The 54,121-nt window shown below is 71.1% G+C and carries 61 protein-coding genes and 1 other RNA gene (2 of these 62 running past the window's edge); 26 read left to right on the plus strand and 36 right to left on the minus strand.

Annotation, left to right across the window (positions count from 1 at the left end; translation table 11 throughout):
* Positions 1-827 carry the 5' portion of an ABC transporter substrate-binding protein gene (locus C8P66_RS08630; RefSeq protein ID WP_111397844.1) on the minus strand. 739 nt of this gene lie to the left of the window's left edge, so 827 of the gene's 1,566 nt are visible here — the first part of the coding sequence; the start codon lies at positions 825-827; its stop codon lies beyond the left edge, outside the window.
* Positions 828-994: 167 nt separating this feature from the next.
* Between C8P66_RS08630 and C8P66_RS08635 the strand changes: the two genes are divergently transcribed.
* The 3 genes from C8P66_RS08635 to C8P66_RS08645 are packed head-to-tail and all read left to right on the plus strand — an operon-like array spanning position 995 to position 4,019.
* On the plus strand, positions 995-1,669 hold the full coding sequence (locus C8P66_RS08635; RefSeq protein WP_211314082.1) for a GntR family transcriptional regulator: 675 nt from the start codon (positions 995-997) through the stop codon (positions 1,667-1,669).
* 14 nt (positions 1,670-1,683) lie between these two features.
* Positions 1,684-2,970 (plus strand): NAD(P)/FAD-dependent oxidoreductase, encoded by a 1,287-nt coding sequence (locus tag C8P66_RS08640; protein ID WP_111397846.1) that lies wholly within the window; start codon positions 1,684-1,686, stop codon positions 2,968-2,970.
* A 44-nt stretch (positions 2,971-3,014) separates the two neighbouring features.
* A complete protein-coding gene (locus C8P66_RS08645) occupies positions 3,015-4,019 on the plus strand; it encodes an LLM class flavin-dependent oxidoreductase (protein WP_111397913.1) in 1,005 nt (334 codons plus the stop codon).
* Between the two features lie 111 nt (positions 4,020-4,130).
* Here the strand turns inward: C8P66_RS08645 and C8P66_RS08650 are convergent, their stop codons facing one another.
* Both C8P66_RS08650 and C8P66_RS08655 read right to left on the minus strand, forming a co-directional pair.
* Positions 4,131-4,973 (minus strand): universal stress protein, encoded by an 843-nt coding sequence (locus tag C8P66_RS08650; protein WP_111397847.1) that lies wholly within the window; start codon positions 4,971-4,973, stop codon positions 4,131-4,133.
* Between the two features lie 58 nt (positions 4,974-5,031).
* Positions 5,032-5,700, minus strand: coding sequence for a helix-turn-helix domain-containing protein (locus tag C8P66_RS08655; RefSeq protein ID WP_158537163.1), 669 nt, complete (start codon positions 5,698-5,700; stop codon positions 5,032-5,034).
* 182 nt (positions 5,701-5,882) lie between these two features.
* On the opposite strand from C8P66_RS08655, the gene C8P66_RS08660 reads away from it, so the two are divergent.
* The 7 genes from C8P66_RS08660 to C8P66_RS08690 all read left to right on the plus strand — a co-directional run bounded on the left by C8P66_RS08660 (position 5,883) and on the right by C8P66_RS08690 (position 11,242).
* Positions 5,883-7,412, plus strand: coding sequence for a PAS domain-containing sensor histidine kinase (locus tag C8P66_RS08660; protein WP_111397849.1), 1,530 nt, complete (start codon positions 5,883-5,885; stop codon positions 7,410-7,412).
* Positions 7,409-8,023 carry a response regulator FixJ gene (gene fixJ / locus C8P66_RS08665; RefSeq protein ID WP_111397850.1) on the plus strand — a complete coding sequence of 205 codons (615 nt, stop codon included), beginning with the start codon at positions 7,409-7,411 and terminating at the stop codon, positions 8,021-8,023. The genes C8P66_RS08660 and fixJ overlap by 4 nt, the downstream gene beginning before the upstream one ends.
* Before the next feature lie 99 nt (positions 8,024-8,122).
* On the plus strand, positions 8,123-8,548 hold the full coding sequence (locus C8P66_RS08670; RefSeq protein ID WP_111397851.1) for a response regulator transcription factor: 426 nt from the start codon (positions 8,123-8,125) through the stop codon (positions 8,546-8,548).
* A 67-nt stretch (positions 8,549-8,615) separates the two neighbouring features.
* Positions 8,616-9,203, plus strand: a complete 588-nt coding sequence (locus tag C8P66_RS08675; protein ID WP_111397852.1) for an HdeD family acid-resistance protein — start codon at positions 8,616-8,618, stop codon at positions 9,201-9,203.
* A gap of 94 nt (positions 9,204-9,297) precedes the next feature.
* A complete protein-coding gene (locus C8P66_RS08680) occupies positions 9,298-9,744 on the plus strand; it encodes a baeRF12 domain-containing protein (RefSeq protein WP_111397853.1) in 447 nt (148 codons plus the stop codon).
* A gap of 68 nt (positions 9,745-9,812) precedes the next feature.
* Positions 9,813-10,460 (plus strand): BON domain-containing protein, encoded by a 648-nt coding sequence (locus C8P66_RS08685; RefSeq protein WP_111397914.1) that lies wholly within the window; start codon positions 9,813-9,815, stop codon positions 10,458-10,460.
* 188 nt (positions 10,461-10,648) lie between these two features.
* On the plus strand, positions 10,649-11,242 hold the full coding sequence (locus tag C8P66_RS08690; protein ID WP_111397915.1) for a HupE/UreJ family protein: 594 nt from the start codon (positions 10,649-10,651) through the stop codon (positions 11,240-11,242).
* Between the two features lie 25 nt (positions 11,243-11,267).
* On the opposite strand, the gene C8P66_RS08695 is transcribed toward C8P66_RS08690, so the two are convergent.
* From C8P66_RS08695 to C8P66_RS08710, 4 genes are all read right to left on the minus strand, one after another.
* Complete coding sequence (locus tag C8P66_RS08695) at positions 11,268-12,389, minus strand: ABC transporter permease (RefSeq protein WP_111397854.1); 1,122 nt, start codon at positions 12,387-12,389, stop codon at positions 11,268-11,270.
* A gap of 3 nt (positions 12,390-12,392) precedes the next feature.
* Positions 12,393-15,119 carry a ribosome-associated ATPase/putative transporter RbbA gene (rbbA, locus tag C8P66_RS08700; RefSeq protein ID WP_245903336.1) on the minus strand — a complete coding sequence of 909 codons (2,727 nt, stop codon included), beginning with the start codon at positions 15,117-15,119 and terminating at the stop codon, positions 12,393-12,395.
* Complete coding sequence (locus tag C8P66_RS08705; protein WP_111397916.1) at positions 15,116-16,183, minus strand: HlyD family secretion protein; 1,068 nt, start codon at positions 16,181-16,183, stop codon at positions 15,116-15,118. The genes rbbA and C8P66_RS08705 overlap by 4 nt, the downstream gene beginning before the upstream one ends.
* A 210-nt stretch (positions 16,184-16,393) precedes the next feature.
* A complete protein-coding gene (locus tag C8P66_RS08710; protein ID WP_111397856.1) occupies positions 16,394-16,624 on the minus strand; it encodes a hypothetical protein in 231 nt (76 codons plus the stop codon).
* A gap of 99 nt (positions 16,625-16,723) precedes the next feature.
* Here C8P66_RS08710 and C8P66_RS08715 point away from each other — a divergent pair, with 99 nt between their 5' ends.
* The gene (locus tag C8P66_RS08715; protein WP_111397857.1) at positions 16,724-17,065 is read left to right on the plus strand and encodes a DUF5132 domain-containing protein; all 342 of its coding nucleotides are present in this window, start codon (positions 16,724-16,726) and stop codon (positions 17,063-17,065) included.
* Entirely contained in the window at positions 17,058-17,474 is a 417-nt protein-coding gene (locus tag C8P66_RS08720) for an HMA2 domain-containing protein (RefSeq protein ID WP_146422774.1), read from the plus strand. Before C8P66_RS08715 ends, C8P66_RS08720 begins: the two co-directional genes overlap by 8 nt.
* Positions 17,475-17,478: 4 nt before the next feature.
* Here C8P66_RS08720 and C8P66_RS08725 read toward each other — a convergent pair whose 3' ends face one another.
* The 3 genes from C8P66_RS08725 to C8P66_RS08735 all read right to left on the minus strand — a co-directional run bounded on the left by C8P66_RS08725 (position 17,479) and on the right by C8P66_RS08735 (position 22,039).
* The gene (locus tag C8P66_RS08725; RefSeq protein WP_111397859.1) at positions 17,479-18,612 is read right to left on the minus strand and encodes a methionine adenosyltransferase domain-containing protein; all 1,134 of its coding nucleotides are present in this window, start codon (positions 18,610-18,612) and stop codon (positions 17,479-17,481) included.
* Complete coding sequence (locus C8P66_RS08730; protein ID WP_111397860.1) at positions 18,602-21,532, minus strand: cation-translocating P-type ATPase; 2,931 nt, start codon at positions 21,530-21,532, stop codon at positions 18,602-18,604. The genes C8P66_RS08725 and C8P66_RS08730 overlap by 11 nt, the downstream gene beginning before the upstream one ends.
* A 63-nt stretch (positions 21,533-21,595) precedes the next feature.
* Positions 21,596-22,039 (minus strand): MarR family winged helix-turn-helix transcriptional regulator, encoded by a 444-nt coding sequence (locus C8P66_RS08735; RefSeq protein WP_245903338.1) that lies wholly within the window; start codon positions 22,037-22,039, stop codon positions 21,596-21,598.
* Between the two features lie 104 nt (positions 22,040-22,143).
* Here C8P66_RS08735 and C8P66_RS08740 point away from each other — a divergent pair, with 104 nt between their 5' ends.
* The 4 genes from C8P66_RS08740 to C8P66_RS08755 all read left to right on the plus strand — a co-directional run bounded on the left by C8P66_RS08740 (position 22,144) and on the right by C8P66_RS08755 (position 26,155).
* Positions 22,144-23,277, plus strand: a complete 1,134-nt coding sequence (locus C8P66_RS08740; RefSeq protein WP_111397862.1) for a TRAP transporter substrate-binding protein — start codon at positions 22,144-22,146, stop codon at positions 23,275-23,277.
* A gap of 75 nt (positions 23,278-23,352) precedes the next feature.
* Positions 23,353-24,051, plus strand: coding sequence for a TRAP transporter small permease subunit (locus C8P66_RS08745; RefSeq protein ID WP_245903340.1), 699 nt, complete (start codon positions 23,353-23,355; stop codon positions 24,049-24,051).
* Positions 24,048-25,457: a TRAP transporter large permease gene (locus tag C8P66_RS08750; protein WP_111397863.1), complete on the plus strand. Its 1,410-nt coding sequence runs from the start codon at positions 24,048-24,050 to the stop codon at positions 25,455-25,457. Before C8P66_RS08745 ends, C8P66_RS08750 begins: the two co-directional genes overlap by 4 nt.
* Positions 25,454-26,155 (plus strand): hypothetical protein, encoded by a 702-nt coding sequence (locus tag C8P66_RS08755; RefSeq protein ID WP_111397864.1) that lies wholly within the window; start codon positions 25,454-25,456, stop codon positions 26,153-26,155. Before C8P66_RS08750 ends, C8P66_RS08755 begins: the two co-directional genes overlap by 4 nt.
* Here the strand turns inward: C8P66_RS08755 and C8P66_RS24095 are convergent.
* The 18 genes from C8P66_RS24095 to C8P66_RS08830 all read right to left on the minus strand — a co-directional run bounded on the left by C8P66_RS24095 (position 26,152) and on the right by C8P66_RS08830 (position 38,879).
* Positions 26,152-26,610: a glycosyltransferase gene (locus C8P66_RS24095; protein WP_281271340.1), complete on the minus strand. Its 459-nt coding sequence runs from the start codon at positions 26,608-26,610 to the stop codon at positions 26,152-26,154. The genes C8P66_RS08755 and C8P66_RS24095 overlap by 4 nt on opposite strands.
* A complete protein-coding gene (locus C8P66_RS24100) occupies positions 26,601-27,509 on the minus strand; it encodes a baseplate J/gp47 family protein (protein WP_211314084.1) in 909 nt (302 codons plus the stop codon). Before C8P66_RS24100 ends, C8P66_RS24095 begins: the two co-directional genes overlap by 10 nt.
* The gene (locus C8P66_RS08765) at positions 27,509-27,943 is read right to left on the minus strand and encodes a phage GP46 family protein (RefSeq protein WP_111397866.1); all 435 of its coding nucleotides are present in this window, start codon (positions 27,941-27,943) and stop codon (positions 27,509-27,511) included. The genes C8P66_RS24100 and C8P66_RS08765 overlap by 1 nt, the downstream gene beginning before the upstream one ends.
* Positions 27,940-28,464 (minus strand): phage baseplate assembly protein V, encoded by a 525-nt coding sequence (locus tag C8P66_RS23800; protein WP_158537164.1) that lies wholly within the window; start codon positions 28,462-28,464, stop codon positions 27,940-27,942. Before C8P66_RS23800 ends, C8P66_RS08765 begins: the two co-directional genes overlap by 4 nt.
* Positions 28,461-29,705, minus strand: coding sequence for a phage baseplate assembly protein (locus tag C8P66_RS23805; protein WP_158537165.1), 1,245 nt, complete (start codon positions 29,703-29,705; stop codon positions 28,461-28,463). The genes C8P66_RS23800 and C8P66_RS23805 overlap by 4 nt, the downstream gene beginning before the upstream one ends.
* Positions 29,702-31,012 carry a DNA circularization protein gene (locus tag C8P66_RS08775; RefSeq protein ID WP_111397868.1) on the minus strand — a complete coding sequence of 437 codons (1,311 nt, stop codon included), beginning with the start codon at positions 31,010-31,012 and terminating at the stop codon, positions 29,702-29,704. Before C8P66_RS08775 ends, C8P66_RS23805 begins: the two co-directional genes overlap by 4 nt.
* A complete protein-coding gene (locus tag C8P66_RS08780) occupies positions 31,009-33,789 on the minus strand; it encodes a tape measure protein (protein WP_111397869.1) in 2,781 nt (926 codons plus the stop codon). Before C8P66_RS08780 ends, C8P66_RS08775 begins: the two co-directional genes overlap by 4 nt.
* On the minus strand, positions 33,693-34,217 hold the full coding sequence (locus C8P66_RS08785; protein ID WP_111397870.1) for a phage protein Gp37: 525 nt from the start codon (positions 34,215-34,217) through the stop codon (positions 33,693-33,695). The genes C8P66_RS08780 and C8P66_RS08785 overlap by 97 nt, the downstream gene beginning before the upstream one ends.
* Entirely contained in the window at positions 34,214-34,651 is a 438-nt protein-coding gene (locus tag C8P66_RS08790) for a gp436 family protein (protein WP_111397871.1), read from the minus strand. The genes C8P66_RS08785 and C8P66_RS08790 overlap by 4 nt, the downstream gene beginning before the upstream one ends.
* A gap of 2 nt (positions 34,652-34,653) precedes the next feature.
* Positions 34,654-35,016 carry a hypothetical protein gene (locus tag C8P66_RS23810; protein ID WP_158537166.1) on the minus strand — a complete coding sequence of 121 codons (363 nt, stop codon included), beginning with the start codon at positions 35,014-35,016 and terminating at the stop codon, positions 34,654-34,656.
* On the minus strand, positions 35,016-35,942 hold the full coding sequence (locus C8P66_RS08800; protein WP_245903342.1) for a major capsid protein: 927 nt from the start codon (positions 35,940-35,942) through the stop codon (positions 35,016-35,018). The genes C8P66_RS23810 and C8P66_RS08800 overlap by 1 nt, the downstream gene beginning before the upstream one ends.
* Before the next feature lie 182 nt (positions 35,943-36,124).
* The gene (locus tag C8P66_RS08805; protein WP_158537167.1) at positions 36,125-36,697 is read right to left on the minus strand and encodes a phage protein Gp27 family protein; all 573 of its coding nucleotides are present in this window, start codon (positions 36,695-36,697) and stop codon (positions 36,125-36,127) included.
* A 7-nt stretch (positions 36,698-36,704) separates the two neighbouring features.
* Positions 36,705-37,013: a VpaChn25_0724 family phage protein gene (locus C8P66_RS08810; RefSeq protein ID WP_111397874.1), complete on the minus strand. Its 309-nt coding sequence runs from the start codon at positions 37,011-37,013 to the stop codon at positions 36,705-36,707.
* Entirely contained in the window at positions 37,010-37,363 is a 354-nt protein-coding gene (locus tag C8P66_RS08815) for a DUF2730 family protein (protein WP_111397875.1), read from the minus strand. The genes C8P66_RS08810 and C8P66_RS08815 overlap by 4 nt, the downstream gene beginning before the upstream one ends.
* Positions 37,356-37,481, minus strand: a complete 126-nt coding sequence (locus C8P66_RS24690) for a hypothetical protein (protein ID WP_281271339.1) — start codon at positions 37,479-37,481, stop codon at positions 37,356-37,358. The genes C8P66_RS08815 and C8P66_RS24690 overlap by 8 nt, the downstream gene beginning before the upstream one ends.
* Complete coding sequence (locus C8P66_RS08820) at positions 37,481-37,858, minus strand: hypothetical protein (protein ID WP_111397876.1); 378 nt, start codon at positions 37,856-37,858, stop codon at positions 37,481-37,483. The genes C8P66_RS24690 and C8P66_RS08820 overlap by 1 nt, the downstream gene beginning before the upstream one ends.
* Entirely contained in the window at positions 37,855-38,451 is a 597-nt protein-coding gene (locus C8P66_RS08825; protein WP_111397877.1) for a lysozyme family protein, read from the minus strand. Before C8P66_RS08825 ends, C8P66_RS08820 begins: the two co-directional genes overlap by 4 nt.
* On the minus strand, positions 38,448-38,879 hold the full coding sequence (locus tag C8P66_RS08830) for a phage regulatory CII family protein (RefSeq protein ID WP_245903344.1): 432 nt from the start codon (positions 38,877-38,879) through the stop codon (positions 38,448-38,450). Before C8P66_RS08830 ends, C8P66_RS08825 begins: the two co-directional genes overlap by 4 nt.
* Positions 38,880-39,042: 163 nt before the next feature.
* Here C8P66_RS08830 and C8P66_RS08835 point away from each other — a divergent pair, with 163 nt between their 5' ends.
* A complete protein-coding gene (locus C8P66_RS08835; RefSeq protein ID WP_146422776.1) occupies positions 39,043-39,225 on the plus strand; it encodes a hypothetical protein in 183 nt (60 codons plus the stop codon).
* A 34-nt stretch (positions 39,226-39,259) separates the two neighbouring features.
* Here C8P66_RS08835 and C8P66_RS08840 read toward each other — a convergent pair whose 3' ends face one another.
* The 3 genes from C8P66_RS08840 to C8P66_RS24810 are packed head-to-tail and all read right to left on the minus strand — an operon-like array spanning position 39,260 to position 40,685.
* A complete protein-coding gene (locus tag C8P66_RS08840; RefSeq protein ID WP_111397879.1) occupies positions 39,260-39,532 on the minus strand; it encodes a hypothetical protein in 273 nt (90 codons plus the stop codon).
* Positions 39,529-40,380, minus strand: a complete 852-nt coding sequence (locus C8P66_RS08845; RefSeq protein ID WP_158537168.1) for a ParB N-terminal domain-containing protein — start codon at positions 40,378-40,380, stop codon at positions 39,529-39,531. Before C8P66_RS08845 ends, C8P66_RS08840 begins: the two co-directional genes overlap by 4 nt.
* Positions 40,377-40,685: a helix-turn-helix domain-containing protein gene (locus tag C8P66_RS24810; RefSeq protein ID WP_111397881.1), complete on the minus strand. Its 309-nt coding sequence runs from the start codon at positions 40,683-40,685 to the stop codon at positions 40,377-40,379. The genes C8P66_RS08845 and C8P66_RS24810 overlap by 4 nt, the downstream gene beginning before the upstream one ends.
* A gap of 250 nt (positions 40,686-40,935) precedes the next feature.
* Between C8P66_RS24810 and C8P66_RS08855 the strand changes: the two genes are divergently transcribed.
* Positions 40,936-41,613: a S24 family peptidase gene (locus tag C8P66_RS08855; protein WP_158537169.1), complete on the plus strand. Its 678-nt coding sequence runs from the start codon at positions 40,936-40,938 to the stop codon at positions 41,611-41,613.
* Positions 41,614-41,827: 214 nt separating this feature from the next.
* Here C8P66_RS08855 and C8P66_RS08860 read toward each other — a convergent pair whose 3' ends face one another.
* Positions 41,828-42,295, minus strand: a complete 468-nt coding sequence (locus C8P66_RS08860; protein WP_158537170.1) for a hypothetical protein — start codon at positions 42,293-42,295, stop codon at positions 41,828-41,830.
* A 14-nt stretch (positions 42,296-42,309) separates the two neighbouring features.
* Between C8P66_RS08860 and ssrA the strand changes: the two genes are divergently transcribed.
* The 8 genes from ssrA (at position 42,310) to C8P66_RS08900 (ending at position 47,604) form a co-directional block, all read left to right on the plus strand.
* Positions 42,310-42,635: a transfer-messenger RNA gene (gene ssrA / locus C8P66_RS08865) on the plus strand.
* 47 nt (positions 42,636-42,682) lie between these two features.
* Positions 42,683-43,192: an SspB family protein gene (locus tag C8P66_RS08870; RefSeq protein WP_111397884.1), complete on the plus strand. Its 510-nt coding sequence runs from the start codon at positions 42,683-42,685 to the stop codon at positions 43,190-43,192.
* Between the two features lie 102 nt (positions 43,193-43,294).
* The gene (locus tag C8P66_RS08875; RefSeq protein ID WP_111397885.1) at positions 43,295-44,956 is read left to right on the plus strand and encodes a fumarate hydratase; all 1,662 of its coding nucleotides are present in this window, start codon (positions 43,295-43,297) and stop codon (positions 44,954-44,956) included.
* A gap of 5 nt (positions 44,957-44,961) precedes the next feature.
* Positions 44,962-45,186: a hypothetical protein gene (locus C8P66_RS08880; RefSeq protein ID WP_111397886.1), complete on the plus strand. Its 225-nt coding sequence runs from the start codon at positions 44,962-44,964 to the stop codon at positions 45,184-45,186.
* Positions 45,186-45,578 (plus strand): RidA family protein, encoded by a 393-nt coding sequence (locus C8P66_RS08885; protein WP_111397887.1) that lies wholly within the window; start codon positions 45,186-45,188, stop codon positions 45,576-45,578. The genes C8P66_RS08880 and C8P66_RS08885 overlap by 1 nt, the downstream gene beginning before the upstream one ends.
* A complete protein-coding gene (locus tag C8P66_RS08890) occupies positions 45,578-45,985 on the plus strand; it encodes a VOC family protein (RefSeq protein WP_111397888.1) in 408 nt (135 codons plus the stop codon). Before C8P66_RS08885 ends, C8P66_RS08890 begins: the two co-directional genes overlap by 1 nt.
* Before the next feature lie 24 nt (positions 45,986-46,009).
* Positions 46,010-47,395 carry a class II fumarate hydratase gene (locus C8P66_RS08895; protein ID WP_111397889.1) on the plus strand — a complete coding sequence of 462 codons (1,386 nt, stop codon included), beginning with the start codon at positions 46,010-46,012 and terminating at the stop codon, positions 47,393-47,395.
* Positions 47,395-47,604: a ribbon-helix-helix domain-containing protein gene (locus C8P66_RS08900; RefSeq protein ID WP_111397890.1), complete on the plus strand. Its 210-nt coding sequence runs from the start codon at positions 47,395-47,397 to the stop codon at positions 47,602-47,604. Before C8P66_RS08895 ends, C8P66_RS08900 begins: the two co-directional genes overlap by 1 nt.
* Here C8P66_RS08900 and mazF read toward each other — a convergent pair whose 3' ends face one another.
* From mazF to C8P66_RS08920, 4 genes are all read right to left on the minus strand, one after another.
* Positions 47,605-47,940, minus strand: coding sequence for an endoribonuclease MazF (gene mazF / locus C8P66_RS08905; protein WP_111397891.1), 336 nt, complete (start codon positions 47,938-47,940; stop codon positions 47,605-47,607).
* Complete coding sequence (locus tag C8P66_RS08910) at positions 47,937-48,179, minus strand: AbrB/MazE/SpoVT family DNA-binding domain-containing protein (protein ID WP_111397892.1); 243 nt, start codon at positions 48,177-48,179, stop codon at positions 47,937-47,939. Before C8P66_RS08910 ends, mazF begins: the two co-directional genes overlap by 4 nt.
* Positions 48,180-48,231: 52 nt before the next feature.
* Positions 48,232-51,069: an AsmA family protein gene (locus C8P66_RS08915; RefSeq protein WP_158537171.1), complete on the minus strand. Its 2,838-nt coding sequence runs from the start codon at positions 51,067-51,069 to the stop codon at positions 48,232-48,234.
* A gap of 73 nt (positions 51,070-51,142) precedes the next feature.
* On the minus strand, positions 51,143-54,121 hold the 3' portion of the coding sequence (locus tag C8P66_RS08920) for a hydantoinase B/oxoprolinase family protein (RefSeq protein WP_111397894.1). The gene runs 639 nt beyond the window's last position; only the last 2,979 of its 3,618 coding nucleotides appear in the window; the start codon falls outside the window, past its right edge; it ends in the stop codon at positions 51,143-51,145.

Consider the following 54,121-nt stretch of genomic DNA (forward strand, 5'->3'; position numbering starts at 1 on the left):
TTCAGCACCTTGATGTCCGGGCGCCGCTCCAAGGTCGGGATGTCGGCGAAGGGCGCGGTGCTGGTCAGATCGATCTGCTTGCCCATGAGCGCGGTGACGCCGCTGCTCTCCTCGGCGATCAGCGGGATCTCGATCTCGGGAATGCGGTTGCGGCCGGGGATGAAATAATCCTCGAACAGCGAAAGCTTCAGCGCCTGCCCCGGTTCCCAGGCGCGCAGCCTGTAGGCGCCGGTGCCGATCGGCTTGCGGCCATAGCCCGCCGGATCGGCCTGCACCGCCTTGCGCGACAGGATCTGCGTGCCGGTGCGCGCATTGGTCAGGAAGGTCAGCAGCGGCGCGAAGGGCTCGGCCGTGCGCAGCCGCACGGTCAGCGGATCGGGCACCTCGATCGCGCTCAGCGCCGAGACCTTGCTGCGGTTCGGCGAACGCGTCGCCTCATCCATCAGCCGTTCCAGCGTGAACTTCACATCATCCGCGGTCAGCACGCTGCCGTCATGGAACTTCACGCCCGAACGCAGCTTGAATTCCAGCGCGCCATCATCGGTGACGCGATAGCTCTCGGCCAGTTCCGGCACGAGTTGCATCTGGCTGTCGAACTTCAGCAAACCATTGTACAGGCCCCAGATCACATAGAATTCCGGGATCAGCGCGGCCGCCGCGGGGTCCAGCGTATTGACCACATTGTAGCCCGTGATCGCCGCGCGCAGCACGCCAGGTGCCGCCAGCGCCGGGCCCGACCAGCCGCTGCCCGCCAGCACGCCGAGGCCGGCCCCGGCCCCCAGCACCCCACGCCGGGAAATCCCGGCCACATGCGAAGCCTCGGTCATGTCATGCTCCCGAACGTAACGTTGAAAGTCTGGCGTTCAGTATACAGACGCCTTGACGGTCTTGTGCAAGCACCTATTTTTCGTTGATATGCTCCCATTGTACGGCAATGCCGCATCTTTTCTCGGCGATTGCCCGCCAGTTCGGCATACTGAAAGGGAGAGGCCGCATGGGTGACAGTCAGCCGGCCGCCCTCTCCGGCAGCGGCCAGCCGGGCGGGCTCGGGCAGGATCTCCACGCGCGGATGAAGGCGGAGATCACCTCCCTCCGCCTCGCCCCCGGCACCCCGTTGCAGGAGGTCGCCCTCGCCCAGCGCTTCGGCGTCAGCCGCACCCCGGTGCGCGAGACGCTGCAACGCCTGCTGCGCGACGGGCTGGTCGATCGCCACGGCCGCTTCTACCGCGTCATCACCCTCACCGACGGCGAGGTGCGCGACCTGTGCGAATTGCGCGAGGCGCTGGAATGCATGGCCGTCGCTTTGGCCGTGCAGCGCGATCCTTCCGCGCATGAGGCGCTGGAGGCGCTGATCGCGCGGCAGGAGGATGCCCGCGCGCGCAACGATCTCGATGCCTTCAACGATCTCGACGGCGCCTTCCACCTTCGTATCGCCGAGGGCGCGGGCAATGCCGCCTTGCGCCGCCAACTCGAAACCCTGCATGACAAGGTCTGCCTCGTGCGCGGCATGGAACAGCGCCGGCCGCATTGGCTGACCCGCGTCATCGCCGAGCATCGCCGTATCCTCAGCGGCTTCCAGCGCGGCGATCCCGAAATCGCGGCCGCCGAGATGCGTTACCACATCCGCAGCGTCGTCGCGCTGCGCCCCGCCCCTGCCGGAACAGCGTAAGGACCACCGACCCAATGCCGCATACCAACACGCCGCCGGATGGCAGCGATGTCGCGATCATCGGCGCCGGCATCATCGGCAGCGCCACGGCCCTGGAACTCGCGCGGCGCGGCCTCTCGGTCACGGTGTTCGAGCGGGGCGAGCCGGGGGCCGAGCAATCCTCCCGCGCCTGGGGCTTCGTGCGCCAGCAGGGGCGCCACCCGGCGGAACTGCCGCTGGCGGCCGAGGCCAATGCGCTCTGGGCCGAGATCACCGCGCAACGCGGTGCCACCGCCACCGGATTCCAGCCCGCCGGCATCCTGACCCCGGCCGAAACCGCGGAGGATGAGGAGCGCGTCGCCTGCGCCCAGCAGGATGCGGCGGGCTTCGGGCTGCGCGCGCGCATCCTCACCCCCGCCGAACTGTCGGCACGGCTGCCGCAATTGGCTGGCCCCTGGCGTTCCGCCCTGCTCACCGAGGGCGATGGCTATGCCGAGCCGGCCCTGGCCACCGGCACCATCATCGCCCTGGCGCGCGAGGCCGGCGTGCGGTTCCGCACCAAAACCCCGGTGCTGGAGGTCAGCCTCCAGGCCGGCCAGGTCGAGGGCGTGGTCACGGCGCGGGGGCTGCACCGCGCGAGGGTGGTGGTGCTGGCCAATGGCGTCGGCGCCGCCTCGCTCGGCCGCCGCCTCGGGCTCGCGATGCCGATCCAGATCGTGCGCTCCTCGGTCGGGCGCACCGTGGCGGCGCCGGTCTTCACCGATCTGGCGCTCTGGGGGCCGCGGGTCGCCTATCGGCCGCGGCCGGATGGCAGCTTCGTCATCGGCAATGGCTATCGCGGCGTCGGCGGGGATTACGATTTGACGCCCAATTCCTTCCGCCAGCTTCGCCATTTCCTCCCCGCCTATCGCCGCAACTGGCGGCTGCTGCGGCTGACCCTGGGGCGGGAGTTCTTCGACCAGTTGAAGGCCGCCGGCCCCGAGGCCCCGGTCGAGCCGCCGGTGAACCGCGGCAAGATCGCGCGCAACCTCGCGGCCTTCCACCGGCTGTTCCCGCATCTGGGCGGGGTCGGGCTGGAGACCGCCTGGGCCGGGCGCATCGACCTCACGCCCGACGTCATCCCCATCATCGACCGCCCCTGGGCCGATCGCGGGCTCTACCTCGCCGCCGGGTTTTCCGGCCATGGGTTTGCGTTGGGCCCCTCGGTCGGGCGGCAGATGGCGCAATGGATCGCGACCGGGCGGCCGGGGCTGGATCTGCACCCCTTCCGCCTCTCCCGCTTCACCGATGGCGGGGCCGCCCATGCGCGGCATTCGCTCTGACCGCACGCCTTCCCCGGCCCGGGAACCGCCCCCATATGCCCGCCATGCTCCCCCTCTCGGTCCTCGACCTCTCCCCCGTCCCCGAAGGCAGCGATGCCGGGCAGGCGCTCCGCAACTCCGCCGATCTGGCACGGCATGCCGACGCCCTCGGCTACCGGCGCTTCTGGATGGCCGAGCACCACAACATGCCCGGCATCGCCAGTGCCGCGACCGCGGTCGCCCTGGCCCATGTCGCCTCCGGCACGCGCAGCATCCGCATCGGCGCCGGCGGCATCATGCTGCCGAACCACGCGCCGCTGATGGTGGCCGAGCAGTTCGGCACCCTGGCGGCGCTGTATCCGGGGCGGATCGACCTCGGCCTCGGCAGGGCGCCGGGCAGCGACCAGGCCACGATGCGGGCGCTGCGGCGGAACCTCGCCGGCGATGTCGATGATTTTCCACGCGATGTGATGGAGCTGGCGGCGTATTTCGAGCCGGCGGTGCCGGGCCAGATGATCCAGGCGGTGCCGGGTGCCGGGCTCGCGGTCGAGATGTGGATCCTCGGCTCCAGCACCTATGGCGCCCAGCTCGCGGCGGCCCTCGGCCTGCCCTATGCCTTCGCCTCGCATTTCGCCCCGGGCCAGATGCGGGAGGCGGTGTCGATCTACCGCGAGCGCTTCCGCCCCTCCGAGCGGCTCGCCGCCCCGCATGTCATGCTCGGCGTGAATGTCTTCGCGGCGGAGACGGATGCGGCGGCGCGGCTGCTCTACAGCTCGCTGCAACAGGCCTTCGTGAACCTGCGGACCGGGCGGCCGGGCAAGCTGCCGGCGCCGCGGGAAGGCTTCGCCGAAGGGCTGGACCCGCGGCTGCAAGCGATGCTGGACCAGTCGCTGTCCTGCTCCATCGTCGGTGGGCCGGAGACGGTGCGGCAGGGCCTGCGGGATTTCGTGGCCAGCACCGGCGCGGATGAGCTGATGGTCACGGCGCAGATCCACGACCACGCCGCGCGGCTACGCTCCTTCGCGATCCTCTCCGAGGTCGCGAAGGAGGCCGTGCCGGCGCTGGGCTGACGCGGGGCTTAGGGCATTTTCTCGTCGGGTGGAGTCACCCGACGATTCGGAAAATGTGAAAAAACAACGAGCTAGAGCGGTTGACGTGAGCGCAAGCGAACGGAAACCGCCCTAGTGCGACAGCATCACGGGGCCGGTGCCATGCCGCAGCATGGCCCGGGTCACCCCGCCCAGCAGCAATTCCCGCAGGCGGCCATGGCCGTAGCCGCCGATCACCAGCAGGTCGGCGTCGGAATCCGAAACCTCGTTCAGCAGCACGTCATGGGCGTTGAGCAGCCCCGCCGCGGCGGTGGCGACGCTCACCTTCACCCCATGCCGGGCCAGATGCCGGCCCAGATCCTCGGCCGTCAAAAGGGCTTCCTTCTCACCCTCGATCGGGATGGTCGCGATGGTCAGCACCCGCACCATCTCGGCGCCGCGCAGGACCGGCAAGGCATCGGCCACCGCCCGGGCGCATTCGCGCGTGGCGTTCCAGCCGATCAGCACGCGCTGGCCGATATTGCCGCAGGGGAAGGCCTGCGGCACCACCAGCACCGGCCTGCCGGAGGCGAACAGCACCTCCTCGGCGATATCGATGCCGACGACCTCGCCCGCGGGGCGGCTGAACATCGTGACATCGACGTAGCGCGCATGCAGCGCCACCGTGGCGGAGGGCAGGCCCTCGACCACCCGCCATTCGCCGGAAATCCCCTCCAGGCGCAGCCGCTCCTCGAAGATCGCCTGGACCTTGGCGGCGTTCTCCAGCGCGGCCTTGCGGCTCTCGTCGGCGAAGCGCTGCACGATCATCGGGTCCATGTAGCCATCGGTGACCATCGCGAGCGGCCGTGCCGTCTCATAGACATTGAGCCCGATGAGATGGGCGCCATAGCGGCGGGCCATCGGCACGGCGGCATCCAGCAGGGCGCTCGCCGCGGCCACATCCGGCAGATGCAGCAGGATATCCTTGAAGCCCATGAGTCTGTTCCTTCCCTCTAGCGTGTCTGGTGTCTGGTGTCCGGCGTCTGGCGGCCGTTCAGCCCTTGTCGCCCGAAAGCGCGGTCAGCGCCGCGATGTCGCGGAGCACGACGTGATGCGGTGTGGGCAGGTCGATCAGCGCCTCGCGGCGAAGCTGGCTCATCGCCCGGCTGACCGTCTCGATCGTCAGGCCCAGATAATCGCCGATGTCCTGCCGCGACATCGGCAGGTCGAACCGGGTGGGTTCGTCCCGGCCGATCCGCTCCGACATGTCGATCAGGAAGGAGGCGACGCGCTCCATCGCCGCCTTGCGGCCCAGCACCAGCATCCGCCGGTGCGCGGCGCGCAGGCCGAGGCAGGCGACGTCATAGAGCCTTCGGGCCGCCGCGGGATTCTCCGCCGCATGCTGTTCCAGCGACTGGCGGCGGTAGCGCAGCAGCACGGCATCGCTGACCGCTTCGGCCGAGAGCGCGTGGCGGCCCAGGGATTCGGTGCCGAACATATCCTCCGGCATATGGAATTCGATGATCTGGCGCCGGCCGTCCTGCATCTGGTTCGTCAGGCGGATGCAGCCGGATTTGACGCGGTAGAGGTAGTCCGCGTCCTCACCCGCGCTGAACACCGATTGCTCCCGGCGCATGGTCACCAGGCTGCCCAGCACCGGCGCCGGGCTCGGCAGCGCGACGCTGGGCCGGGCCCGGGGCGCCACCGCGTAAAGCTGCGGCATTGCGCGGGGGGCGGTCGTGCTTGCGAACTGCGGGTGCATGCGATTGCCTTTCGGTTCGTCAGGCCCCAAAACTGACAGGGTCGCCGCCCGAAAAATATTGGTGACTTCCCCATTGGGGAAACCACGTAGTGCCCCTGCGGACCCCGGGTGCCGCGAATGCAGGGCGGAGGACACGCGCGCGCATGCCGCCTTGCCAGCACGAGACCGGGGCCCACCCCGAGGCGGAGCGGGACGCCTGGCTTGCCGCCATCGTCGGCGCGTCCCGCGACGCCATCATCAGCGCCACGCTGGACGGGCGGATCGCGAGCTGGAATGCCGGCGCCGAGGCGCTGTTCGGCTACCCGGCCGCCGAGGCGATCGGCCAGCCGGTCGAATTGCTCTCCTGCCCCGAAACGCCGACGGATATGTACGGCCGCCTCGCCCAGGCCGCCGGCCGGGGCGAGGCGATGCAGCCCTTCGATGCGGTGCAGCGGCGCAAGGACGGCAGCCATGTGGATGTGCATATCGCGGTCTCCCCCGTGCGCGACGCGCAGGGGCGTGCGATAGGCGTCTCGGGCATCATCCGGGACATCACCGCGGCCAAGCTCGTGCAATCGGCGGTGGAACAGCGCCAGGCGCAGCTCAGCTCCATCCTGGAAACCGCGCCCGACGGCGTGATCGTCATCGATGAGCTGGGGCTGGTCCGCTCCTTCAACCCGGCCGCCGAGCGCATCTTCGGCTACACCGCCGCCGAGGTGGAGGGGCGCAATGTCGCCATGCTGATGGCCGCCCCGCACCGGCGCCAGCACGACGGCTACCTCAGCCACTACCGCGCGACCGGGGAGCGCCGCGTCATCGGCATCGGCCGCGTGGTGTCGGGCCAGCGCAAGGACGGCACCACCTTCCCGCTGGATCTGGCGGTGGGCGAGGCGCGCGGCGGCGGCACACGGGTCTTCACCGGCTTCATCCGCGACCTGACCGACAAGCGCCGGGCGGAGGCCGAACGGCAGGAATTGCAGGCCGAGCTGCTGCATGTCTCCCGCCTCGGGGTGCTCGGCCAGATGGCGACGACCCTGGCGCATGAGCTGAACCAGCCGCTGACCGCCGTCGCCAACTACATGAAGGCCGCCCAGCGGCTGGTGGAGAACGACACCCCGGGCAGCGCGGCCCGGGTGGCCGAGGCGATGGACAAGGCCGCCGCCCAGGCCCGCCGCGCCGGGGAGATCATCCGCCGCCTGCGCGAATTCGCCTCCCGCGGGGAGACGGAGAAGCGGCGGGAATCCGTCGCGACCCTGCTGGAGGAGGCGACCAACCTCGCCTTCATCGGCGCCAAGCAGCGCGGCATCACCTGCACCCTGGAGATCGACCCGGCCTGCGGCTTCGTGCTGGTGGACAAGGTGCAGATCCAGCAGGTGCTGCTGAACCTGATCCGCAACGCCATCGAGGCGATGGACAGCTGGAGCCGCCAGTTCGTCACCGTCACCGCCACCGCGCAGGAGGAGAGCGTGGAGATCACCGTGACCGACACCGGCCCCGGGCTCGCGCCGGAGGTGGCGGACCAGCTGTTCCGCCCCTTCGTCACCACCAAGCGCAGCGGCATGGGCGTCGGGCTTTCGATCTGCCTTGCGATCGTGGAGGCGCATGGCGGCCGGATCTGGGCCAGCCCCAACCCCGGCGGCGGCACGATCTTCCGCTTCACCCTGCTCGCCATGCCCGAAAACGCCGCCGCATGACCGTGCTCAGCCTGATCCACGTCATCGACGATGACGAGGCGGTTCGCGACTCGCTCCAGTTCCTGCTGGAGGAGGCGGGCTACCGGGTGCGGCTGCACGGCTCGGCGCTGGCCTTCCTCGACGAGGCGCCGGCCTCGGTGGCCGGGGGCTGCGTCATCAGCGACGTGCGCATGCCCGGGATGGATGGGCTGGAGCTGCAGGCGGCCCTGGCGCGGCGAGGCGACTGCCTGCAACTGATCTTCATGACCGGCCACGGCGATGTGCCGCTGGCGGTGCGGGCGCTGAAGGCGGGGGCGATCGACTTCCTGGAAAAGCCCTTCGGCGAGGAGGCCATCCTGGCCGCGGTGGAAAGCGCGCTGTCACGGGCCCGGCAGCAGCACGACCGGGCGGGCGCGGCCCTCCTCGCGCGGGAGCGCCTCGCGACGCTGACCCCGCGGGAACGCGAGGTGCTGGAGGCGCTGGTCGCCGGAAACCCCAACAAGACCATCGCCTTCGACCTCGGGCTCAGCCCGCGGACCGTCGAGGTCCACCGCGCCCGCGTGATGGAGAAGATGCAGGCGCGCAGCCTGTCGGAGCTGGTCCGGCTCAGCCTGGCCGCCACCCAGGGCTGACAAGCCCGGCCTGCTTGCGCGAGATCAAGGCCATGCGCCGGGCAAAAGCCTAGCCCAGAGCGAGGGGCCGCGACGGGGCGGCCGTGGATCAGGTCCCTCATGGCAGCAAACGGTTACATCAGGGGCAGCATCATCGTCGTCGTCGATGACGATCCAGCGGTGCGGGACGCCCTGCAATGCCTGCTGGAAGCCGATGGCCAGACGGTGCGCGCCTACCCCTCCGCCGCGGCCTTGCTGCGGGAGGGTCTGCCCGCCGATGCCGCCTGCCTGGTGCTGGACCAGCGCATGCCCGGCCTCTCCGGGCTGGAACTGGCGCATGAGGCGCGGCTGCGCGGCTTCCGCGCCGGCATCATCCTGATCGCGGCGACCGCCGATCCCTGGCTGCGACGGCGGGCCATGGAGGCCGGCATCGCGCTGGTGCTGGAAAAGCCCCTGACCGACGATACGCTGCTGCCCGCGGTGCGGCGCTATGTGATGGCCGAAGGGCGGGCCGCGCCGCGCGGAGGCTGCCCGCCCGCGGAGTGATCTGGATCAACGCCCGCGGCGCCCGCCGGTGCGATGCTGCCCGCCGCAGTCACGACCGGAGACCCGTATGTCGGAACGCCCTCAGCCCACCTGGCCCGTCCTTGAGCCGGACCGCAACGTCACCGCCTGGTGGTGGGTCGTGGGGCTGCGCGGCGTCGTCGCCATCGCCTTCGGGCTGCTGCTGCTGTTCATGCCAGGCCTGGCCCTGAGCGCGGTGGTGGTGCTGTTCGGCGCCTTCGCCATCGTCGATGGCAGCTTCGCCCTGGCTGGCCTGCCGCGCGGCGCCTCCGGCACCCGCCGGCGCGGCACCTTGCTGGCCGAGGCGTTGCTCAGCATCGCCGGCGGGCTGGTCGCGGTGCTGCTGCCCGAGGCCATCGTGCTGGTCTTCGTGTATTTCGTCGCGGCCTGGGGGCTGCTGAGCGGCGGCGCGCTGCTGTTCGCGCATTCCACGGCGCTGGTGAGCGGCTGGTTCAAGGTCTTCGTGGCGCTCGCCTCGATCGGCTTCGGGGTGCTGGTGCTGCTCTCGCCCGCGGCCGGGCTGTTCGCGATCACGCTCTGGATGGCGGTCTATGCGATGCTGTTCGGCGCCGCCCTGTTGAGCCTGGCCCTGCAACTTCGCCGCTGGCACGAGGTTGAACCGCTGCGGCGGTCTTGACGTCCCTCAAGGCCAATCCGACGTCCGACCGGCACTGTTTCCGCACCCCGCCGGGCCGGTCCCGTGCCAACCCCCACAACAAGAGGAGAGCGCCATGCAACAGCTCCGCATTCCCACCAATGCCTGGGTCCTGGTCTGCGACGGCGCCAAGGCGCTGACCTTCCGCAATGACGGTGACACGGAAACCTTGAGCCTCACCCTCATCGAAAGCCGGGCCGAGGCGGCGCCGCCGACCCGGGAGCTCGGCACCGGCCGGCCGGGACGGGTGGTCGAATCCATGGGCACCAAGCGCAGCGCCGTCGAGCAGACGGATCTGCACGCCGAGGCCGAGGCCGTCTTCCTCGCCCAGACCATCGAGCGGCTGGGCCAGATCGTGCGCGAACAGGATGTGCGCCATCTGATCCTGGTGGCCCCGCCGAAGGCCCTCGGCATCATCCGCAAGCATCTGACACCGGCGCTGCGGGCGGTGATCGTGCATGAGCTGGACAAGGATTACGCGGGCCTGACCACCCCCGACATCGAGCGCCACCTGGCCGGTTGATTGACCGCAAGGACCCACGCCGGGAAGCGTGCCTAGCCTCCACCGTCATCAACCCGATGGAGGTCGCGATGCGTGATATCACCCTGCGCCAGAACGTGCTCGACGAATTGGCGTTCGAGCCCAGCCTCGATGCCGCCCATATCGGCGTCGCCGTCGATGACGGAATCGTCACGCTCAGCGGCCATGTCGGCAACTACGCCGAGAAGGTGGCCGCCGAGCACGCGGTGCAGCGCATCAAGGGCGTGCGTGGCTTCGCCCAGGAGATCGAGGTCCGCTACGCCGCCGACAAGAAGACCGCCGACGACCAGATCGCCAAGCGCGCCCTGGACATCATCGCCTGGGATACGACGGTGCCCGACGACAAGATCCTGGTGAAGGTCGAGCACGGCTGGCTGTCGCTGTCCGGCGAGGTGTCCTGGTATTTCCAGCGATCCGCCGCCGAGAATGCGGTGCGCAAGCTGAGCGGCGTGGTCGGCGTCACCAATCTGATCACGGTGCGTCCGCATCTGGATGCCACCAGCATCAAGCACCGCATCGAGGATGCGCTGAAGCGCAATGCGGAAGTCGAGGCCGCGGGCATCCGGGTCGAGGTCGTCGGCGGCAAGGTCACGCTGGAAGGGCGGGTGCGCGCCTGGCACGAACGCGAGGCCGCCGAGCGCGCCGCCTGGGGCGCGCCCGGCGTCAGCGCCGTCGAGGACCGGCTGATGCTCGGCTGAGCCGGTTCGGCGGCGCCACCGAAAGGGGCGCCGCCGTGACGCGCCGGTTCAGGCGGACTTGACCGGGATCATCTTCTCGCCCGCCGGTTCTCTCCCGCCGGGGCACCGGGGACGTTCCCTCCCGCCCGATTGGATGCGAAGCTTCCGCGACCGGGCCCTTCGCGCCCAGGAAACCGGAGATTGCGATGATGTTCCGCCCCGCCCTGAACCGCCTTGCCTTGGCGGCCTGCGCCAGCCTCGTCCCCGGCCTCGCCTTCGCCCATAGCGGCCTCGGCCAGGTCGTCGGCTTCGCGGAAGGTCTGGCGCATCCGCTGTCGGGGCTGGACCATGTGCTGGCGATGGTGATGGTCGGCGTGCTCGCCTGGCAATGCGGCCGGCGCGCGGCCTGGCTGCTGCCGGCGAGCTTCCTCGCCGTCATGGCGCTGGGCGCCGGGCTTGGCATGGCGGGCCTCGGCCTGCCGCTGGTGGAGGCGGGCATCGCGCTGTCGGTGATCGCCCTCGGCGGCGCCATCGCCTTCGGGCTGCGGCCGCCGCTGGCCCTGGGCGCGGCGCTGGTCGGGCTGTTCGCGCTGTTCCATGGCCAGGCCCATGGCGCCGGGATGCCGGAGACCGCGCAGGGTCTCGCCTATGCGGCGGGCTTCCTCGTGGCGACGGCTGGGCTGCTTGGCACGGGGCTCGGCCTTGGCCGGGCGATCGGCGGGCAACAGGGCCGCGCGGCGCTTCGGCTCGCGGGCGGCACCGCGGCGGTGGCGGGCGTCGCGCTGCTGGCCGGGCTTGCCTGACCCTGCCTCAGTTCCCAACCCTGCCTCAATTCATCGTGCCGATGGAGGAGCGGAAGCGCAGCAGCGCCGCGCCGAACAACCCGGCACCGATGACGCCAAGGGCCAGGAACTGCGGCCAGACCACCGAAAGCCCCGCGCCGCGATAAAGGATGGCCTGGGCGAGGATGACGAAATGCGTCGTCGGCGCCCAGTACATCACCATCTGCACCAGCATGGGCATGCTCTCGCGCGGGGTCATGCTGCCCGAGAGCATCTCCAGCGGCAGCAGCACCAGCATCAGCAGCAGGCCGAACTGCGGCATCGAGCGCGCGATGGTGCCGAGGAAGATGCCCATCGAGGTGGTGGCGAAGAGATGCATCGCCGTCCCCAGCAGGAACAAGGCGATCGAGCCCTCGATCGGCACCGCCAGCAGCCCCTGCACGACGATGATGAGCGAGAAGGCGCTGGCGACCAGCACCACCAGCCCCATCGACCAGAGCTTGCCGGTCATGATCTCGAAGGGCGTGACCGGCATCACCAGCAGATGCTCGATGGTGCCGTGCTCCCGTTCGCGGATGAGCGCCGCACCGGTCAGGATGATGGCCAGCACGGTGACGTTGTTGATCACCTCCATCACCGCGCCGAACCAGGCCTGTTTGAGCTGCGGGTTGAAGCGCGCGCGCAGCGCGAGCCCGACCGGCGTGGTCGCCGCCGCCGCGCCGCGCTGCAGGAAGGCCGCGACCTCGTTGCCGATCATGGTCTGGATATAGGCGCTGCCGGTGAAGGCCTGGGTCATGCGCGTGGCATCGACGTTGAGCTGGATCGCCGGCGCCCGCCCGGCCAGCACGTCGCGCTGGAATTCGGGCGGGATGTTCAGCGCGAAGGTGTCGCGCCCCGCATCCATGCGGCTGTCCATCTCCGCCTGGGAGATCATGGCGGGCCGCGTGAAATGCGGCGGGTAGAAGGCCGCCCCGATCCGCACCGAAAGCGGGGACTGGTCCTCATCCACGATGGCGATCGGCGCGCGGTTCAGCGATTCCGGCATGGCCGTCGCCGCCATATAGATGGCCAGGCTGAAGGCATAGGCGATCAGCACCAGCATCGTCGGATCGCGCAGCAGGCCGCGGATCTCCTTGCCCCCGAGGTGCAGGATATTGGCGATGCGCAAGGCTCAGCCCTCCTGCTTCTTCAGCAGTGCGATCGACAGCCCCATCAGCACCGGCACCGCCAGCGACATCAGCAGCAGGCTCCACCACAGGTCGGAGAAATCCAGCGCCTTGGAGAAGACCCCGCGCGAGATCACCAGGAAATACGCCGCGGGATAGACATGGCCGATCGCCGCCCCGATGCCTTGCAGGGAGGAGACCGGATCGAGCATGCCGGAGAACTGCACCGCGGGCATGATCGTCAGCACCGTGGTGCCGAAGATCGCGGCGATCTGGCTGCGCATGAAGGTCGAGATCAGCAGCCCCATGGCGGTGGCGGCGGTGACATAGACCAGTGCCGAGACCGCCAGCATCAGGAAGCTTCCCTTCATCGGCACCCCGAACACGAAGACCGCGACCAGGACCATCAGCAGGAAGTTCACCATCGCGAGCAGGATGTAGGGGATCTGCTTGCCAATCAGGAACTCCGTCCGCGTCACCGGGGTGACGTAGAGGTTGACGATGGAGCCAAGCTCCTTCTCGCGCACCACGCTCAGCGCCGTCAGCATCGCCGGGATCAGCATCAGCAGCACGGGGATGACCGCCGGCACCATCGCGTAAAGGCTCTTGACGTCGGGGTTGTAGCGGAAGCGGGTCTCGATGCTGAAGGCCGCCGCGGTGGCCGCCGACCCCGCCGCCAGGGCGATGCGCCCGCTCAGCCATTGCGCGTGCATGCCCTCGACATAGCCGCGCACCGTCTCGGCCCGCGACGGCATGGCGCCATCGATCCAGGCGCCGACCTGCACCGGGGTGCCGCGCGCCACGTCGCGGCCGAAGCCCGGGGGGATTTCGATGGCGATGCTCAGCTCGCCCGACCGCATGCGCCGGTCCAGCTCGACGTAATCCGAAATGGGCGGCTTCTCGATGAAGTAGCGTGAGCCCGCGAGGTTGATCGTGTAGTCGCGGCTGGTCGTGGTCTGGTCGCGGTCAAGCACGGCGTAGGTCAGGTTCTCCACATCCAGCGACAGCCCATAGGCCATGATCACCATGAGGATGAGGCTGCCGAGCAGGGCCAGCGTCGCGCGGATCGGGTCGCGCCGAAGCTCCAGCGCCTCACGCCGGGTGTAGCTGAACAGGCGGCGGGGATCGAAGCCGCGGCGCGGCTTGCGCGCGGCCTCCTCCGGGGCTTGCGCGGCGGGCGGCGGGGGCTCGGCGGCGGCGCCGATCTCCGTCTCCCGCAGGTAGCCGATGAAGGCCTCCTCCAGCGAGGCCGCGCCGCGCTTGGCGATCAGCGCCGCCGGCGTGTCGCTGACCAGCACGCGCCCCGCATGCATCAGCGAGATGCGGTCGCAGCGCGCGGCCTCGTTCATGAAATGCGTGGAGATGAAGATGGTGACTTTGTCGTTCCGCGCGAGGTCCACCATGATCTGCCAGAAGGCATCGCGCGCGACCGGGTCCACGCCCGAGGTCGGCTCGTCCAGGATCAGCATTTCCGGCTGGTGGATCATCGCCACCGCCAGGGACAGCCGCTGCCGCTGCCCGAGCGGCAAGGTGGGGGGCAGCTTGTCGAGGATGTCCACGAGGTCGAAGCGCCGCGCCATCTCCTCGATGCGCCCGGGGATGGTCGCGCTCGGCAGGCGGAACAGCTCGGCATGCAGGCGTAAATTCTGCCGCACCGTCAGCTCGGTGTAGAGCGAGAAGCTCTGCGACATGTAGCCGACGCGGCGGCGCGTCTCGATGTCGCGCGGGTCCACCACCTCGCCGAACAGCCAGGCCTGGCCCTCGGTGGCGGGCAGAAGCCCTGTCAGCATCTTCATCGTCGTGGTCTTGCCGCAGCCGTTGGAGCCGAGGAAGCCGAAGATCTCGCCGCGCCCGATGCGGAAGCTGACATGGTCCACCGCGACGAAATCGCCGAAGCGCTTGGTCAGGTCGCGCGCCTCGATCGCGATCACCTGCTGCTCGGCGCCATCGCGCGGCGGGATGGTGACCGCTTGGTGCCCCGCCCGCTTCGCCTCCGGCAGCAGGGCGATGAAGGCTTCCTCCAGCGTGGCGGTGCCGGTCCGGTCCAGCAGGTCCTTCGGCGTGCCGGTGGCGAGCACCCGGCCCGCATCCATCGCCGCCAGCCAGTCGAAGCGCGCGGCCTCCTCCATATAGGCGGTGGCGACCAGCACGCTCATCCCCGGCCGCGCCGCGCGGATACGGGCGATCAGATCCCAGAACTGGCTGCGCGACAGCGGATCGACGCCCGTGGTCGGCTCATCCAGGATCAGCAGATCCGGGTCGTGGATCAGCGCGCAGCACAGGCCGAGCTTCTGCTTCATGCCGCCCGAGAGCTTGCCCGCCGGCCGGCCGGCGAAGTCCGAAAGCCCCGTCGCCAGCAGCAGCTCCGCGATGCGCCTGGCCCGTTCGGCATGGCCCTGTCCGAACAGGCGGCCGAAGAAGTCGAGGTTCTCGAACGCCGACAGCGTCGGGTAGAGGTTCTTGCCGAGCCCCTGCGGCATGAAGGCGATGCGCGGCACCACGTCGCGGCGGTGGCCGACCAAGGCCATGTCGCCGCCCAGCACCTCCACCTTGCCTTCGCGCACCGCCCGCGCGCCGGCGATCAGGGCGAGCAGGCTGGATTTGCCGACGCCATCGGGGCCGATCAGCCCCGCCATGCAGCCCGCCGGCACCGCGAGATCGATCGCCTCCAGCGCGCGCAGCTTGCCGTAGCGCAGCCCGACGCCGCTGAGCGTCGCGACCGCCGCCGTCATTGCGGCAGCCGGACCTGCAGCCGTGCCGGCCATTCGATGGCAGGGTCCAGCCGGATATAGGCGATGCCCGGCACGCCGGTCTTCACCTGTTCGATATGCTGGCGCAGCAGGCCCGGGTCGATCCGGGCCTTGATGCGGAACATCAGCTTCAGCCGCTCCTCGGCGGTTTCCACGGTGCGCGGGGTGAATTGGGCGACGGCGGCGACGAAGCTCGCCTGCGCCGGGATCACGAGGGTCGGGACGGCATCGAGCACCAGCCGCACCTCGGTGCCGATCGCGACCCGCCCGGCGGCCTCGGTCGGCAGGAAGAAGGTCATGTAGACATCGACGAGATCGACGAGGTTCAGCACCCGCCCCCCGGCCGAGACCACCTCGCCCGGCTGGGCCACGCGGTATTGCACGCGCCCGTCGCGCGGCGAGCGCAGGGTGCCGTCGTCGATATCGGTCTGGATGCGCTGGATCGTCGCCCGCGTCGCCTCGACCGCGGATTGGGCGGCGATCACCTGCGACCGCGCGGTGCCGAGGGCGGCATCGGCCGCGGCGACCTGGGCCTGCGCGATGCTGACGGCGGCCCGGGCGCCCTGGAAGGAGGCACGGTCGTCATCCAGCCGCTGCGCCGGCACGGTGCCGCGCGGGGCCAGCTCCTCGGACCGGGCGACGCGGCGCTGGGCCGCATCCAGCTCGGCCTCGCGCTGGTCCACGACGGCGAGGGCGGCGGCGCGGTCGGCCTCGCGCTGGCGCACCTGGCTGCGGGCGACGTCGATGCCGATGATGGCCTGCTGCAACCCGGCCTCGGCCTCGCGCAGCTGGGCCTCGGAGATGGCGGTGTCCATCCGCGCCAGCACCTGGCCGGCGGTGACGAACTCGCCCTCATTGGCCAGGATCTCGCGGATGCGCCCGGCGGATTTGGCGGCGATGTCGATCTCGACCGCCTCGATCCGGCCATTGCCGCTGGCAAAGCCCGCCGGCAGCCCCTCCGGCTGGTAGGAGCGCCACAGCAGGTAGCCCCCCCCGGCGGCTGCCAGGACAAGCAGCACCACCCCCACGCGCGCCACTCTTTTCATGCTTTCGGCCTTGGTCAGATGATGCCCGGCGCGCCGGTGCGGGCGCTGGCAAGCGGTTGGGCGGTTCGCCATTTCCCCCAGCCGCGGCATTTCCCTGCCACTGGCCAAGCCGAACCTGCCGCAAGCCGGGCGACGCGTCGTTGCGGCAGATCAATCGGTCGCGCGCGCGACCGGCGCAGTCTGCGCCCCTACCCACCGCAGTCTGCGCCCCTACAGCGACATGAGCATCCGCCAGTTGAGCAAGCGCTTGACCTCCCCGCGCGGCAGCAGCAGCGTCAGGCTGCGCCCCGCGCCATCGGCCAGGGCGACCACGAGGTGCTCGGGGTCATCGGTGCTGATGCTGATGGCGTCGAACTCCATCATGGTGGTCTCGCCCTTCAGGTCCAGGATCGCCTGCGCCCTGAGTGGCGTGGCCCGGGCCTTCGCGTCGGTGTCGGTCATGTTTGCTGCTCCGGCGCTGTCACGCATCGAGGATAGTGGCGCTACCCCCGCGCGCGCTACCGTCGCGCGTTTCCACGCATGAGAAGGAGTCCGCAAGGCATGGTTCCCGTCCTGCTCTTTGGTGCCGGCATCGCGGTGGGGCTTGGCGTCGCGGCCCTCGCGCCCGGCCTGATGCCCCAGATCGCCCGCGCCGCCCGGCCCACGGCGAAGGAGGCGCTGAAGACGGCGCTCATCGGCTACAGCCAGCTTCGCATCGCCGCGGCCGAGGCCGCCGAGGCGGCCAGCGACCTGGTCGCCGAGGTCGAGCACGATCTGGCGACGGCCCCACCCCCCGATGCCGCGCCGGCCGGCGCCGAATCGGCGCCTGAACCGGCCGCCGCGGCGGCCGCCGCCGCCGCCGCGCGCGCCGTGGCCGCGGCACGGGGCAGGAGCGATGGCTGACGCCCCCCTCGCCACCATCGTGCATGCCCTGCCGGGGCGGCTGCGGCTGCGGCTGCCGGCGCTGCGGGGGGATATCGCGGGGCTCTCCGCGCTGGCGCTGGCCGTCGCGGCGCTGCCCGGCGTCGCCGCCGCCGAGGCCTCCGCCACCACCGGCAGCCTGCTGATCCAGCACGAGGGCACGACGGAGGCTGTGCTCGTGCTGGCGGAAGGGCTGTTCTCGGCGCGGCCGGACGCGGCGGAGGAGGCGATTCAACTGCCCGAGGCGCTGCTGCCCGCGATGGGGGCCATGGCCGCGGCCGGGCTCACCATCGTGCAACTGCTGCGGCGGGAGGCGCTGCCGCCCGCCCTCACCCTCGGCTGGTATGCGATGCGGCTGGGCCAGGACGCGCTGCGGCGCCGCGGGTCCTGACCACCTAACCCCGCAGCGCCGCCGCCAGATCGGTCGCTTCCCAGGGCAGGTCCAGATCCTCGCGCCCGACGTGCCCATAGGCGGCAAGGGCGCGGAACAGCACCGGTTTCGCCCAGAACCGGCGCAGCAGCGGGCCGGGGCGGAAATCCGCGACCGCCGCGAGGCGGGCCGCCAACTCGGCATCGGGCACCACGCCCGTACCCTCGGTGCGGACCCGCAGGCTGGCGGGGGCGGCGCGGCCGGCGGCGTAGCAGAGATGCACCTCGCAGCGCCGCGCGAGCCCCGCCGCGACCAGGTTCTTCGCCGCCCAGCGCGCGGCATAGGCGCCCAAGCGGTCGATGCTGCCCAGGTCCTTGCCGGAGAGGGCGGCCTGCGGCTGGCGGGAGAATTCGCCATAGGTGTCGATCCCCGGCTTGCGCCCGGTCAGCCCCGGATGGGTCTCCGGCCCGCCGCCGCGGCGAACGCCGCCGGGGTTGATCAGCACGGCGCAGCCCGCGTCGAAGCCGAGCGGCGCGCCGACGAAGGCCGGCTCCAGCACCGCCTTGCCCAGCCGCCCCGGCAGCGCCGCGAGCGCCGCGGCCTCGCCACCGCAGACCAGGGTGACGCTGGCAATGGCCTCCGGCCGGCCCTCGCGGTAGCGCACCGCCACCTGCGCCTTGGCATCCGGCGACAGCGCGCCGAGCGCCCCCGCCGCCCGCGCCGCATCGAAGGCACGGGCGACCCGGTGCGCCAGCATGATCGGCATGGGCATCAGCGCCGGCGTGTCGTCGCAGGCGAAGCCGAAGGCGTTCACATGCTCATCCGCGACCGGCTCCGCCTCATCGCGGGGCGCGGGGGCGGCATCGGTGAGGCTGGTGAGGATGCTGCACCGCCGCGCGTCGAAGCCGCCATGGCCCTCGCCATAGCCGACCTCGGCCAGCACCTCGCGCGCGATGGCGGGCATATCGACCGTGGCCCGGGAGGCGATGCGCGCGGCGAGGAAGACGATGCCGCTGGCGACGGCGCATTCCACCTCGGCCGTGGCCGCCGCATCCCGGGCCAGCAGCGCATCGACCACGGCATCCGCGATGGCATCGCAGAGCTTGTCCGGATGGCCCGGCGTCACGGATTCCGAGACGAACAGATCCTCACCCAGCATCGGTGCTGCCTCCCTTGCGCGCGGCGGCGGTGATCGCCTCATTCAACGCCAACGTGCCGAAGCCCGCCACCGCCACCGCCAGCATCCCCCCCGGCGTCAGCGCGCCGAGCCCGAGCAGCCGCCGCAGCCCCGGCACCGCCTGCGCCAGCACCTGCAAGACGATCCCGCCCCCGGCGGCGGCGAAGAGCAGCGGGTTGGGCTTGCCCTGGCGCAGCGTCGCGACCAGCCCGCGATGGTCGGAGCGGCAGGCCAGCGCATGCAGCAACTGCGCCAAGGTGATGGCATGGAAGGTGACCGGCGCCGTGCCGCGGCCCGCGACCAGCTGCGCCGCCAGGGTCACCACGGCCATCACCGTGCCTTCCCGCCCGATGCGCCACATGTCCTCGCGCCCCAGCAGCGGCGCCCCCGGCGGGCGCGGCGCCCGCGACAGCTCGTCGCCCTCGGCCGGGTCGAGGCCGAGCGCCAGCGCCGGCGCCACATCCGAGACCAGGTTCAGCCAGAGCAGTTGCATCGGCGACAGCGGCTCGGGCAGGCCGAGCCCGGCGGCGCCGAGCATCACGAGGCTCTCCGACAAATTGGTCGAGACCAGATAGCGCAGCACCTTGCGGATATTGCCGGTGATGGCGCGGCCGAGGCCGAGCGCCCGCAGGATGCCATCCAGCTCATCCCCCGCCAGCACGATATCGGCGGCCTGGCGCGCGACCTCGGTGCCGCCGGCGCCCATGGCGATGCCGACATCGGCGGCGCGCAGCGCGGGGCCGTCGTTCACCCCGTCCCCGGTCATCGCGACGACGCCGCCGCCGGCCTGCAAGGCGCGCACGACCTGGAGCTTCTGGGCCGGGCTGACGCGGGCGAAGGCATCGGCGCGGGGCGCCAGGGCGGCCAGCACCTCCGGCCGCGTGGTGTCGAACTGCCCGGCCTCCAGCACGGTGATCTCGGGGCCATTGGCGAGGTCCAGCGCGCGGGCGATGGCGATGGCGGTCGCGGCCTGGTCGCCGGTGATCATGGCGGTGCGGACGCCGGCGGCATGCAGCGTCGCGATCGCCGCCTTCGCATCCTGGCGCAGCGGATCGGCGATCCCGGCCAGGCCGCACCAGACCAGCCCCGCCTCCTCCGGCCCGTCGCCACAGGCAACCCCGAGCACGCGCAGCGCGCGGCCGGCCATGGCGTCATTGGCGGCGCGGATGGCGGCGCGGTCCGGGGCGGTCAGCGGCACGATCCCGGCGCCAGCCAGCCTGTGCCCGCACAGCGCCAGCACCTCGACCGGATCGCCCTTCATCGCCAGCAGCCGGCCGCCCCCGGGCGCGCCATGGACCGTGGCCATGCGCTTGCGGCCCTCGGCGCGGGGGGTGGCGGAGAGGCGCGGATGCCCCGCCCGCAGCGCCGCGACATCGATGCCGTGTTCCTGCGCGGCACGCACCAGCGCGGCCTCGGTGGGCGAGCCCGCGAGCCCGGCCGGGCCAAGCTCCACGTCGCTGCACAGCGAGGCGAGTTCCAGCAGCCGCCACACCTCGGCCGCCGCGCAAGCGGCATCGACACCGGCCGCCGGGACCAGCCGCGCCGCCTCCCAGCCGCACTCCCCGGCCGGCGGCCGCAGCGCCACCACCGCCATCAGGTTGCGGGTCAGCGTGCCGGTCTTGTCCAGGCAGACCACCTGCACCGAGCCCAGGGTCTCGATCGCGCCGAGCCGGCGCACCAGCACCCCCTCCCGCCGCATCTGCTGGATGCCCGAGGCGAGCGTGGTGGTGGCGACGGCCGGCAGCCCCTCCGGCACCGCCGCCACGGCCAAAGAGATCGCGCTGCGCAGCGTCGGCAGCAGCGCCCGCCCCCGCGCGAGGCCGAGGCCGAGCACGCCCAGGCAGATCGCGCCATTGATCCAGACCAGTTGGCGGCCGAGCCCGTCCAGCTCCTTCTGGATCGGCGTCTCGGGCGGGCGCAGCGTGCCGAGCAGCGCCTGGATGCGCCCGATCTCGGTCCCCTGCCCGGTCGCGACCACCACCGCGCGCCCCGCCCCGCCGGTCACTGCCGTACCGCGGAACAGCATGGTGCTGCGCTCGGCCAGCGGCGCATCGGCCGCAAGGCAGTCCCCGGCGGATTTGACGACCGGCAGGCTCTCCCCGGTCAGCGCGGATTCATTCACGGTCAACTCGGTCGCGGTCAGCAGCCGCGCATCGGCCGGCACCAGCGTGCCCGCCTCGGCCAGCAGGATGTCGCCGGGGACCAGCGCCTCCGGCGGCAGGCTCAGGCGCCGGCCGTCCCGCAGCAGCGGCACCGCGCCGGGGGCCTCCTCGTCCAGTGCCAGGATGGTGCGCTCGGCCTGGCGTTCGGTGGCGGTGGCGATGACGGCATTGGCCAGCACCACGCCGAGGATGACCACCGCATCCGCGATCCCCCCCGTCGCCAGCGACACCACCGCCGAGGCGCCGAGCAGCACCACCGGCAGGCTGGTGAATTCCTCGGCGAAGAGGGCCGCAAGCCCGCGCGGCTGCGGCCGCGCCATCCGGTTGGGGCCGAACCGCAGCAGCCGGGCGGCGGCCTCGGCGTCGGTCAGCCCGGTCTCGGGGGTGGCGCCGAGGTCCCGCACCAGCGCCGCCGCCGGCAGCGCATGCCAGGGGGTCGGCTGCGAGGGGGCCGGCGCGGCGGGTTCGGCGGCGGGCGCGCCGTGCAGATCGGCGACCAGCCGTGTCGCTGCCTCGGCCGAAACGGCGGGCGCGTGATGCAGCAGGATGGAGCCGGTGAGCGCGCTGACCGAGGCGGCAAGGATGCCGGCCGAGGCCAGCAGCCGGTGCTCCAGCGCCAGCGCCGCCGCCGTGGCCCCGCGCAGCGCCGGCAGCCGCAACCGCAGCCGGCCGGGGACGGCGGCGTGGCGGGTTTCGATCGCGGGGGCGTGCTGGGGGCTCTGGATGCCCAAAAGATCCATCTGGTCGTGGGTGGCACCGAACCCGGACAGTAAAGCACCGGCGGCGCCGGCCCTGGATGAATTTTAGGCGGTCAGCCGCCGCAGCAGGCCCAGGAACATCACCTGCTCCTGCGGGGTCAGCGGGTCCAGCAGCGCATCATTGGCGCGCATGCCCTGGATGCGGGTTTCCTCCAGCAAAGCGCGGCCCTCCTCGGTCGCGCTGAGGACGATGGTGCGGCGGTCCATGGGATCGGTCGTCGCCGCGACCAGGCCGCGATCGCGCAGCCGCTGCACCACGCCCTTGGTCGTGGCGGAATCCAGCGCGACCTCTCGGCCCAGCCGATTCTGCGTGGTGCTGCCGCACTCGGCCAGGGTCAGCAGGGTCGCGAATTGCGCGGGCGTCAGGCTGCCGGGCCCGCCGAGCGCCAGGAACAGCGCCGCATGGCGCTGATGCGCCCGCCGCAGCAGATGCCCCGCCGAACCGTCGAGACTGTAGCCAACCATGCCTGTCCTGACCGTATCCGTCACGCGGCGAACCTCCCACCAACTCCGTATTGCGTCTGGCGCGTACCTCCCATATGCAATGCAGATAACGATGGCGCAACGTCGCCATCAACGGGAGGGTTACTGGAATGGTCGAGTTCAAGGCTCCAAGCCGTCGCGGTCTTTTGGCGGGCGCCGCCGCCGCAACCGGCACGGTGGTGTTGGCAACCCCCAATGTCAGCCGCGCCCAGACGGTGACGCTGCGCTTCCAGTCCACCTGGCCCCAGCGCGATATCTTCCATGAATTCGCCCAGGACTATGTCACCCGCGTGAACGCCATGGCCGGCGGGCGGCTGCGGCTGGAGCTGCTGGCCGCCGGTGCCGTGGTCGGCGCCTTCCAGCTGATGGATGCGGTCTCGGCCGGCACGCTGGATGGCGGGCATGGCGTCGCGGCCTATTGGTTCGGCAAGAACAAGGCCTTCAGCCTGTTCGGCACCACACCGCCCTGGTTCGGCAATGCCCATCAGCTGCTCGGCTGGTTCTACTACGGCGGTGGCGAGGCGCTGTACAAGGAGCTGGTCAACACCACGCTGAACCTCAATGCCGTGGGCTTCCTCTCCGGGCCGATGCCGACGCAGCCGCTCGGCTGGTTCAAGGAGCCGATCACCAGCCCCGAGCAGATGCGCGGGCTGAAATACCGCACCGTCGGTCTGGCCGCCGACCTCTTGGCCGAGATGGGGGCGGCGGTGGTCTCCCTCCCCGGCGGCGAGATCGTGCCGGCCCTGGAACGCGGCGTGATCGACGGGGCGGAGTTCAACAACCCCTCCTCGGACCGCGTGCTCGGCTTCCCGGACGTTGCCAAGAACTACATGATCCAGAGCTACCACCAGGCCGTGGAATGCTTCGAGATCCTGTTCAACAAGCCGAAGTTCGACGCGCTGCCGACGGAGTTGCAGGCGGTGATCCGGCATTCGGCGGAAGCGGCCTCGGCCGACATGTCGTGGAAGCTGCAGGACCGCTACTCCAAGGACCTGCTGGCGATGGCGCAGACCCAGTCGGTCAATGTGCGCGCGACGCCCCGCCCGGTGCTGGATGCGCAGCTTGCCGCCTGGGACCGGGTGATCACCCGGATGGAGGGCGACACCAGCACGCCCGCCAATGGCCCGCTGTTCAAGAAGATCTGCGACAGCCAGCGCGACTGGTGCGCCCGCGTCGGCAACTTCTTCCTGCGCTACGAGGTCAGCCCCGTGGTGTCCTACAACCACTTCTTCGCCCGCCGCTGATCGGGCCGTGAACCATGCGGGCCGGCCGGGCATCCCGCGCCGGCCCTTTTTCGCCTGACCGGAGGGAGGGTTGCCTTGGGCGTCACCGATAGCCTCGTCGCCATCGTCCTTGCCGTGGCGGTCGCGATCGCCTTGATCATCGGCATCGTGTTTTCCGACCATCCGCGGGTGAAGGCGGTGCTGCTCGGCATCGACCAGCTCTCGACCCATGTCGGGCAGTTCTTCGCCTGGACGATCCTGCTGCTGACCGGCGTCGTGGTCTATGAGGTCACCGCGCGCTACGTGTTCCGCGCGCCGACGACCTGGGGCTACGACGTCTCCTACATGCTCTACGGCACGCTGTTCATGATGGCGGGCGCCTATGCGCTGTCGCGCAACGGGCATGTGCGCGGGGATTTCGTGTATCGGATGCTGTCGCCGCGCCGGCAGGCGGGGCTGGACCTGCTGCTCTACATCATCTTCTTCTTCCCCGGGATCTTCGCGCTGATGATCGCGGGCTGGCATTTCTTCGCGCTCTCCTACGCGCAGAACGAACGCAGCATGTTCAGCCCCTCCGGCCCGGTGATCTGGCCGTTCAAGGGGCTGATCCCGATCGTCGGTTTCCTGATGCTGCTGCAAGGCATCGTGGAGGCGGTGCGCTGCGTGCAGGTGCTGCGCCACGGCGCCTGGCCGCAGCGGCTGTCGGATGTGCAGGAGCTGGAACAACTGCTGCTCGCCGCGGCCGAAAGGGAGGGGGCCGAGGCCCTGGCGCAGGAAATGGCAAACAAGCGATGAGCGATCCCGCCCTCGGCCTGACCATGCTCGGGCTGTTCCTGTTCTTCATCATGCTCGGCTTCCCGATCGCCTTCACCTTGATGGCGATGGGGGTGTTCTTCGGCTACCTCGGGATGGGGGACCGCATCTTCGACCTGCTGGTGCAGCGCACCTATGCGGTCATGGCCAATGACGTGCTGCTATCGGTGCCGCTGTTCGTGCTGATGGGCTACATCATCGAACGCGCGAACATCCTCGACCGGCTGTTCAGATCCTTGCAGATGGCATCGGGCAACATCCCCGGCAGCCTCGCGGTCGCGACCCTCGTCACCTGCGCGCTGTTCGCGACCGCGACGGGCATCGTCGGCGCGGTGGTGACGCTGATGGGGCTGCTCGCCTTCCCGGCGATGCTGCGCGCGGGCTATGACGTGAAGCTCGCCTCGGGCGTGGTCGCGGCCGGTGGCTGCCTCGGCATCCTGATCCCGCCCTCGATCATGCTGATCCTGTATGGCGCGACGGCGGGCGTGTCGGTGGTGCAGCTCTACGCCGCCGCCTTCATCCCCGGCGTGCTGCTGGCCAGCCTGTACATCGGCTATGTCATCGTGCTGGCGATCGTCAAACCCTCGGTCGCGCCCAAGCTGCCGCCGGAGGAGGTGAACATCCCCTTCCGCATGATCCTGCTGAATCTCGCGACCTCCTTCTTCCCGCTGCTGTCGCTGATCCTTCTGGTGCTGGGCTCGATCCTGCTGGGCCTCGCGACCCCCTCCGAGGCGGCGGCGATGGGCAGCCTCGGCTCCATCATCCTGGCCCTCGCCTACCGCGCCTTCAGTTGGGAGAAGCTGCGCGAGTCGGTCTATCTGACCGCGCGGACCTCGGCGATGGTCTGCTGGCTGTTCGTCGGCAGCTACATCTTCTCCTCGGTGTTCGGCTATCTCGGCGGCCAGCAGGTGGTGGAGAATTTCGTCACCTCGCTGCCGCTGAACACCTTCACCTTCATGCTGCTGGCGCAGGCGATCATCTTCGTGCTCGGCTGGCCGCTGGAATGGACCGAGATCATCGTGATCTTCGTGCCCATCTTCCTGCCGATGCTGGATGATTTCGGCGTCTCGCCGCTGTTCTTCGGCGTGCTGGTGGCGCTGAACCTGCAAACCTCCTTCCTGTCGCCGCCGGTCGCGATGGCGGCCTTCTACCTCAAGGGCGTGGCGCCGAAGCATGTGCGTCTGGAGGATATCTTCGCCGGCTGCATGCCCTTCATCTACATCGTCATCTTCACCATGCTGATGGTCTATGTCTTCCCCGGCATCGTGACCTGGCTGCCCGATGCGCTCTACGGGAACGATCCCAATGCGGCGCCGGTGATCCAGATGCAGGGCCCGCCGCCGGGCGGCTTCCAGGAAGACGAGATCATGCTGCCGCCGATCCGATGAGCGACCGCGCAACCGAGGCCGCGCGCTGGCTGGCCGAGGCCTGGACCAGCGGCAACCCGCTCGCCGCCTTGCCCGCCGGCATGGCCCCGCGTGATGCCGCGGAGGGCGAGGATGTGGCGGCCGCCTTGCTCGACGCGCTGGGCCAGCCGCCGGTCGGGCTGCGGATCGCGCCGGATGGGCTGGTCGGGCCGCTCACGGCGGGGCGTCTGGTGGCGGCCGGCACGCCCGTGGCCCTCTCGGGGCTGCGGCATGCGCGAGTGACGGCGGCGGTGGCGGCGGTGCTGGCTGAGCCGTTGGGCGCCGGGCTGCCGCTCGGCGCGGAGCCGGCCCGGTTCTCGGCGCTGCATCCGGCGCTGGATGTCGCGGCCTCCCGCTTCTCCGGCCCCGGGGCCGATCCGGCCGCCGTCACCGCCGATCTGGCGGGTCTGGGCCTGGTGCTGATCGGGCGCGGCCGCGCGGTCCTGCCCGGAACCGAAGCCGTGGCCCTGGCCGAAGGGCGACAACGCCCCCGGGGCCAGCCCGTGGATCTGGCGGCGCGGCTGGAGGCAGCGGCGGCCGAGGCGCGGGCGCGGGGCGGGCTGCCGGCGGGGGCGGTGCTGCTGGTCGCGGGGCTGTCGGCGGCGGTGGTGCCGGTCCGGGGCGCGCGTTGGACGGCGGTGGTGGGCGCGTTGGGGCGGGCGGGGGCGGGGTTCGTCTAACCCGGCCCCGCCGGCGGCACCGAGACGCCCTCCCCCCGCGCCCCCATCCGCGCCACCGCCTCCACCAGCGCAAGCTGCTGCGGCAGGCACACCCGGCGCAGATCGTAGCGTTCCACCACCGTCCGCCGCGCCGCCTCCCGCAGCGGGCGCAGCGCCGCCGGATCGGCCAGCATCGCCGCCAATCCGCGCGCGATCGCCTCGGGGTCGAAGAACTCCACCAGGCGGCCGTTCACCCCCTCCTCCACCACCTCCAGCACCGGCGCGGTCGCGGAGGCGAGCAGGGGCACGCCGCAGGCCATGGCATCCAGCATCGACCACGACAAAACGAAGGGATAGGTCAGATACAGATGCGCCGCCGTCACCCGGAACAGCGCCAGCAGGGCGGGATAGGGCACCCGGCCGATGAAATGCACCCGCGAGAGGTCGATCTGCCCCTCCAGCTCCTTCAGCAGCAGCGCCTTCCAGGTCCCGCCCTCCGGCGGCGGGCGGCTGTAGGAGACGCTGTCCGCACGGCCGTCGTGTCGGGGCTGATCCCCAAGATGATCGGGATCGTCGTGGCGGTCGGGGTGAATACGGTGACGTTCGCCGTCACCGGCCGCAGGAGGGCGATCGCGGCGGCCACGGCATTGATCAGCGGCGTGCCGGCCAGTGCCCCGCCGGCCGCCAGGATCCCGACGCCGACGGTGCCCGCCCCCGCCCAGAGCGGGACGCACCAGGCGCTGCCGACGCCCGGCACGGCCAGAGCCCAGGCGCGGTAATCCGCCGCCGCGCCGCCCGCCGGCGGCGCCTGCCGGCGGGCCATCAGGCGCGCGCGCAGATCCTCGTCGCCCTCCGCATCCGCGCCGGCCCCGAGGCCGTCCGTGGTGGCGCTGGGCAGGATGCTGGGCACCGGGGCGATCAGGGCCAGGGCAGCGCCCGCCGCGGTATTGCCCGCGGCACCAGCAACGCGCGCGGTGACCGTGACCGTGGCGGTGCCGCCGCCCGCGATCGTGGCGTCGGCATCGGCGACAAAGCGCGCGTCGTCGGATCGGCGGAACTCGGTGCCGGCTGGCAGCACGGCGCCGGCGGTGCCGGTCAGCGTGACCGGACCCGAGGCCGTGACCGCGGGCTTGCGCGTGATGCCCATGATGGCGGCACGGCGCACGAGCTCCTCCGCCTCGGCCGTGTCATCCAGGATCTGCTTCGTGGCCCAGGCGATGTGCCCGTGCAGCTCGTGGCTGGCGATCGCGACGCCGCGCACGATCGCCGTCTCGGGCGACCGCCGCAGCCGCGCATCCGCGCCCGGCAGCGCGACGGCGACCTCGGCCGCCATGCGGTCGCGGATCTCGGCGGGGGTGGGGCGGAGCCAGGGCATCAGACCACCGCCCTGAAGCTCTCGACGCCGGCGACGCCGGGGCGCGCGATCGCGATGCCCAGCACCAGGCGGCCGCCCGCGTCGTAGCTGGCGGCGATATCGACCGTGTCGGCCAGCCCGTCCTCGCGCAGCCAGGCCAGCGCCTCGGCCGCGTAATCCTCGGCACGGCGCAGCGTTTCGGCCAGCCGCTTGGCGCGGGCCAGCAGCCACAGCCGCGATCCCCAGCGATCGCCATCATCGCCAAGCGCATCGCCGACCCAGCCGCGCCGATCGGCGGTGCCATCGGGGATCTCGTCATCGGACCGCGCGCGGCGATCGCAGAACAGGCTGATCAGGACGCAGGTCGCCAGGCCGTCCTCCTCGGCCAGGCCACCGCCAGCGGTGCGCAGCAGCTCGCCGCCGGCCTTGGCGTTGTCCCAGCCGAGGGCGATCATGCCGGCTCATCCGTCTGGGCGGCGCCCGACTGCACGCCGCCGTGGCGGTGATGGATCAGGCTGATGCCGTCCGCGGTCACGTCGCCGGTGCATTCCAGCAGCGGTGCCTCGACGCGCACCCGCTCCTCGGCCCGCAGGATGATCTCCCGGCCTTCGACCAGGATGCTGCGATCGTTCTTGAGGGTGATGCTGACGCCGGCCTGGTCGTTGTAGAGCCGCACCTCGCCCGGCTGCAGATCGGTGGGCCGGAAGCGCGGATCGTCCACGGCGATGGCGATGGGATGGTCGCGGTTGCCGCCGACGCAGATGACGACACACTGCGCGCCCGGCAGCGGCACGGCCGACAAGCCGTAGGGCTGCATCCGCTCGACCGCATCGCGCGTCTCACCGGCCAGCATCGTCACCTGCAGCTGCTGGATGCCCTCGGCATCGGCGACGGCACGCAGCACGCCCCGGCTCACCGCCAGCATGATGCGGCGTTGCAGCGGGGCCAAAGCGCGGGCGAAATCGGCGGGTGTCATGGGGTGCTCGGCGTTGGGGGCGGTGTCACGGGGCGCCAGGGATCGTTGCTGCCCGCGGCCCGGGATTGCACCCCATCGGACAAGGGGCTGCTGGTGCCACGCCTGCCCTTGGGGGCCTCGGCGATCAGCGCGTAGGCATCGGGCAAGGTGCATTCCAACACCGTCGTGGATCCCTGATCGCCGAGGACGAAGTTGACGCTGGCGATCAGCAGCTCCTCCTCGATATCCAGGAAGGCGTCCGCGACCTGCACGCGGGTGTTCGGCGCCCAGAGCTTGCCGGTGCCGCCGCGCCAGCCGGGCACGGTGTACTCGACACGCCGCGCCTTGCCGGCCGCGACCCGCACCGCCCATTCCGCCCGCTGCTGGAAGGTCGGGCCGTCGCCCGCGGCCTCGGCGATGATGACCTGCGGGCGCCACCTGGTGAGGGCGGGATCGGCGGCGCGCCCCTCGCCGCGCTGGCGGCCCTGCGGCGCCGTGCGCGGGGTGTCCTGCCCTGGTGCGATGGTCCAGGGGCCGGTGCTGCCGGCCGGCCGCGTGTATTGCAGCCCATCGGATGCCGTGCTCGCGCCGGCGTCCTGTCCGCGCACGACCACGATGTTGTGGCGTCCCGAGGCGTCGAAGGTGCCGCTGGCGGAGAGCACGTTGCCATCCGGGCCGCCCAGCACGATGGCACCGGCCGCGGCCCCGCCGGCGCCGGCGCGCGTCAGCAGCAGCGTCCCGAGGCCGTTGCCGGTCGCGAGCACCGCGCGCTGGCGGCAGGCGCGCTCGATCGCCTCCCAGGCCGCCTCGCCGGGCTGGAGCGCGAACTTGTCGAAGACGCGGCCGACGTTGGTTTCGGCGCGCACCGCGATGCCGAAGGGGCGCGCCAGCCGCGCCACCAGCTCCGTCAGGCCCAGGTTGCGGAACTCATGCGGCCCATCCACGACGGCCGCCCCATCCACCAGGTCGGCGGTGCGTTCCCGGCCGGCGATGGTGACGGCGTGCGTGCTGTCGTCGTAATCGGCGCCGACGCTGTCGATGAAGCCCTCGACCACCGCATCGCCCTGCAGCAGCAACTTGAAGGCCGCGCCCGGGCGCAGGCGGCGCGGCTCCTCGCTGCGGCTCCATCGCTCGGTCAGATCCAGATCGATCTTGGCGGCGCCGCACTCGATCGAGTGCGACACCTTGACCGTCTTCCAGCCGCGATGGATGCGGCCGTCGACCAGCAGCTCGGCCAGGGCGCCGGAGGCAAAGCCGCTCATCCCCGCACCGCTTCCAGCGGCACGCCGGCCGGCACGAAGCCCGGGTGCCGCACCCGGTTGCGCGCGACCAGGTCCTCGCCCCGCGCAAAGACGGTGCCGAGCGCATCGCCATCCAGCCGATAGGCCACGAGCGAGGCGGGCAGCGGCGCCGGCAGGATGATGGTCACCAAATCCGGCAGCGACGCAGCGCGGGCATTCAGATCCGCGATCACCGCCGCGCGCAGATCCAGCGTGCCGCGCCAGGTGTCATCGAGCCCGATCGCCGCCGCCGCCTCGGCCGCGGCTTCCAGCACGTCGGCCAGGCGGTCGCGCATCGCCACGGCCTCGGCGCTGCTGGTCCAGGCGATCTCGGTGGCGGCGCGGGCGGCCTCGGCGGCCGCGGTGACCCGCAGCACGACGGACAGCGCCTGGGCGGTGTTGGCCGTCTGGATCTGGGTCGGGGTGGCGCGCGCGGTCGGGACCGGGATGGCGGTGCCGGTGGCCAGGCGCAGCAGCGCCTCGGTGACGGGACCCGGCGCTGGCACGGCGGGCGGGTCCTCGCCGGCGATCGCGGCGCCACCACCGGCCTCATGCGCGATGGCGCGCGGCACGTCGGCGATGCGCGCCGAAACGGTGGCGGTGTCGCGGGCCTCGGTCGCGGTCAGGCCGGCCAGCGCGGCCAGCGCCCGGGCGGTGGCGGTGCCGGCGAGGGCGCCCGACAGGCCGGCGCCGAACAGGATCGAGGTGGCGGCCGAGACCAGCCCGCCGGCCAGGCCGAGCACGGTGCCGATGACGCCGTCGACGGCGCCGACCAGCGACCGCAGCCGGCCGACGGCATCCCGCACGGTGGCCACCGCATCGTTGATCCAGCCCAGCACGGCGCCGATGCCGTCCACGGCGATGATCGGCAGCGGGCGGCTGCCGAAGCGCTCGACCTTGAAGCTGATGCGGGCGATCCGGCCCTCATTGGCCGAAAGCCGCACGCGCAGATCGAGGACGACGACGTCCATCTCGCCGTACCAGGGGTGCACCAGGCGGGCGGGACCGGCGGCGCCGGCGGCGGTGCGGAAGGCTTCGGCCTGGGCGACGACGTCGTCGCCGATCAGCACCCCATCCACGCCGAATGTCTGCACCCTCGGCCCGAGGTCCTCGTGCCACGGCTCGTCGCGCAGGGGGAATTCATGGGTGATCCAGCGCCGCGCGGTGGTGTCCTCGCCATCCGAGACCCAAAACCCCTCGCCGCGCAGCGAGGCGGGGCGCAGCGCGCGCTCCAGGAAGCCGCCGCCGACCGCGCCGGTGCCGATGACGCCGGCCAAAAAGCCGCTCATGGCGTCACCAGCGACGGGCCGCGGTCCCACCGCATCTGGGTCGGATCGTTCGGCCGGCCGCTGACGCCGACCCGCCCATCCTCGACCTGGATGCGCAGGGTGCCGCCGGTGTCGACGCGGACCGGCTCGCGCGCGGCCCCGGCGGGCGGCGGGGGCACGCCACCGCCGGCAGTGGCGGGCGGCGGCGGCAGGCCGCCCGGGGCCGTCCCGGCGGGCGCGCCATCCTCCTCGTCGAAGCCCTCGATCCGCTGCGCGCCCCGCGCGCGGCCGCGCCGCCCGACCTGGCCAAGGGCCGGTTCCTGGCCCGGGGCGGCGGCCGGGGTGTCGCGGCCGAAGAATTCGGCGGCGGAGCGGAGCGCGTCGACAATCGGGCGGATGCGCCCCCAGGCGGTGTCCAACGCGTCGGCGACGCCACCCCAGAGGCCACTGAAGAACGCCGCAAGCGGCTCCCAGGCGGCCCTGAGCGGCGCCACCGCATCGCGCAGCCAGTCGATCACCGGCAGGATGCGTCGCCAGGCGCCATCCAGCGCATCGGCGACGCCGCCCCAGAGCCCGGTGAAGAACGTCTCAAGCGGCTCCCAGGCGGCTCTGAGCGGCTCCACGGCGTCGCGCAGCCAGTCGAGCACCGACCGGATGCGCTCCATGGTCCAGGTGAAGGCGGCGCCGATGCCGTCCAGGATGGTGGTCAGGCCGCTGCCGAGCCTGTCCCAGGCCGCCCGCGCCAGCCGGGCCGCGCCCGCGAAGGCGCCGTCCACGATGGCGGAGATCTCCGCCATCTGGGGTTCCAGGCCGCTGCGGAACCGCGTCCACAGCCCGGCCGACCAGGCGACCAGCCCATCCCAATTGGCGTAGATGGCGGCCGCCGCGCCGGCGATCAGCGCGACCGCGCCGAGGAACCAGCCCAGGGGCGTCGTGAGCAGCGCCGCGCCCAGCAGCACGACGGCGCCGGTCAGCGAGGCCAGGGCGGCGAGGATCGGCCCGCCGGCCACCACGGCGAAGACGGCGATCGCCGTCTCGATGCCACCGAACCTGGTGACGATCGGGCGGATGATGTCGCTGACGGTCTCGAAGGCATTGCCGAGGCGGGTCAGCAGTGGCGGCGTTTCATCCGTGCCCGTGACCAGGTCGCGCAGCCCGCGCACCACGCCGGACAGCACCTCGGAGATCTGCGTCGCCCAGCGGGTGAGCGAGCCGTCCGCTTCCAACCGGCCGAGCCAGGCCAACAGGTCGCTCAACTGCTGCTTCATCAGGTCGAAGAAGCCGGCGTTGCCGACCAGCAGCCCGAAGCGCGCCCAGGCGTCCGACAGATTCGACAACTGGCCATCCCAGCTGGTGGCGAGCTGCGCCATGCCGCCGCCATACATCTGGCCCAGCGCATCGCCGATGCGACGCGACAGCAGCGCCCGGTTGGTCTTGTCGACGCTGGCCCGCATCTCCTGGCCGTTCGCCTGCCAGTTGAGCGTGATCCGGTCGCCCTCGGTCCGGGCCATGATCCCGAATCGCTCAAGGGGGTCCATCTCGCCGCGCAGCGCGGCACTGAAGGCTGTCGTCACATCGGCCAGCGAGGTGGAGCGGATCGCGGCCGCATCGCCGAGCTGGCGCAGCAGCCCCGTGGTGGGGTCGATGCCCATGGTGCGGAGCGAGACGAAGGCCTGGGTCGCCTCGCCGAGCTCGAAGGGCGTGGTGCGGGCGAAGTCGGACACCCAGGCCAGCGCCTGCTCGGCCGCTGCCTGGCTGCCCATCACCGTCTGCAGGGTCAGCTGGTATCGCTCGAAACTGGCCGCGACGCCGATGATGTTGCGGTTGACCGCCGCCCCGGCCGCGATGCCGAGGCCGGCGCCGATCGCGGCCGTGCGCGCCGCGAGCCCCGCGATCGCCGAGGTCGCCTCCCGCGCCCGGGTCGGCGATCCGCGGTCGGCCAGCACCGTCAGCTGCGGGCTGTTGCGCCCCGCCCCGAAGGTGGTCAGGGCCGAGAACGTACCCGAGAGCGCTGCCCAGCCATGGGCGTCGCGCATCGCCAGCGGCCCGAAGTCGCCGGCGAGCTTGGCCTCCAGCGCCACCAGGTTCGGCGCGTCGGTCCAGGGCGTGACGAAGTCCGTGAACCAGGTGTCGCCGATGGCATCGAGCGCCGTCTGCACGGTCGGGTTGGTAACGCCACCGGCCATGGGCACGATCGTCAGCGTGATGCCGGCCGGCAGCGCCTCCCCCGGGTAGAAACTGTGCCGAACGTCGATGGAATTGCCGCAGGTGCCCTTGTGCTTTGCCGTCAGCGTCACGGCGGCGGACAGCACGGAGGCGGTCAGGGGCAGGTCGAGCGAGGCGGCGATCGCGGCCGACACCGCGGTCGCGACCGCGGCCGCGGTGTCGCCCGTCGTCACCCCGACCTCGACCCGCCGGCCACCGACCAACAGGGGGATGGTGCCCGGCGCTGTGGCGGTGCCGACGGCGGTGACGGTGCCGGTGGCGGCCACGCCGGCGACGGCGTCCACCATCGGGATCGCCCAGACCTCGGTGGTCAGCGTGTTGCCGAACCAGGCCGCGAACAGGTGCGCCAGCATCGAACCCCGACCGAAGGCGGTGCGGGCCATGGTCGCCGAGGTGATCTGGATCGGCACATTCGCGGCCGCGGTGCCGGTGCTCAGCATCTGGCCGAGCAGCATCACCCGCGCCGGCCATTTGGTCAGGCCCCGGATGGCGCGCGTGTTGGAGATCTCGACATAGGTGCCGGGCACCCGGATCGAGAGCGGGATCGCGTTGAAGCTGACCGAGGCGGACATGGCGCTACTCCTTGCGGCGGGCGGTGGCGGGGGCCCGCGCGCTCGAAGGCCGCGCCGAACAGGTTCTCGCAGCTACGGATCTCGATCACGCCGGCGGCCGTCTCGGGCGCCCAGGCTTCGAGCGCGGCGGCGGCCACCACCGCCATCTCATAGCCGCCGATCACGGCATCATCGCCGCGCCGGCGGGCGCGATCGCCCGAGGCGTTCTGCGCCACCAGGTAGACCCCAAAGGCGCCGGTGACGCAGCGCCGGGGCCGCTCCCGCCGCTTCCAGCCGAGGAAGGAGACGTAGACGCCGGGCGCGACCGAGAGGATGCGCGCGAGCTCGTCGGCATCGATCTTCGCGGGGCGGGAGGCGATCTCCTTCACGCGTCCCTGGAAGGCTTGGGCCAGGCGCGCGATCACGGCGTCCTCGATCGCGACGATCATCGGAACCCGCGATAGGCATCGAGGTCACATTCCGACAGGCCGGCGATGCGGGGCTGCGACAGCACGCCATCGGCCGCGGCCGGGCCCGGCGTCTGCGCATCGAGGCCGAGATCCGCGCGGCTGGCGGCGATGTCGCGCAGCAGCGCGATGGCGGCGTCGCGTTCGGCCTTGACCTGGTCGGTGGCCTGGCGATTGCCACCGAGGTGCAGGGTGTAGCGGGCGATGGCGCAGACGATCTGCACCAGCAGCGGCGGCACGAAGGCCAGCGGCATGGCGTAGCGCGACCGCAGGTAGCCGTCCGCGAGATCGGAGGCATCGGCCATCGCGCGATTCAATCGCAGCGGGTCAGGCGCGCCATCGGCGGTGGGGGCGAGCTGCACCAGCTCCTCCTCCCCAAACCGATCCACCATCTCGGCGATGTCCGCATAGGCCATGCTCAGGGCTTCGCCTTGGCTGCGGCCTTGGCCTTGGCCTTCGCGGGGGTGGCGGCTTTGGACGCCGCCACCCCCGGCTCCGGCGTCGGAGCAGGCGGCACCGGGGCGCCGGCTTGGATCTCGGCACCCTCCTGCGCGGGGGCATCTGGGTTCGGCGGCGGCACGGGCGCGATCTCCAGATCGGCACCCTCCTGCGCGGGGGCATCAGGGGTCGGCGACAGCATGGACGCGGCCTCCGGCTCGGCGAGTTTGGCCACGCCCATGCGGACCAACAGCACGACGTCCGCCGCCGTGGCGTCGAAGCTGCTGCCGGGCGGCACCAGGCCGTCCGGCGTCATCGTCGGGCTGATCGCGCGCAGGCGCATCAGTCGGCGGCCGTGGTGATCAGGTAGCCGGCGGAGACGCCGGCGAGCACCGGAGCACGCTCATAGGTGACACCGCAGACCCAGCTCTTGGTGCCGTTGTCCCAATAGGCCGGCTCGACCATCGGATGGCCGCGCATGGTGTAGGTGTAGCCGTAGGACGGCACCTCGGCGCCCATCGCCCCGATCGCCGAATAGGCGAGGATCGCATCCGTGCCCCAGATGTCGGCGAAGGCGTCATCCGCGCCGGAGGCAAAGACCCCCTTGCCGACCACCACGCGATCGACGTTCCACAACGCCGCCAGCATCTCCTCGGTGATGCTGGCGGCCGTGGTGTAGCGGAACCGGTTGAGCAGGATCGGGTTGTTGCGGGCGGCGGCGAAGGCCTTGGCCGACAGCAGCGCCACATTCGGATAGACGCCGACCGCGGCCCGGATTGCCTCGCGCCCCGTCTCGATCGTCACGCTGGGATCCACCGTCGCGGTGCTCCAGCGCGCGCCGCCCGCGAGCGTGACCTTGTTGCTGGCGGCGTAGCTGGCGGCCGTGCGGGCCATCACCGCCTGCTGATATTCCAGCCCCGTGCGCAGCTGGCCCATCACGGTGTTCACCGCGCGGGTGCCGAGATCGATGCCGGGCGAACGCGAGGCATCGCGCATCCATTCGCGCGGCACCTTGGCGCCGAGGCTATCCTGCAGCAGCGCGTAGGGCGCGCCGAGGTAGCCGAAATCGACCAGCTTGGTCGCGCCGCCCGGTGCGCGGCGGGCGTTGACGAGCCGGAAGGCTTCCTTGCCGAATTCCAGGATCTGGCCGCCGGAGAGGTCGACCGGGACCTCGGGGAACAGCACCGAACCGACGAGGTTGGACTGGGTGTAGCCGCGCGCGACCGTCGTCAGGACGGGATCGACAACACGGACCTGCGAGAGGCTCATGGACATGTTCAGGGATGCGCCGCGACTTCTCGCAGATGGTGACGTCGTTGCTGGCCAGCGTCGCGAGCAGCCGGCGCTGATAGCCCAGCAGCACGCCGGAGCCGGAGCCCGCCGGCATGCCGAAGGCCCTGGCCTCGGCACGGTGCCGGATCCATTCAGCCGCGCTGATCGGCGGCAGCGCGTCAGGCATGGACGCCGAGGATGCGGTTCTTGATCGTCTCGATCAGGGTCGCCGACAGCCCGCCCTCCTGGCCGGCGGTGACGGCCTGCGCCGCCGCGGCCTTCCGGGCCGCCTCGGACGCGCGCTTCTCGATGCGCTCTACAAAGTCTGCGTTGTGGCGCGAGGCCTTGGTCAGCCGCTCCACCGCCTCGGCGAAGAGCGCCGCGCCTTTCGGGTTTTGCAGATGCAGGGCGACCGCGCGGCCGCCCTCGTCATCGGGATCCTCGGCCGAGGCCAGCGCGTCATTCAGGAATGAATGCAGGAGCTCGATGTTGAGCCGTGCCATCTGGTCGCCGGGCGTGTCGCCCAGTTGACGCGCCAGCCCCTCGGCCATCGACCGGGACCGGCGCAGCCGCTCGCCCAGCCGCGCCATGCCCTTGATGTGGCGGCCGAGGGCGGAGCGCGAGACGTCCACCTCCAGCGATTTCAGGTGCTCCAGGATTTCGTCCAGCGTGCGCCCCTGCTCGCGCAGCTTGGCGATGGCGGCGCGGATCGGGGCGCCCAGGCGGTCGATGGAGGATGGGCGGGCGGCCATGTGGCCGCTACCGCGGCTGCGGCCGGGCGACGCCGGGATGTGGCGCGCCCTGCGCCACGGCCGCACCATCTGCCGTCAGGGTCGCGATCCACAGCTCGCCGGAAGCGGCCGCCAGCTTCTCGACCCGCAGCAGCCGCTGCTCTTCCAGCCAGGCGAGATCGGCGCGGATCAGGTCGCGCTTGATGACGCCGTGCCCGAAGCTGGCCAGGACGCTGCGCAGCGTGTCCTCGTTCAGGCTGTAGTCGTGGTCTTCCTGTAGCGCGCGGAGGACGACGCAGCGGCGATCCTGGGCCAGGATTTCGGCGAGGCTGGTCATCGTGCCGCCTTCCCGATCTGATGCTCGACCAACAACGTGGTCATATGCTCGACCCTCCCGACCGCGCTGGAGACGGCGCGCACCTGCTCCCCCACCACGGCGACACCACGCTCCGTATCGGCGACCCGGGCGGAGAGCACGCGGAGATCCTCGTCGCGTGGCAGGCTGGCGATGCTGGCCTCGACGGCCGTCAGACGATCCGCCTGGCCGCTGACAGTGGCGGCCAGCGGCTTGATCTGACTCGCCACCATGCTGAGCGTCTGCTGCCGCAGCATCCACAGCCCGGCGCCGCCGAGCAGCGCCAGCACGGCGAGCAGCAGCGGCTGGCTGCGGAGGACGGTTTCAAGCATGCGGTTTTTCCTCCGCCGGTTTCGGCGCGGGCGGGCGGACCATCGCGCGGATGCGCGCGATGGCGTCGGCCCGCTGGGCCTCGGCCAGGTCGGCCGCGCGATCGCCGTCGTCGGCCATCACAGGGGCGCGGTTACAGCGGCGGCCGACCGCGCCAAGGGCTCAAGCATCGGCGCCAGTCGCGCCTCCGCCATCTTGTGCAACCCGTCGGCCGAGACGCCCAGGCGCTTCAACGCATCAGGCACGCGCTCGGTGACATAGGCCGAGGCCTCCTTTGCCGCCTCCGCCGGGGTTATGAGGCCGGCGCGGGCCCGGGCAGCGGTCGCGGCCGCTTGCACGCCCACCTCCAGCGCCTGCAGCAGGTAGCCACGCACGCGGTCATCCGCCGCCAGCTTCAGGGCATCGGCCCAGCGCAGCACCAGCGGGCCGGCCATGGCCAAGGCCATCATGGCGAGGACCTGGATCATCACGTCCAGAAACGGTGCGAGGGTGTTCATGCGCGAAGCTCCAAGGGCTCGATGGCGTCGGACCAGGCAATGACGCCCAGCCGCGCCATGCGGCGCGACCAGCCCAGCCCGAAGGTTCCGGAGTTTGGCTGGCGCGCCAGGAACACGGTGCGCAGCGCGGTCAGCTCGACATAGACCTGGGCCGCCCCGCGATTGGCGGCGGCTGCCAGCGTCCGGGGCCCGATCTGGCCATCCTGCACGGCGCCACAGGCGGCCTGCAGCCACCGCGCGGTGCGGCGATGTTCCGGCAGACGCTCGAACCACGCCCATTCATCGCCCTCCCGGGCCTCGGCCGAGGGCGTCATGGCGATTTCCGGCGTCAGCGAACCGGTCAAGAGCTTGGCCTGCACTTCGATCGGCAGGGCTGACAGGTGGATTTCCGCCCCGCCGCCGCGCCCGACACGCCGGCGCCAGAGCCGCCCCTCGGCCTCGGGCCGCAACCAGCCGCAGCGATGGGCGCGGGCCAGCATGCCGCGGGGTGTGTCGGGCAAATATGGCAGGCCGAGGCCCGCCAGTTCCGCCGCCGTGAACCATTCACCGGCATCGGCAAGCGGCGGCGCGGGGCTGACGAGGGACAGGCTCACTTGCCGCCGATCCGGCGTGCCAGCGCCTTGCGCCGGCGGCGCAGCTCGCCCTCGCGCTCTCGCAGCTCGGCCATTTCGATATCCGCGAGGTAGCGCCGTTCGATCACCGCGAAGCCGAAGGGGGCCGCCAGCGCTTCCAGCAGCCGCCGGTCACCGGTCGCGTGCAACAGCGCCAGCAGGCGCGGGGCGCTGATATGGTGCTCGGCCCGGCCCTGGCTGGCATAGGCGTCCAGCATGTGCAGGCTGACCTCGGCGCCGATGTAGTCGCTCATCCGCCGCGCAACTTCTCTGCGGGTCAGCGGGCAGGCCTTCAGCGTGGCGGCAACCGCACGGGCCACGCGCCCGGCAGCCGTGCCGGCCCGGATGTCAGCCTCGGGGAAGGCAAACGCCGCCTGCGACGGCTCCCACCCCAGCAGATCGGGTTGCATGGCCGCGCGGGACATGGTTCAGGCGCGGCTCCGGCGGGCCGAAGGCCACTGGCCCCCGGCCCGCCGCGCCGCCACCATCGCGCTTGTCCTTCCCGGGACAGCAAACGCGATGGAGAGAGCAGTGAGTGATAGACCGCCGAGAGACTTGGAGGCCGGCGTAGGCTTGGCCGCCTTCGTGCTGCTGGAAATGCTTATCCTGCGCTTGGTAGCCGCCGGCGCCCTTGCGGCCGAAGACAGGACCCGCCTCATACGGGAGGCGATGGATCTGCTGGCACCGATTGAGCCATCAACGTCGGGGATGGGCGATCCAGCAAAGGCGCATCGTGCTCTAAAGGGCCTGCTGTGACCTGGCTGGAAGCCCCTGATGCGCCCCGCCTTCGTCATGCGTCGCCCCAGACGATCTCGGCCAGCGCCAGCCAGGACACCAACCCCGCGCACAGCAGGAGCACGAGCGCGACGCCGCGGACCCAGCGCCACCAGCCGATCGCGCGCCGCGGCGCCTGGCCCCAGGCCCGTGGGGGCGGCGGCATCGCAATGCCATTGTCGGTGGTGCCCCGGCAGTTCCGCAGGCACAGCGGCACCAGCATGGCGTAGCCATCGCTCGGCGCGGCGATCAGCGCGGCGGCGAAGCCGCAATCCTTGCACGCGGTCATTCGCCGGCTTTACCGGCGTGTCGGCCGGCCAGCAGCGTCGCCCGGATGTCCGCCGCGACCCGATCCATGATGCGCTGCTTGGCCGCCGTCGTGGTCTTGGGGCCGTCCCAGATCGCCAGGAACCGCGCGTATTGCGCCTCGGTCGGGTCCACCTCGGCATCGGCGCCACGCAGACGCGCCAGCGCCGCATTGACGGTCTTTGCGGGACGGTCGGGATGCAGCAATTCCTCGGCGACCTGCGTCTGCAGGCCCTGGTTCAGTTCGATCAGCCGGTCGAGATCGCGCCCCGACTGCGAGACCGGATGCGTGGCCAGCCGCTCCCGCAGCCCAGGCGCCAGCCCGGTGACGCGGGCAATGCTCATCTGGATGAGGCGCTGGCTCAGGCCCAGCTTGGCCGCGGTTTCCCGTGTGAAGCTGCCGGGGCGCATCAAAGCGAAACGCGCTTCGCTTTGATCGCGGGCCTTCTTTGACCGCCGGTCTCCGCCCTTTTCGGGAGGGTGCTGGAGCTGATAGATACGCTGCCGCTCGGCCAGGAAGGCGGCGCGATCCAGCGCCGACAGCTCCTGTCGCATCAGGTTCTCGTCGATCTCCAACAGCTTGGCGGCGTGTTCATCGCCCTCAAAGGGGATGGCGTTGATCGTGTTCCAGCCCAGTTGGAGCGCGGCCACGACCCGATGGGCGCCGGCGATCAGCGTGTATTTCCCATTTGGCTGCGCCGTGACCCGAATCGGGGTGTCCTGCCCCCGTTCGGCCATGCTGGCGGCCACCAGCTCCACGAATGCCGGATTGATCGGCCGCAGCCGCTCCCCGATCTCTATGTCGGCCAAGGGAATGGATAGGACGTTCACGCGGCCTCCGATTTCTGACGATGCGAATCTGGCCGCCCCCGGCTAGTGTCCTGGGCGATGACGGAGTTCGGGCGCCGGCGTTTCCCTTCGGGGGAGGGCCAGCGGTCGGGCCACAGGACCTCCGGCGGGATCCCCAGCGCTTCGGCGATGCGGAGTTCGACGGGGCGGCGGCGGCGGGAGCCACGGAGCGTTCGGCTGATGGCCGATTTCTCCCATCCCCAAGCCTCCGATAGGGCGGTCACCGGGCCAAAGCGTTTCACCAACGCGGCCTTGATGTCCTCCCGATGCCAGCCTGGCTCCGCCATTCCGCCCCTGCTCCCGATGGCCCGCCCCGCGCGCCATCGGCTCGGGGGTGTGGGGCAATGTGTCGGCAGGATATCCGAATGGATAACCCGAACGCAAGGGCTGTGAACCCGAAAAGGACTTCCGAGTTAGCCTTTGGCCTCAATCGGGCACCTGAATGGATAGACTATTGAAAACAAATGGATTTGTGCGGTATTTATGGTCCAAACGGATAACGATCGCGAGTTCCGAGTTCCGAGCGTTAACTCGGAAGTGGATCTGCGCACGCAGAGGCTGCGCAAGGCGGTTCAAGCCGCGGGCGGCAACCACCGGGTGGCCCAGCGCGCTGAGATGCCAACGCCTACCCTGAACAATTATATGAGCGGCCGAGACATGAAGGCAGCCGCCATGGTCGCTCTTGCCGCCGCAACTGGTGTCCGGGTCGAGTGGCTCGCCACTGGCGTCGGGCCCATGCACGAGAGGGACCTGGAAGCACCCACTGCGCAGCCACCAGCGCATGAAGCGGCGGCCATTCATGTCATCCCTCGCTACGCGGCGCGCGCCTCAGCCGGCGCCGGCAACCCTCATCCAGAAGAGGTCGAATTGCTTGGTCTGCCGTTCCCGGAAATCTGGATAAGGCAGGTTATAGGCCGGTCTCCGCATGGTCTGGTGATCGTCGATGCGGCCGGAGACAGCATGGAACCGACAATCAGCGACGGTGACCTGCTCCTGCTCGACACCGCGGCGCGGGACCTGCGCAACGGCAGGATCTATGTCATCGAGACGGCCGGAAACCTCCTGGTGAAACGGGTCCAACTTCGCATCGACGGCAGTATCATCCTGGTCAGCGACAACCCGAACTACCCTCCCGAATCCGTCGCTCCGGGCGGCGCCGAGCGCCTGCGCATCATCGGCCAGGTGGTCTGGCAGAGCCGCGCCATGGCGGGCTGAGGGTGGTCTCAGGAATTTTAAGAGACGCCTGGAAGGTTCCTCAGGCGCCCTTCATGGTCGGAGGCCAAAGTGCAAATTCGGCTGTCCCTCGGACCCGAAGGTGCAAGATCGGCTGTCCCGGCCACGTTCCGGCGAAATCACCAAAAATCCAATTTATATAAGGGTATCCCGTGCAATCCCGGCCGATCCCGGTTCATCCCGGCAAGTGCAAGACTCAGTGTCCGGTCTCAGCGGTGTTCTGGACGCGCACGCTGGCGGCCTCATCCAGCCCGCTCGTGGCATTGGCCGGGTCGAAGCCGGTGTCGCCGCCGGGCGTGCCGTAGAAATATTCCCAGTAGAACAGGATTTTGGCATCGGGGAACACGTCGCGCAGGAACAGCCCCTCGCCCCAGCCCGGATGCACGCAGATGACGTCCGGGCGCAGCCCCTGGCGTTGCAGGGCCTGGGCGGCCCGGGCCACGGCCTGGCCGCGGCGGATATAGGCCTCGGTGCGGCGCAGATAGCGATGCGTCGCCTCCCCCGCCCCATCGGGCTTGCCGTAACGCAGATGTGTGACCCCAGGCAGGGACGGGCCGGGATTCTCGCCAAGGCCGGTGACGCGCACCCCCGGCCGCGCGGCCAGCGCCGGGGCCAGATGCCGGTATTGGCCGGGGAAGTTCTGATGCACGAAAAGACACTGCACCGGCACGCTCCCTGACCACTCGATCTTTGACAAAGTCATGCTATATCAGCTGTGCCGGTTCGTCCGGCTATGGCGATAAACGCTACGTGGCATAAGCGTTGTGGACCCGGGGGCAGTGCCCGGCGCCTCCACCAGCAAACCGCACCCTTTATCGGGGGTGGGATGTGGGGGCGACACAGGTTCGACACGCGCGGTAAAGACGTAGTTTTCGTTCGGTATGGCTCCGCCGCAATGGGCCATTCACAAGTGCCAACGATAACAGCCGTGAGGCTGTGGCGCTCGCTGCCTAGGAATAGGTAAGCGCGGTTCGGGGGGCACCGGGCAACAGAAGCCCCCCACTCTTTCAGCCATCCGGACGCGGAGGCTATGGCTTGGGGTGCTGTTGGAATGGGCCAGGACGAGCACGGTACGGTCGAAAGCCTCCTGCCCTATGAGCAGTGGACGGAGGAGGCGACGCGCGAAGTGATGCTGCGCGCCCTGGACCATGCCGCGGCCTTTGGCATGCCGGGCGAGCACCATTTCTACATCACCTTCCGCACGGACATGCCCGGCGTCGCGGTGCCCGCGCATCTGCGCGCCCGCTACCCGCAGGAAATGACCATCGTCCTGCAGCACCAGTTCTGGGATCTGAAGGTCGATCGGGCGGCGCGCACCGTCTCGGTCGGGCTCTCCTTCGGCCAGGTGCCCTCGACGCTGGTGATGCCCTTCGCCGCCATCACCGCCTTCTGGGACCCTTATGTCCGCATCGGGCTGCGCTTCGGCGGGGCCGAGGGCGCCGCGGCCGTCGCGCCGATGGACACCCCGCCGGAGGTGGAAGCCGTGACCCCCGAGCCCGTCGTCCCGGATACGGGCCCGCAGGTGGTGCAGCTCGACGCCTTCCGCCGCCGGCAGGATTAGGCAGCGCCGTTTTCGGCACGCATCCCGCGGCGGCGGGGCGTGACCCGGCGCGAGGCAGGGGCTACATCCAGCCCCAGCCATCCGAGTAGGGAGCCGCCGCTCATGACCCCGCCGCTGGATACCGTCGCCGCCGCCCGGCCCGACACCTTCCGCTATTCCCCGATGTTCCCGCTTGGCGAGGACCCGACCCCCTACCGCCGCCTGCCGATCGAGGGCGTTTCCTCCATCGAGGTCGAGGGCAAGACGGTCCTGAAGATCGCCCCCCGGGCGCTCGAAGAGCTCGCGCTGGTGGCCTGCAAGGAAGTCTCCCACCTCCTCCGCCCCGCCCATCTGGCGCAGCTTCGGAAGATCCTGGACGACCCCGAGGCCTCCCCCAACGACCGTTTCGTGGCGCTGGACCTGCTGAAGAACGCCAATATCGCCGCCGGCGGCGTGCTGCCGATGTGCCAGGACACCGGCACCGCCATCGTCTTCGGCAAGAAGGGCCAGCGCGTCTGGGTCGAGGGCGATGAGGAGGAGGCGCTGAGCTACGGCGTCCACCGCACCTATACCGAAACCAACCTGCGCTACAGCCAGATGGCCCCGATCACGATGTTCGAGGAGAAGAACACCGGCGACAACCTGCCGGTGCAATTCGACATCCTGGCCCAGCCCGGCGAGCACCACGCCGATGAATTCCATCTGATGTTCGTGCTGAAGGGCGGCGGTTCGGCCAACAAGACCTTCCTCTACCAGCAGACGCGGGCGGTGCTGAACCGGCCCAAGCTGCTCGCCTTCCTGGATGAGAAAATCAAGACGCTGGGGACCAGCGCCTGCCCGCCCTACCACCTCTCCATCGTGATCGGCGGCACCTCGGCCGAGACCACGCTGAAAACCGTGAAGCTCGGCAGCACCAAATGGCTGGATGCGCTGCCGACCGAGGGCTCCATGGCCGGCCATGCGTTTCGGGACCTCGATCTGGAGCGGGACGTGCTGGCGCTGACCCAGCACAACGGCATCGGCGCGCAATTCGGCGGCAAGTATTTCTGCCATGACGTGCGGGTGGTGCGGCTGCCGCGCCATGGCGCCTCCCTGCCCATCGGCATCGGCGTGTCCTGCTCCGCCGACCGCCAGATCAAGGCCAAGATCACCAAGGATGGCGTGTTCCTGGAACAGTTGGAGCACGACCCGGCGCAGTATCTGCCGGAACACACCGAGGACATCCTGGGCGGGGATGTGGTCAAGATCGACCTCAACCGGCCGATGGCGGAAATCCGCGCGGAACTGACCAGGCACCCCGTAAAAACCCGCGTGTCGCTGACCGGCACCATCGTCGTCGCCCGCGACATCGCGCATGCCAAGCTGCAGGAGCGGCTGGATGCGGGGCTCGGCCTGCCGCAATACCTCAAGGACCACCCGGTGTATTACGCGGGCCCGGCCAAGACGCCGCAGGGCTTCGCCACCGGCAGCTTCGGGCCGACCACAGCGGGGCGGATGGACAGCTATGTGGAGGCCTTCCAGGCCGCCGGCGGCTCGCTGGTCATGCTGGCCAAGGGCAATCGCAGCAAGGCGGTGCTGAACGCCTGCAAGACCTATGGCGGCTTCTACCTCGGCTCGGTCGGCGGCCCCGCCGCCCGCCTGGCCCAGGACTGCATCCGCAAGGTCGAGGTGCTGGAATACCCCGAACTCGGCATGGAGGCGGTGTGGAAGATCGAGGTCGAGGATTTCCCGGCCTTCATCGTGGTCGATGACAAGGGCAATGATTTTTACGAGGGGTTGGAGTGAGCGCCATGGTCAAGGTTCAGCTCTGGTGTCACGACCGCTTCGGCGCCGAAATCCCCGGCCTCGACCCGCGTCCGAAACTCTTCGCGCGGATGCCGGTGGTCGGTGACCATCTGCTGGCGGAGGTCGATGACGAACGCGTCTTCGTCGTCCGCAACGTCTTCCTCTGGCCGCTGGATGCCGAGAACCAGGTTGGCGGCGAGGTCGATGCCTATCTGGTCGACGAACCCTGATGCGCCGCCTCATCTCCTCCGGCTCCCGCTTCGAGGAGGAGATCGGCTATTCCCGCGCCGTGGTGGATGGCGACCATGTCTGGGTCTCCGGCACCACCGGCTATGATTACGCGACCATGAGCATCCAGGATGATGTGGTCGCGCAATGCGAACAGGCCTTCGACAACATCGCCGCCGCCTTGGCCGAGGCCGGCGCCTCGCTGGATGATGTGGTGCGCGTCTTCTTCATCGTCCCCGAGCGCGCGGATTGGGAGCCCTGCTGGCCGGTGATCCGCGCCCGCTTCCACAAGGCCCGCCCGGCCGCGACGCTGATCCACGCCGGCCTGCTGACCCCGGCCATCCGCATCGAGATCGAGGTCACCGCCCGCCTCCCCCAAAAGGACCCAGCCTGATGCGTTTTTCCGTCGATCGCCTGGATCATCTGGTCATCACCTGCCGCAACGTCGAAGTCTCGGCCAATTGGTATGAGCGGGTGCTGGGCATGGAGCGCGAGGTGTTCGGGCCCCATGACCGGCTGGCGATGCGCTTCGGCGGCCAGAAGCTCAATCTGCGCCCCGCGACCGTGACCCAGGATGAGTGGTTCTCCGGCGATGGCGCGGCCCCTGGCGCCCAGGACCTCTGCTTCATCGTGACCATGCAGGCGGACCAGGTGGCGGCGCATCTGCGCGGCGTGGGCGTGGAGGTCATCCTCGGCCCCGCACCCAAGGCGGGGGCGCTGGGTGTCCTCACCTCCTGCTACTGCCGCGATCCGGACGGGAATCTCATCGAGATCTCAACCTATGGCGAGGCCAGCGCGTAACCTCCCCGACGGAGGGCCCAGACCATGACCACACGCACCGAAACCGACAGCCTCGGCAGCATCGAGATCGACGCCGAGGCGCTGTGGGGGCCGCAGACCGAACGCGCCCGGCTGCTCTTCGCGATCGGCAGCGAACGGTTTCCCCGGCGCCTGCTGCGGGCGCTGGGCTTGCAGAAGCAGGCGGCGGCCGAGGCCAATGCCAGCCTCGGGCAATTGCCGGAACCGCTGGCTGCCGCCATCGCGCAGGCGGCGGCCGAGGTCGCCGATGGGCGGCATGATGCGCAATTCCCGCTGCCGATCTGGCAGACCGGCAGCGGCACCCAGACCAACATGAACGCCAATGAGGTGATCGCCCGCCTCGCCTCCCGCAGCCTCGGGACCAAGGTGCATCCGAACGACCATGTGAATCGCGGGCAATCCTCCAACGACAGCTTCCCGACCGTGATGCATGTCGCGGCCGCCGAGGCGGTGACGGCGGATCTGCTGCCCAGCCTCGCGCTGTTGCAGGCCGCGCTGGAGCGCCGGGCGGAGGAGTGGTCCGGCATCATCAAGGTCGCCCGCACCCATATGATGGATGCGGTGCCGGTCACGCTCGGCTCGGCGCTGGCGACCTGGGCGGATCAGGTCAGGCTGGGGCAGGACCGGGTGCGGGATGTGCTGCCCCGCCTGCTGCGCCTGCCGCAGGGCGGGACGGCGGCGGGCAGCGGGCTGAACACCCATGCCGATTTCGCCGCGCGCTTCGCCGGGCGCGTCGCGGCCCTGACCGGGCTGCCCTTCACCGCCAACCCCAACCCGTCGGAGGGTATGGCCGCGCATGATGTCTTCGTCGAACTGCATGGCATGCTGAACGTGCTGGCGGTGTCGCTGAACAAGATCGCCAATGATGTGCGGCTGCTCGGCTCCGGCCCGCGCGCCGGCATCGCGGAATTCATCATCCCCGCCGACGGGCTCTCCTCCTCCATCATGCCGGGCAAGACCAACCCGACGCAGTCCGAGGCGCTGTCCATGGTCTGCGCCCAGGTGATGGGCAACCAGACCACGGTGACCATCGCCGGCGCCCAGGGGCATCTGGAGCTGAACGTGTTCAAGCCGGTCATCATCCAGTCGGTGCTGCAATCGGTGCGGCTGCTGGGCGATGCGGCGCGCTCCTTCGCAGCCCACATGATCGACAAGCTGGAGCCGAACCGGACCCGCATCGCGGAGAACCTCGCCAAGTCGCTGATGCTGGTCACGGCGCTGAACCCGCGCATCGGCTACGATCGCGCGGTCGCCATCGGCAAGCTCGCGCTGGCCGAGGACATCACGCTGAAGGAGGCGGCGATCCGCCTCGGCCATGTCACCGCCGAGCAGTTCGACGACTGGGTGAAGCCCGCCGACATGCTGCGCCCGGGGGCGACGCTGGAGGGGTGATGGCCGCGCATCTGGAGAAGCGCAGCCTGAGCCTCGCGGGCCACCGCACCTCGGTGGCACTGGAGCCGGCGTTCTGGGCGGCGCTGGAGCGGCTGGCGGTGGCGCGGCGGGTGAGCCTGGTCGCGCTGGTGGCGGAGGTGGATGCGGCAAGGGCGGAAGCGGGGGTGCCGCTGGCGTCGGCGTTGCGGGTGGCGGCGTTGGGGGGGTAGCTACCCCACCAGCGCCCGCAGCTTCCCCCGAACCTGCCCGAGTTCCGCGACGCTCACGCGCCCCTTGCGCGCTGCCTGCCGCGCCCGCCAGTCGAGGCTCTTCACCTGATCCGCCAGCACCACGCTGGGCGGATTTCCCGCGATCGGCACCTCGAAGGGGTAGCCCTTGATCCTCGTCGTCAGCGGGCAGCAGATCATCAGCCCGGTCTTGCCGTTATAGGCGGCGGGGCTCAGCACCAGGGCCGGGCGGTGCCCGGCCTGCTCATGCCCAGCCTGGGGGTCGAACTGGAGCCAGACGATATCCCCGGCATCCGGCACATAGGCTGGCGCCTTCACCAAACCTCACGGCCGACGGCAGGCCCGAAATCGACCGCGTCATGCCGGTTCGCGTCCGTGATGCCCTCGACCAGTGCTGCGAGGTCAAACGCCGCCTCCGGCACTGGCTCGATGATGATGCGGCCGCCGTCCTCCCGGACCTCGACGGCCTGATCCAGCGACAGATGGGCCGCCGTCATCACCGCGGCCGGGATGCGCACCGAGGCGCTGTTGCCCCATTTCTTCACGAAGACCTTCATGGCGCGGAGGCTAATGCAGTCGCGGCCTTTGTGTCAACATTGTCGATACATCCTAATTCTGCTCCACCCGCCACCGCGTCCAGGCCGAAATCTCCGGGATCCGCGTCGCCGATCCCCCCGGCCCGGTCAGGCGCAGCACCACCGGCGGCCCCTCCCCTGGCGGCACCGAGACCTGCATGTCCACCGTCCCCCGCGCCAGATCCACATCGCCCGTGAAGCGCGCGACGGCCCCGCCCTCGGCCACCAGCCCCGCATCGGTCAGCGCCCCGCGCCCGGCGGTGATGGTCAGCCCGGCGTCCAGGCGCTCCAGCGTCGTCGCCCCGGTCAGCAACCCGCGCCTGAGCCCGACCGCCGCCTCCTCCTGGTCCGGCAGCCGGGCCGCGGCGGCCACCGCCGGCACGTCGAAGCCAGTCAGCACGCCCGAGGACACCCCCATCCGCGCGGTGCCGCTCAGGGTCGAGAGCAGGGCGGCCGGCGCGCTGCCCCGGCCTTCCAGATGCAGCTCGCCCTCCAGCCGCCCCGCGGAGATATCCACCGGCAGGTCGAACAGCGGCCCCGAGATCGCCGCGCCACTGAGCCTGCCCTCCAGCAGCACGCGGGGGGCGAGCCCGGCCTCCAGCCGCAGGCTGCCGCTGAGGCTGCCCCCGGCGACGCGGCCCTCCCTCATCTCGATCACCGCGACGCTGTCGCCGAGGCTGAACTGGCCCTGCGCCTGCTCCACCACCGGCAGGCCCGGGGCCTCGATCCGCTGGGCGCGCCAGGCGACATCGGCATCCCAGCCGGCCAGGGCCCGCAGCGGCAGCGGCACGCGGCTGCGGGGGGCGGGGCCAGGCAGCGGCAGGCGCTCGACCGTCACCCGCCCGGTCAGCTTCGGGCGCGGCCCGCTCAGCGCCAGCCCCCCCTGGCCGGAGACCCGCAGCTCGCCCGCCACCACATCCAGCCGCTCCGCCGTGATCCCGGTGGCGCCGATGCTGCCCTGCGCGACCACCGAGATCGAGCCCTCCCCCAGCCAGCGCGTGCCCTCGGGGCCGAAGGCCTCGGTCAGCAGCCGGGGCGCGCCGGGGTGGCGCAGGGTCACCGCACCGCTCGCCTTCAGCGCCGGCAGGTCCAGGGTCACCTGCGTCTCGGCGCGGACCTCGCCGAGTTCGCCCGCGGCACGCAGCACCAGCCCCTCGCCCGGCCCGCCGCCGGTGATCGTCAGCCGCAGCGGAAGCTGGGCGAGCGGTGTGCCATCCGGCCAGGTGCCCGGCACCAGCGCCAGCACCCCCACCGCCGAGCTGGCCGAAACCTCCAGCGACAAATCGGCGAAGCGCGGCGTGGGCGCCAGGGTAAAGCTGCCCGAGGCGGTCGCATCCGCCTCCCCCAGCCGCCCGGTGCCGCGCCGCAGGGTCAGCCGCCCCTGTTCCAGCGCGAGGTCGAGGGCCACGCGGTCGAGCCTCCTGCCCCACCAGTCCAGCCGCCCGGCCTCCAGCCGCAGATTGGCATCGAAGCCCGCCAGCGCCTGGCGCCAGGTGCCGAGGTCCCAGCCCTCGGGCAGCAGCCCGTCCAGCGACAGCCGGTCCAGCGTCAGCCCGAGCCCGATCGCCGGCCGCGCCCCGCCACGGAACAGCCCGGCCCCCGAGAGGCGGGTGCCATCGACCACGGCGGTCAGCTCGGGGATCGAGACCTGGCCATCCTCCAGCACCAGCCGGAACCGCCCGCTCGCCTCGCGCAGCCGCGCCGGGTCGGTGGCGCCCACCGGGGCCCTGAGCGCGTCCAGCGTGCTGCGCAGATCCGGCGCGGTGAAGCGCACCGAGAGTTCCAGCCGGGTCGCGGCACTGGCCCCGGCGATCTCGACCTCCGCATCCCCGGGCAGCAGCGCCGAGACATCGGAGAGGCTCAGCCGCTCGCCCTCCATGAAGGCGGCGCCGCGCAGGCGGCGCAACGCGATGCCGCGGAAGGTCGCGGCCTCGGCCGAGAGGTCGACCGACAGCGGCAGCCCGCGCGGCCCCGAGGCCAGCAACGCCGCCCCCCAGGCATCCAGATCCAGCCGGGCGGCGGCCAGCGCCAGATCCAGCCGCGGCTGGGGCGCAAGGCGCAAGGCCACCGCCCCCCGCGCCGGCGCGCCTTGCAGGTCGAGCGCCAGATCCTCCAGCGCCATCAGATCGCCGCCCGCGACGAAGCGCCCGGTGGCACGGAACGGCCCGGCGGGGGCCGGCACCAGCGCCGACAGATCCGGCCCGGAGGCCTCGACCCGGCCCTCGAAGCCGCCCTCCGGCTGCAACACGCCGACCGCCCGCAGCCCCGCGCCGGCGGCCGAAAGCGAGACCTCCAACGGCGCCACCGCATCCCAGCCGGCGCGGCCGAGCGTCGCGCCGAAGCGCACCGGCAGGCCGCGCCAGGCGAAGCGGCCCTCGAAGCGCAACGCATCGGCGGCACCGCCGGAGCTGAGCTGACCGGCGAAGCCATCCAGCACGAGGTCGCCGATCCGCAGGCGGCCATCCTCGATCCGCGCCTCGATCACCGTCAGCCAGGCGGGGGCGCGGAAGGCTGAGACGCTGCTCGGCGGCCAGGCCAGGGTCAGCTCGGCGCCGGCCAGCACGATCTCGCGCGGCTGGATGCGGTTGGCGAGCAAGGCCGGCAGCGCCACCCGCATGCGCAGCACATTGGCGGTGAGGGCGAGGTCCTCGCCCGGCCCGCCGATGGAGATGCCGGCGGCCTCGATCGTCGGCTGGGGCAGCAGCACGAGGCGGATCGGCCCCTCGATGGTGACCGGCCGGCCGAGGCGCTGGGTGGCGATGGCGGCGATCTCCGGCCGCCAGCGTTCCCAATCCAGCAGCCGCGGCGCACCCCACACGATCCCGAGCAGCATCAAAGCGGCGGCGGCAAGGGCGAGGAGGGTGCGTAGCATTGCTTCGACGGGAAGCACCCCGCCGGGCGCGACGCAAGCCTTAAGCCAGAGAAGCCTTGCGCTCAGAGGCCGGTCAGGCCTTGCCCCAGCCGCCGCCGCCCGGGGTTTCCAGCCCGAAGACCTCGCCGGCCGCCAGCATCGCCTGGTCGCGGCCGCCCATGGGTTCGATGCTGCCATCCAGCCGCTCGACCCATTGCCGCCCCGGCGCGCCATCGGCGCCGCCATGCAGCCCGTGGGGGGGCACCTCGCGCCGGCTCGCGACCACGATCGCCTGCATCGGCTTGAGGAAGCGGATGCGACGGCGGCAGCCATCGCCGCCGTGCCACTCGCCCGCGCCCCCCGAGCCGCGGCGGATGGAGAATTCCTCCAGCCGCACCGGGTAGCGCATTTCCAGGATTTCGGGGTCGGTCATGCGGGTATTGGTCATATGCGTCTGCACCGGCCCGGTGCCGTCAAAGCCGGGGCCGGCGCCGGTGCCGCCGCAGACGGTCTCGTAATACTGCACCTCATCATCGCCGAAGAGGATGTTGTTCATCGTCGCCTGCGCGCTGGCGCAGGCGTCCAAAGCGGCGAGCAGCGCGTTGCAGGTGACTTGGCTGATCTCGGTATTGCCCGCGACCACCGCCGCCCCCGGCAGCGGCGACAGGAACGAGCCCTGCGGCACGATCAGCGTCAGCGGCTTCAGGCAGCCATCGTTCAGCGGCAGGTCGCCGCCGACCAAGGTGCGGAAGCAATACAGCACCACCGCCCGGCAGACCGCCGCCGGGGCGTTGAAGTTCCCCGGCCTTTGCGCGCCGGTGCCGGTGAAATCGACCGTGGCGGAGCGTGTGGCGCGATCCACCCGCACGGCGACGCACAACGGCGTGCCGTCATCCAGCGTGGTCGCGAAGCTGCCGTCCTTGAGCCGGTCGAGCACGCGGCGGACGCTTTCCTCCGCATTGTCCATGACATGGCCCATATAGGCCCGCACCACCGGCAGCCCCCAGTCGGCGACGGCCCGGCGCAGCGCCTGGGCGCCGGTCTCGTTCGCCGCGACCTGCGCCTTGATGTCGGCGACGTTCACATCCGGGCTGCGCGCCGGGTAGCGGGCGCCGGAGAGCAAGGCGCGGAACTCCACCTCGCGGAAATGCCCCTGCTCGACGAGCAGGAAGTCGTCGATGACGACGCCCTCTTCCTCCAGCGTCCTGGACAGCGGCGGCGTCGAGCCGGGGGTCAGCCCGCCGATATCGGCGTGGTGCCCGCGCGAGCCGGTGTAGAACAGGATGGTTTTGCCGGCCGCATCGAAAACCGGGGTGATGACGGTGATGTCGGGCAGATGCGTGCCGCCGTTGAACGGGTTGTTCAGCGCCACCGCATCGCCCGGCCGCAGCGTCGTGCCCCGGCTGTCGATGACGGTGCGCACGCTCTGGCCCATGGCGCCCAGATGCACCGGCACATGCGGCGCATTGGCGACCAGCGCGCCGGTCGCATCGAAGATGGCGCAGGAGAAATCCAGCCGCTCCTTGATGTTCACGCTCTGGCTGGTGTTTTGCAGGACGGCGCCGGTTTCCTCGGCGATCGCCATGAAGAGGTTGTTGAACAGCTCCAGCAGCACCGGGTCCGGGCGCGAGGGATCGGCCACCCGCAACGCCGCCGAGGCGCCGATCTTGCGGAGGATCATGTGGTTGGCGGCGGTGACCTCGGCCTGCCAGCCGGGTTCGATGATGGTGGTGGCATTCGCCTCGCGCACCAGCGCGGGGCCATCCAGCCGGTCGCCGGCCAGCAGGGTGTCGCGGTCGAAGACCGGGGCGGCATGCGCGGCGCCGGCGGTGAAGATCGCGACCTCGCCCAGTTTTTGCGGCGCCTCGCCGGCCGGGCGGGGGGGCAGCACGGGTTCGTTCACGGCATCGCCAGGCAGCACGGTCTCGACCACCGCGGCCTCGACCACCACGGCGCGGCCGGGGCTGGCGAAGCCGAAACGGGCGCGGTGCTGGGCGGTGAAGGCGGCGTCCAGCGCGGCGGCATCCCCGGCCTCATCCAGCACCAGCACGGCATCGGTGCCGGCGTAACGCAGATGCAGGCGGCGATGCGCGACCAGTTTTTCGGGGTCGGCGCCCTGGGCGAGCAAGGCGGCGCGGCCTTCCTCCTCCAGCCTGGCAAAGATGGCGGGCAGCAGCGGCATGGCGGCGGCCAACGGATGCTCGACGGCGGCCTCGCGGATCACGCCCTGGTCGGCGAGACCCATGCCGTAGGCCGAGAGCACGCCGGCGAAGGGGTGCAGGAACACCGCCTCCATACCGAGTTCATCGGCAACGAGGCAGGCATGCTGCCCGCCCGCGCCGCCGAAGCAGGCGAGCGCATGGCGCGCGGCGTCATGGCCCTTCTGGAGCGAAACCTGACGGATCGCGGCGGCCATATTGGCGACGGCGATGCGCAGAAACCCCTCGGCGACGTCACGGGGGTCGGGGGCCGGGGTGCCGGTGGCGACGCCGATCTCGGCGGCCAGGGCCGTGAATTTTTGGGCCACCACCTCGGCATCCAGCGGCTGGTCGCCATGCGGGCCGAACAGGGACGGAAAGTGCGCGGGCTGCACCTTGCCGAGCATCACATTCGCATCGGTCACGGTCAGCGGCCCGCCACGGCGGTAGCAGGCGGGGCCAGGGACGGCGCCGGCGCTGTCCGGGCCGACGCGGAACCGGGCGCCGTCGAAATGCAGGATGCTGCCGCCGCCGGCCGCGACGGTGTTGATCGCCATCATCGGCGCACGCATCCGCACCCCGGCGACCGTGGTCTCGAAGGCGCGTTCATAGGTGCCGGCGTAGAGCGCGACATCGGTGCTGGTGCCGCCCATGTCAAAGCCGATGATCTTGTCGAACCCGCCCATGGCGGCAGTGCGCGCGGCCCCCACGATGCCGCCGGCCGGGCCGGAGAGGATCGCATCCTTGCCCTGGAAGGCGCGGGAATCCGCGAGCGCGCCGGAGGATTGCATGAACAGCAGCGACACGCCCGGCAGCTCGGCCGCGACCTGATCGACGTAGCGGCGCAGGATCGGCGAGAGATAGGCATCCACCAC

It is taken from the genome of Humitalea rosea (assembly GCF_003253705.1).
In the GTDB taxonomy this organism is placed as follows: domain Bacteria; phylum Pseudomonadota; class Alphaproteobacteria; order Acetobacterales; family Acetobacteraceae; genus Humitalea; species Humitalea rosea.

Coding starts and splice junctions, on each gene's coding strand:
- C8P66_RS08635 (WP_211314082.1), top strand. CDS start 995: ATGGGTGACAGTCAGCCGGCCGCCCTCTCCGGCAGCGGCCAGCCGGGC.
- C8P66_RS08640 (WP_111397846.1), top strand. CDS start 1,684: ATGCCGCATACCAACACGCCGCCGGATGGCAGCGATGTCGCGATCATC.
- C8P66_RS08645 (WP_111397913.1), top strand. CDS start 3,015: ATGCTCCCCCTCTCGGTCCTCGACCTCTCCCCCGTCCCCGAAGGCAGC.
- C8P66_RS08650 (WP_111397847.1), bottom strand. CDS start 4,973: ATGGGCTTCAAGGATATCCTGCTGCATCTGCCGGATGTGGCCGCGGCG.
- C8P66_RS08655 (WP_158537163.1), bottom strand. CDS start 5,700: ATGCCGCAGCTTTACGCGGTGGCGCCCCGGGCCCGGCCCAGCGTCGCG.
- C8P66_RS08660 (WP_111397849.1), top strand. CDS start 5,883: ATGCCGCCTTGCCAGCACGAGACCGGGGCCCACCCCGAGGCGGAGCGG.
- fixJ (WP_111397850.1), top strand. CDS start 7,409: ATGACCGTGCTCAGCCTGATCCACGTCATCGACGATGACGAGGCGGTT.
- C8P66_RS08670 (WP_111397851.1), top strand. CDS start 8,123: ATGGCAGCAAACGGTTACATCAGGGGCAGCATCATCGTCGTCGTCGAT.
- C8P66_RS08675 (WP_111397852.1), top strand. CDS start 8,616: ATGTCGGAACGCCCTCAGCCCACCTGGCCCGTCCTTGAGCCGGACCGC.
- C8P66_RS08680 (WP_111397853.1), top strand. CDS start 9,298: ATGCAACAGCTCCGCATTCCCACCAATGCCTGGGTCCTGGTCTGCGAC.
- C8P66_RS08685 (WP_111397914.1), top strand. CDS start 9,813: ATGCGTGATATCACCCTGCGCCAGAACGTGCTCGACGAATTGGCGTTC.
- C8P66_RS08690 (WP_111397915.1), top strand. CDS start 10,649: ATGTTCCGCCCCGCCCTGAACCGCCTTGCCTTGGCGGCCTGCGCCAGC.
- rbbA (WP_245903336.1), bottom strand. CDS start 15,119: ATGACGGCGGCGGTCGCGACGCTCAGCGGCGTCGGGCTGCGCTACGGC.
- C8P66_RS08705 (WP_111397916.1), bottom strand. CDS start 16,183: ATGAAAAGAGTGGCGCGCGTGGGGGTGGTGCTGCTTGTCCTGGCAGCC.
- C8P66_RS08710 (WP_111397856.1), bottom strand. CDS start 16,624: ATGACCGACACCGACGCGAAGGCCCGGGCCACGCCACTCAGGGCGCAG.
- C8P66_RS08715 (WP_111397857.1), top strand. CDS start 16,724: ATGGTTCCCGTCCTGCTCTTTGGTGCCGGCATCGCGGTGGGGCTTGGC.
- C8P66_RS08720 (WP_146422774.1), top strand. CDS start 17,058: ATGGCTGACGCCCCCCTCGCCACCATCGTGCATGCCCTGCCGGGGCGG.
- C8P66_RS08725 (WP_111397859.1), bottom strand. CDS start 18,612: ATGCTGGGTGAGGATCTGTTCGTCTCGGAATCCGTGACGCCGGGCCAT.
- C8P66_RS08730 (WP_111397860.1), bottom strand. CDS start 21,532: ATGGATCTTTTGGGCATCCAGAGCCCCCAGCACGCCCCCGCGATCGAA.
- C8P66_RS08740 (WP_111397862.1), top strand. CDS start 22,144: ATGGTCGAGTTCAAGGCTCCAAGCCGTCGCGGTCTTTTGGCGGGCGCC.
- C8P66_RS08750 (WP_111397863.1), top strand. CDS start 24,048: ATGAGCGATCCCGCCCTCGGCCTGACCATGCTCGGGCTGTTCCTGTTC.
- C8P66_RS08755 (WP_111397864.1), top strand. CDS start 25,454: ATGAGCGACCGCGCAACCGAGGCCGCGCGCTGGCTGGCCGAGGCCTGG.
- C8P66_RS24100 (WP_211314084.1), bottom strand. CDS start 27,509: ATGCCCTGGCTCCGCCCCACCCCCGCCGAGATCCGCGACCGCATGGCG.
- C8P66_RS08765 (WP_111397866.1), bottom strand. CDS start 27,943: ATGATCGCCCTCGGCTGGGACAACGCCAAGGCCGGCGGCGAGCTGCTG.
- C8P66_RS23800 (WP_158537164.1), bottom strand. CDS start 28,464: ATGACACCCGCCGATTTCGCCCGCGCTTTGGCCCCGCTGCAACGCCGC.
- C8P66_RS23805 (WP_158537165.1), bottom strand. CDS start 29,705: ATGAGCGGCTTTGCCTCCGGCGCCCTGGCCGAGCTGCTGGTCGACGGC.
- C8P66_RS08775 (WP_111397868.1), bottom strand. CDS start 31,012: ATGAGCGGCTTTTTGGCCGGCGTCATCGGCACCGGCGCGGTCGGCGGC.
- C8P66_RS08780 (WP_111397869.1), bottom strand. CDS start 33,789: ATGTCCGCCTCGGTCAGCTTCAACGCGATCCCGCTCTCGATCCGGGTG.
- C8P66_RS08785 (WP_111397870.1), bottom strand. CDS start 34,217: ATGATCGTCGCGATCGAGGACGCCGTGATCGCGCGCCTGGCCCAAGCC.
- C8P66_RS08790 (WP_111397871.1), bottom strand. CDS start 34,651: ATGGCCTATGCGGACATCGCCGAGATGGTGGATCGGTTTGGGGAGGAG.
- C8P66_RS23810 (WP_158537166.1), bottom strand. CDS start 35,016: ATGCGCCTGCGCGCGATCAGCCCGACGATGACGCCGGACGGCCTGGTG.
- C8P66_RS08800 (WP_245903342.1), bottom strand. CDS start 35,942: ATGAGCCTCTCGCAGGTCCGTGTTGTCGATCCCGTCCTGACGACGGTC.
- C8P66_RS08805 (WP_158537167.1), bottom strand. CDS start 36,697: ATGGCCGCCCGCCCATCCTCCATCGACCGCCTGGGCGCCCCGATCCGC.
- C8P66_RS08810 (WP_111397874.1), bottom strand. CDS start 37,013: ATGACCAGCCTCGCCGAAATCCTGGCCCAGGATCGCCGCTGCGTCGTC.
- C8P66_RS08815 (WP_111397875.1), bottom strand. CDS start 37,363: ATGCTTGAAACCGTCCTCCGCAGCCAGCCGCTGCTGCTCGCCGTGCTG.
- C8P66_RS24690 (WP_281271339.1), bottom strand. CDS start 37,481: ATGGCCGACGACGGCGATCGCGCGGCCGACCTGGCCGAGGCCCAGCGG.
- C8P66_RS08820 (WP_111397876.1), bottom strand. CDS start 37,858: ATGAACACCCTCGCACCGTTTCTGGACGTGATGATCCAGGTCCTCGCC.
- C8P66_RS08830 (WP_245903344.1), bottom strand. CDS start 38,879: ATGCAACCCGATCTGCTGGGGTGGGAGCCGTCGCAGGCGGCGTTTGCC.
- C8P66_RS08840 (WP_111397879.1), bottom strand. CDS start 39,532: ATGACCGCGTGCAAGGATTGCGGCTTCGCCGCCGCGCTGATCGCCGCG.
- C8P66_RS24810 (WP_111397881.1), bottom strand. CDS start 40,685: ATGGCGGAGCCAGGCTGGCATCGGGAGGACATCAAGGCCGCGTTGGTG.
- C8P66_RS08870 (WP_111397884.1), top strand. CDS start 42,683: ATGGGCCAGGACGAGCACGGTACGGTCGAAAGCCTCCTGCCCTATGAG.
- C8P66_RS08875 (WP_111397885.1), top strand. CDS start 43,295: ATGACCCCGCCGCTGGATACCGTCGCCGCCGCCCGGCCCGACACCTTC.
- C8P66_RS08880 (WP_111397886.1), top strand. CDS start 44,962: ATGGTCAAGGTTCAGCTCTGGTGTCACGACCGCTTCGGCGCCGAAATC.
- C8P66_RS08885 (WP_111397887.1), top strand. CDS start 45,186: ATGCGCCGCCTCATCTCCTCCGGCTCCCGCTTCGAGGAGGAGATCGGC.
- C8P66_RS08890 (WP_111397888.1), top strand. CDS start 45,578: ATGCGTTTTTCCGTCGATCGCCTGGATCATCTGGTCATCACCTGCCGC.
- C8P66_RS08895 (WP_111397889.1), top strand. CDS start 46,010: ATGACCACACGCACCGAAACCGACAGCCTCGGCAGCATCGAGATCGAC.
- C8P66_RS08900 (WP_111397890.1), top strand. CDS start 47,395: ATGGCCGCGCATCTGGAGAAGCGCAGCCTGAGCCTCGCGGGCCACCGC.
- C8P66_RS08910 (WP_111397892.1), bottom strand. CDS start 48,179: ATGAAGGTCTTCGTGAAGAAATGGGGCAACAGCGCCTCGGTGCGCATC.
- C8P66_RS08915 (WP_158537171.1), bottom strand. CDS start 51,069: ATGCTACGCACCCTCCTCGCCCTTGCCGCCGCCGCTTTGATGCTGCTC.